The 57,071-nt window shown below is 56.3% G+C and carries 51 protein-coding genes and 1 pseudogene (2 of these 52 only partly in view); 21 read left to right on the top strand and 31 right to left on the bottom strand.

Translation table 11 applies throughout. From position 1 onward, the window contains the following. Positions 1 to 1,121: the 3' portion of a glutathione-disulfide reductase gene (gorA, locus tag PLU01S_RS11530; protein WP_010798083.1), read on the top strand. It extends 241 nt beyond the left edge of the window; the window shows 1,121 of its 1,362 coding nt (coding positions 242-1,362); the start codon falls outside the window, past its left edge; it ends in the stop codon at positions 1,119 to 1,121. 63 nt (positions 1,122 to 1,184) lie between these two features. On the opposite strand, the gene PLU01S_RS11525 is transcribed toward gorA, so the two are convergent. After that, positions 1,185 to 2,198, bottom strand: coding sequence for a bile acid:sodium symporter family protein (locus PLU01S_RS11525; protein WP_074825449.1), 1,014 nt, complete (start codon positions 2,196 to 2,198; stop codon positions 1,185 to 1,187). An 83-nt stretch (positions 2,199 to 2,281) separates the two neighbouring features. Here PLU01S_RS11525 and PLU01S_RS11520 point away from each other — a divergent pair, with 83 nt between their 5' ends. Together PLU01S_RS11520 and PLU01S_RS11515 are read left to right on the top strand one after the other, a co-directional pair. Continuing rightward, positions 2,282 to 3,073, top strand: coding sequence for an AraC family transcriptional regulator (locus PLU01S_RS11520; RefSeq protein WP_019365026.1), 792 nt, complete (start codon positions 2,282 to 2,284; stop codon positions 3,071 to 3,073). 11 nt (positions 3,074 to 3,084) lie between these two features. Next, positions 3,085 to 3,711, top strand: coding sequence for a trimeric intracellular cation channel family protein (locus PLU01S_RS11515; protein WP_074825451.1), 627 nt, complete (start codon positions 3,085 to 3,087; stop codon positions 3,709 to 3,711). Positions 3,712 to 3,714: 3 nt separating this feature from the next. Here PLU01S_RS11515 and PLU01S_RS11510 read toward each other — a convergent pair whose 3' ends face one another. From PLU01S_RS11510 to ku, 3 genes are all read right to left on the bottom strand, one after another. Further along, positions 3,715 to 4,455, bottom strand: coding sequence for a PIG-L deacetylase family protein (locus PLU01S_RS11510; protein WP_010798087.1), 741 nt, complete (start codon positions 4,453 to 4,455; stop codon positions 3,715 to 3,717). A 91-nt stretch (positions 4,456 to 4,546) separates the two neighbouring features. Beyond that, a complete protein-coding gene (gene ligD, locus PLU01S_RS11505) occupies positions 4,547 to 7,114 on the bottom strand; it encodes a DNA ligase D (RefSeq protein WP_074825452.1) in 2,568 nt (855 codons plus the stop codon). Positions 7,115 to 7,125: 11 nt separating this feature from the next. Further along, the gene (ku, locus tag PLU01S_RS11500; protein WP_074825454.1) at positions 7,126 to 8,031 is read right to left on the bottom strand and encodes a non-homologous end joining protein Ku; all 906 of its coding nucleotides are present in this window, start codon (positions 8,029 to 8,031) and stop codon (positions 7,126 to 7,128) included. A gap of 185 nt (positions 8,032 to 8,216) precedes the next feature. On the opposite strand from ku, the gene PLU01S_RS11495 reads away from it, so the two are divergent. The 4 genes from PLU01S_RS11495 to nadE all read left to right on the top strand — a co-directional run bounded on the left by PLU01S_RS11495 (position 8,217) and on the right by nadE (position 11,296). Then, on the top strand, positions 8,217 to 9,206 hold the full coding sequence (locus tag PLU01S_RS11495) for an XdhC family protein (RefSeq protein WP_074825456.1): 990 nt from the start codon (positions 8,217 to 8,219) through the stop codon (positions 9,204 to 9,206). Position 9,207: 1 nt separating this feature from the next. Continuing rightward, positions 9,208 to 9,870, top strand: a complete 663-nt coding sequence (locus PLU01S_RS25685) for a nucleotidyltransferase family protein (protein ID WP_083397878.1) — start codon at positions 9,208 to 9,210, stop codon at positions 9,868 to 9,870. Between the two features lie 84 nt (positions 9,871 to 9,954). Then, complete coding sequence (locus PLU01S_RS25680) at positions 9,955 to 10,458, top strand: CinA family protein (RefSeq protein ID WP_010798092.1); 504 nt, start codon at positions 9,955 to 9,957, stop codon at positions 10,456 to 10,458. Positions 10,459 to 10,462: 4 nt separating this feature from the next. Next, positions 10,463 to 11,296 (top strand): ammonia-dependent NAD(+) synthetase, encoded by an 834-nt coding sequence (nadE, locus tag PLU01S_RS11485; protein WP_074825458.1) that lies wholly within the window; start codon positions 10,463 to 10,465, stop codon positions 11,294 to 11,296. A 52-nt stretch (positions 11,297 to 11,348) separates the two neighbouring features. Here nadE and PLU01S_RS11480 read toward each other — a convergent pair whose 3' ends face one another. Then, complete coding sequence (locus tag PLU01S_RS11480) at positions 11,349 to 12,086, bottom strand: ferritin-like domain-containing protein (RefSeq protein ID WP_074825459.1); 738 nt, start codon at positions 12,084 to 12,086, stop codon at positions 11,349 to 11,351. Positions 12,087 to 12,095: 9 nt separating this feature from the next. Beyond that, positions 12,096 to 13,262: a hypothetical protein gene (locus tag PLU01S_RS11475; protein WP_074825461.1), complete on the bottom strand. Its 1,167-nt coding sequence runs from the start codon at positions 13,260 to 13,262 to the stop codon at positions 12,096 to 12,098. Positions 13,263 to 13,818: 556 nt separating this feature from the next. On the opposite strand from PLU01S_RS11475, the gene PLU01S_RS11470 reads away from it, so the two are divergent. After that, a complete protein-coding gene (locus PLU01S_RS11470) occupies positions 13,819 to 14,325 on the top strand; it encodes a ferritin-like domain-containing protein (protein WP_010798096.1) in 507 nt (168 codons plus the stop codon). A gap of 53 nt (positions 14,326 to 14,378) precedes the next feature. Here PLU01S_RS11470 and PLU01S_RS11465 read toward each other — a convergent pair whose 3' ends face one another. The 3 genes from PLU01S_RS11465 to PLU01S_RS11455 all read right to left on the bottom strand — a co-directional run bounded on the left by PLU01S_RS11465 (position 14,379) and on the right by PLU01S_RS11455 (position 16,923). Next, the gene (locus PLU01S_RS11465) at positions 14,379 to 15,362 is read right to left on the bottom strand and encodes an NAD(P)/FAD-dependent oxidoreductase (RefSeq protein ID WP_233432143.1); all 984 of its coding nucleotides are present in this window, start codon (positions 15,360 to 15,362) and stop codon (positions 14,379 to 14,381) included. A 127-nt stretch (positions 15,363 to 15,489) separates the two neighbouring features. Continuing rightward, on the bottom strand, positions 15,490 to 16,224 hold the full coding sequence (locus tag PLU01S_RS11460) for a DUF421 domain-containing protein (protein ID WP_074825463.1): 735 nt from the start codon (positions 16,222 to 16,224) through the stop codon (positions 15,490 to 15,492). Further along, positions 16,225 to 16,923 (bottom strand): DUF421 domain-containing protein, encoded by a 699-nt coding sequence (locus PLU01S_RS11455; RefSeq protein WP_233432144.1) that lies wholly within the window; start codon positions 16,921 to 16,923, stop codon positions 16,225 to 16,227. A 155-nt stretch (positions 16,924 to 17,078) separates the two neighbouring features. Between PLU01S_RS11455 and PLU01S_RS11450 the strand changes: the two genes are divergently transcribed. Both PLU01S_RS11450 and PLU01S_RS11445 read left to right on the top strand, forming a co-directional pair. After that, entirely contained in the window at positions 17,079 to 18,944 is a 1,866-nt protein-coding gene (locus PLU01S_RS11450; protein ID WP_074825469.1) for a PAS domain-containing sensor histidine kinase, read from the top strand. Then, a complete protein-coding gene (locus tag PLU01S_RS11445) occupies positions 18,941 to 19,297 on the top strand; it encodes a response regulator (RefSeq protein WP_074825471.1) in 357 nt (118 codons plus the stop codon). Before PLU01S_RS11450 ends, PLU01S_RS11445 begins: the two co-directional genes overlap by 4 nt. 31 nt (positions 19,298 to 19,328) lie before the next feature. Here PLU01S_RS11445 and PLU01S_RS11440 read toward each other — a convergent pair whose 3' ends face one another. From PLU01S_RS11440 to PLU01S_RS11425, 4 genes are all read right to left on the bottom strand, one after another. After that, positions 19,329 to 20,003, bottom strand: a complete 675-nt coding sequence (locus PLU01S_RS11440) for a sulfite oxidase-like oxidoreductase (protein ID WP_074825473.1) — start codon at positions 20,001 to 20,003, stop codon at positions 19,329 to 19,331. Positions 20,004 to 20,016: 13 nt separating this feature from the next. Further along, a complete protein-coding gene (locus tag PLU01S_RS11435; RefSeq protein WP_010798103.1) occupies positions 20,017 to 21,186 on the bottom strand; it encodes a zinc-dependent alcohol dehydrogenase in 1,170 nt (389 codons plus the stop codon). Further along, the gene (locus tag PLU01S_RS11430; protein WP_074825474.1) at positions 21,186 to 22,046 is read right to left on the bottom strand and encodes an SRPBCC family protein; all 861 of its coding nucleotides are present in this window, start codon (positions 22,044 to 22,046) and stop codon (positions 21,186 to 21,188) included. The genes PLU01S_RS11435 and PLU01S_RS11430 overlap by 1 nt, the downstream gene beginning before the upstream one ends. A gap of 135 nt (positions 22,047 to 22,181) precedes the next feature. Further along, positions 22,182 to 23,531, bottom strand: coding sequence for an MFS transporter (locus PLU01S_RS11425; protein WP_074825477.1), 1,350 nt, complete (start codon positions 23,529 to 23,531; stop codon positions 22,182 to 22,184). A gap of 352 nt (positions 23,532 to 23,883) precedes the next feature. Between PLU01S_RS11425 and PLU01S_RS11420 the strand changes: the two genes are divergently transcribed. Then, positions 23,884 to 26,055 (top strand): ATP-binding protein, encoded by a 2,172-nt coding sequence (locus PLU01S_RS11420; protein ID WP_074825479.1) that lies wholly within the window; start codon positions 23,884 to 23,886, stop codon positions 26,053 to 26,055. Positions 26,056 to 26,216: 161 nt separating this feature from the next. Here PLU01S_RS11420 and PLU01S_RS11415 read toward each other — a convergent pair whose 3' ends face one another. The 6 genes from PLU01S_RS11415 to PLU01S_RS11390 form a co-directional block, all read right to left on the bottom strand. Beyond that, positions 26,217 to 26,630, bottom strand: a complete 414-nt coding sequence (locus PLU01S_RS11415) for a response regulator (RefSeq protein ID WP_074825481.1) — start codon at positions 26,628 to 26,630, stop codon at positions 26,217 to 26,219. Positions 26,631 to 26,903: 273 nt separating this feature from the next. Beyond that, positions 26,904 to 28,724, bottom strand: coding sequence for an IucA/IucC family protein (locus tag PLU01S_RS11410; protein ID WP_074825484.1), 1,821 nt, complete (start codon positions 28,722 to 28,724; stop codon positions 26,904 to 26,906). Next, positions 28,721 to 29,326, bottom strand: a complete 606-nt coding sequence (locus PLU01S_RS11405) for a GNAT family N-acetyltransferase (RefSeq protein ID WP_074825486.1) — start codon at positions 29,324 to 29,326, stop codon at positions 28,721 to 28,723. Before PLU01S_RS11405 ends, PLU01S_RS11410 begins: the two co-directional genes overlap by 4 nt. Position 29,327: 1 nt before the next feature. Beyond that, positions 29,328 to 30,491 (bottom strand): MFS transporter, encoded by a 1,164-nt coding sequence (locus PLU01S_RS11400; RefSeq protein ID WP_010798109.1) that lies wholly within the window; start codon positions 30,489 to 30,491, stop codon positions 29,328 to 29,330. Beyond that, positions 30,488 to 31,813: a lysine N(6)-hydroxylase/L-ornithine N(5)-oxygenase family protein gene (locus tag PLU01S_RS11395; RefSeq protein ID WP_010798110.1), complete on the bottom strand. Its 1,326-nt coding sequence runs from the start codon at positions 31,811 to 31,813 to the stop codon at positions 30,488 to 30,490. The genes PLU01S_RS11400 and PLU01S_RS11395 overlap by 4 nt, the downstream gene beginning before the upstream one ends. A 14-nt stretch (positions 31,814 to 31,827) precedes the next feature. Beyond that, complete coding sequence (locus tag PLU01S_RS11390; RefSeq protein WP_139208765.1) at positions 31,828 to 33,384, bottom strand: pyridoxal phosphate-dependent decarboxylase family protein; 1,557 nt, start codon at positions 33,382 to 33,384, stop codon at positions 31,828 to 31,830. A gap of 639 nt (positions 33,385 to 34,023) precedes the next feature. On the opposite strand from PLU01S_RS11390, the gene PLU01S_RS11385 reads away from it, so the two are divergent. Beyond that, positions 34,024 to 34,206, top strand: coding sequence for a hypothetical protein (locus PLU01S_RS11385; protein WP_010798112.1), 183 nt, complete (start codon positions 34,024 to 34,026; stop codon positions 34,204 to 34,206). Between the two features lie 86 nt (positions 34,207 to 34,292). Here PLU01S_RS11385 and PLU01S_RS11380 read toward each other — a convergent pair whose 3' ends face one another. The 3 genes and pseudogenes from PLU01S_RS11380 to PLU01S_RS11370 all read right to left on the bottom strand — a co-directional run bounded on the left by PLU01S_RS11380 (position 34,293) and on the right by PLU01S_RS11370 (position 37,193). Next, on the bottom strand, positions 34,293 to 35,888 hold the full coding sequence (locus PLU01S_RS11380) for a gamma-glutamyltransferase family protein (protein ID WP_074825488.1): 1,596 nt from the start codon (positions 35,886 to 35,888) through the stop codon (positions 34,293 to 34,295). Positions 35,889 to 35,914: 26 nt separating this feature from the next. Continuing rightward, positions 35,915 to 36,064, bottom strand: a pseudogene (locus PLU01S_RS25350) (ABC transporter permease); the annotation flags it as partial. A gap of 88 nt (positions 36,065 to 36,152) precedes the next feature. Then, positions 36,153 to 37,193, bottom strand: a complete 1,041-nt coding sequence (locus PLU01S_RS11370) for a purine-nucleoside phosphorylase (protein ID WP_074825491.1) — start codon at positions 37,191 to 37,193, stop codon at positions 36,153 to 36,155. Positions 37,194 to 37,492: 299 nt separating this feature from the next. Between PLU01S_RS11370 and PLU01S_RS11365 the strand changes: the two genes are divergently transcribed. Beyond that, entirely contained in the window at positions 37,493 to 39,910 is a 2,418-nt protein-coding gene (locus tag PLU01S_RS11365) for an ELM1/GtrOC1 family putative glycosyltransferase (protein ID WP_074825493.1), read from the top strand. A 56-nt stretch (positions 39,911 to 39,966) separates the two neighbouring features. Further along, a complete protein-coding gene (locus PLU01S_RS11360; protein ID WP_019367198.1) occupies positions 39,967 to 40,734 on the top strand; it encodes an aspartyl/asparaginyl beta-hydroxylase domain-containing protein in 768 nt (255 codons plus the stop codon). A 53-nt stretch (positions 40,735 to 40,787) separates the two neighbouring features. Here the strand turns inward: PLU01S_RS11360 and PLU01S_RS11355 are convergent, their stop codons facing one another. From PLU01S_RS11355 to lptF, 6 genes are all read right to left on the bottom strand, one after another. Next, on the bottom strand, positions 40,788 to 41,558 hold the full coding sequence (locus tag PLU01S_RS11355) for an aspartyl/asparaginyl beta-hydroxylase domain-containing protein (protein ID WP_083397881.1): 771 nt from the start codon (positions 41,556 to 41,558) through the stop codon (positions 40,788 to 40,790). A gap of 67 nt (positions 41,559 to 41,625) precedes the next feature. Then, on the bottom strand, positions 41,626 to 42,594 hold the full coding sequence (locus PLU01S_RS11350; protein WP_074825494.1) for a hypothetical protein: 969 nt from the start codon (positions 42,592 to 42,594) through the stop codon (positions 41,626 to 41,628). An 8-nt stretch (positions 42,595 to 42,602) separates the two neighbouring features. Next, positions 42,603 to 43,529 carry a diacylglycerol/lipid kinase family protein gene (locus tag PLU01S_RS11345; protein WP_233432145.1) on the bottom strand — a complete coding sequence of 309 codons (927 nt, stop codon included), beginning with the start codon at positions 43,527 to 43,529 and terminating at the stop codon, positions 42,603 to 42,605. Positions 43,530 to 43,566: 37 nt separating this feature from the next. Beyond that, on the bottom strand, positions 43,567 to 44,751 hold the full coding sequence (locus tag PLU01S_RS11340) for a CDP-alcohol phosphatidyltransferase family protein (RefSeq protein ID WP_074825498.1): 1,185 nt from the start codon (positions 44,749 to 44,751) through the stop codon (positions 43,567 to 43,569). A 105-nt stretch (positions 44,752 to 44,856) separates the two neighbouring features. Next, positions 44,857 to 45,930, bottom strand: coding sequence for an LPS export ABC transporter permease LptG (gene lptG / locus PLU01S_RS11335; RefSeq protein WP_074825500.1), 1,074 nt, complete (start codon positions 45,928 to 45,930; stop codon positions 44,857 to 44,859). Next, positions 45,927 to 47,000, bottom strand: a complete 1,074-nt coding sequence (lptF, locus tag PLU01S_RS11330; RefSeq protein ID WP_074825501.1) for an LPS export ABC transporter permease LptF — start codon at positions 46,998 to 47,000, stop codon at positions 45,927 to 45,929. The genes lptG and lptF overlap by 4 nt, the downstream gene beginning before the upstream one ends. A 148-nt stretch (positions 47,001 to 47,148) precedes the next feature. Between lptF and PLU01S_RS11325 the strand changes: the two genes are divergently transcribed. Beyond that, positions 47,149 to 47,931, top strand: a complete 783-nt coding sequence (locus PLU01S_RS11325; protein ID WP_010798129.1) for a phosphocholine cytidylyltransferase family protein — start codon at positions 47,149 to 47,151, stop codon at positions 47,929 to 47,931. Here PLU01S_RS11325 and PLU01S_RS11320 read toward each other — a convergent pair. Further along, positions 47,922 to 48,752, bottom strand: coding sequence for a nucleotidyltransferase family protein (locus PLU01S_RS11320; RefSeq protein WP_074825503.1), 831 nt, complete (start codon positions 48,750 to 48,752; stop codon positions 47,922 to 47,924). The two genes, PLU01S_RS11325 and PLU01S_RS11320, sit on opposite strands and share 10 nt — an antisense overlap. Next, the gene (locus PLU01S_RS11315; protein WP_233432146.1) at positions 48,736 to 49,890 is read right to left on the bottom strand and encodes an N-acetyltransferase; all 1,155 of its coding nucleotides are present in this window, start codon (positions 49,888 to 49,890) and stop codon (positions 48,736 to 48,738) included. Before PLU01S_RS11315 ends, PLU01S_RS11320 begins: the two co-directional genes overlap by 17 nt. 226 nt (positions 49,891 to 50,116) lie before the next feature. On the opposite strand from PLU01S_RS11315, the gene PLU01S_RS11310 reads away from it, so the two are divergent. From PLU01S_RS11310 to PLU01S_RS11285, 6 genes are all read left to right on the top strand, one after another. After that, positions 50,117 to 50,566: an HIT family protein gene (locus tag PLU01S_RS11310; protein ID WP_074825600.1), complete on the top strand. Its 450-nt coding sequence runs from the start codon at positions 50,117 to 50,119 to the stop codon at positions 50,564 to 50,566. A gap of 42 nt (positions 50,567 to 50,608) precedes the next feature. Then, positions 50,609 to 52,357, top strand: coding sequence for a fatty acyl-AMP ligase (locus PLU01S_RS11305; RefSeq protein WP_074825505.1), 1,749 nt, complete (start codon positions 50,609 to 50,611; stop codon positions 52,355 to 52,357). A gap of 4 nt (positions 52,358 to 52,361) precedes the next feature. After that, positions 52,362 to 53,276, top strand: a complete 915-nt coding sequence (locus PLU01S_RS11300; protein ID WP_074825601.1) for an NAD-dependent epimerase/dehydratase family protein — start codon at positions 52,362 to 52,364, stop codon at positions 53,274 to 53,276. A gap of 37 nt (positions 53,277 to 53,313) precedes the next feature. Continuing rightward, positions 53,314 to 53,577, top strand: coding sequence for an acyl carrier protein (locus PLU01S_RS11295; protein ID WP_010798135.1), 264 nt, complete (start codon positions 53,314 to 53,316; stop codon positions 53,575 to 53,577). Next, positions 53,561 to 54,763, top strand: coding sequence for a serine palmitoyltransferase (spt, locus tag PLU01S_RS11290; RefSeq protein ID WP_173869069.1), 1,203 nt, complete (start codon positions 53,561 to 53,563; stop codon positions 54,761 to 54,763). The genes PLU01S_RS11295 and spt overlap by 17 nt, the downstream gene beginning before the upstream one ends. A 169-nt stretch (positions 54,764 to 54,932) precedes the next feature. Continuing rightward, positions 54,933 to 56,642: an ABC transporter ATP-binding protein gene (locus PLU01S_RS11285; RefSeq protein WP_074825507.1), complete on the top strand. Its 1,710-nt coding sequence runs from the start codon at positions 54,933 to 54,935 to the stop codon at positions 56,640 to 56,642. A gap of 44 nt (positions 56,643 to 56,686) precedes the next feature. On the opposite strand, the gene PLU01S_RS11280 is transcribed toward PLU01S_RS11285, so the two are convergent. Continuing rightward, positions 56,687 to 57,071: the 3' portion of a GNAT family N-acetyltransferase gene (locus PLU01S_RS11280; RefSeq protein WP_074825509.1), read on the bottom strand. The gene runs 167 nt beyond the window's last position; only the last 385 of its 552 coding nucleotides appear in the window; its start codon lies off the right edge, out of view; its stop codon occupies positions 56,687 to 56,689.

Raw genomic sequence — 57,071 nt, 5'->3', positions numbered from 1 at the left:
AGAATCTGCTAGCCAATAAAGACCATGAGATTCGTCGACTGAACGGCATCTATCGTGCACTGCTCATCAACAGCGGTGTGACACTGCTGGAAGACCATGCGCGAATCATTGATGCGCATACTGTCGAAGTAACGGGCAAGCGCTACACCACCGAGCGAATCCTCATCGCTACAGGCGGTTGGCCCTCAGTGCCCGAGTTGCCTGGTCGTGAACACATCATTACGTCCAATGAAGCCTTTTATCTGGATAAGCTGCCCGAGCGAATGATCATCGTGGGTGGCGGTTATATCGCGATCGAATTTGCATCGATCTTTCACGGCTTGGGCGTGAAGGCGACTCTCATGTACCGCAAGGAGTTATTCCTGCGCGGGTTTGATGACTGCGTACGGGTGCATCTGCGAGATGAATTGCTCAAGCGAGGCCACGATCTGCAGTTTAATGCGGAAATTGCCCGTATCGACAAGCAGAGCGATGGCAGTTTGAAGGTTACGCTCAAGGATGGCCGTGTTCAGGAAACTGACTGCGTGTTCTATGCGACAGGCCGTCGCCCCATGCTGGATAACCTGGGCCTGGAAAACGTCGGCGTCGAGCTCGACGAACGTGGTTTTGTGAAGGTGGATGAAACCTTCCAAACCACGGAGCCCTCAGTGTATGCGATTGGGGATATCATTGGCCGTGTGCAGCTGACGCCTGTTGCCCTGGCAGAGGCCATGACCTTGGCCCGCAGCCTGTACAAGCCTGAAAGTTACAAGCCACTTGATTACAACCTCATCGCTAGCGCGGTTTACAGCTTGCCTAACGTCGGAACGGTAGGACTGAGTGAAGAGCAGGCCCGTGAAAAGGGCTACAAGCTCAGGATTTTCCAGACGACCTTCAAGCCTACCAAGCTCAGCCTGACCAATGAGACGGAGCGTACGCTCATGAAGCTGGTCGTGGACGCCGAGACTGATAAGGTGCTGGGTTGCCATATGGTCGGGCCTGATGCTCCCGAGCAGATCCAGTGTCTGGCAGTGGCTCTCAAGGCCGGTGCAACCAAAAGCTGCTTTGATGACACCATCGGTATTCACCCGACAGCAGCGGAAGAATGGGTGACCATGCGTTCCCCAGTGAGGGAAGACTGATTTACGTAATACATAAAAAAGGCCGGTAGTGACCGGCCTTTTTTATAGGTGAAGCAAAAGAATTCAGTGCGCCTTGGCTACCTTGGTTTCACTGACGGTTGTCTCTTCACGCCGCCCGTAGCGCTGTGCCAATACCGCACACACCATCAGTTGGATCTGATGAAACAGCATGATGGGTAGCAGAATGGCGCCCATGCTGCTGCCAGCGAATAACACCTTAGCCATCGGCACGCCAGTCGCCAGACTCTTCTTGGAGCCGCAGAACACTACTGCGATCTCATCTTCTTTGTTAAAGCCCAACAGGCGCGACGTATAGCGGGTAATCAGCAGCGCCAGGGTGAGGATTACCGAGCAGACTGCAGCAAGGCCCAGCAAAGCGGTTAGTGGAATGGATGACCAGAGGCCTTCAAGAATGGCAGCGCTGAACGCAGTATAGACAACAAGTAGAATGGAGCCCTGATCGACAAACTTGAGGCTGGACTTGTGTTTGTCGACCCATCCGCCAATCCAGCGGCGCAGGATTTGACCCGCAATAAAGGGAACCAGGAGCTGAAGGAAAATCTTGGTAATGGCATCTAGGGTGGACATGCCATTGGTGTCTCCACTGCTTTGCGTGTCCAGCAGCAGGCTTACCAGGAGCGGCGTCAGGAACACACCAATCAGGCTGGACGCCGAGGCACTGCACACGGCGGCAGGCACGTTGCCACGGCCCATTGAAACAAAGGCGATGGAAGACTGTACGGTTGCCGGTAGGGCACACATATACAGTACGCCCATGTAAAGCTCAGGCGTGACGAGGGGCGAAAGCAGTGGCTTGAGCGCCCAGCCCAGCAGCGGGAATAACAGGAAGGTGCAGCAGAAGATCAGGAGATGAAGGCGCCAGTGGGTAACGCCCGCTACAATGGCCTCGCGTGACAGCTTGGCACCATGCAGGAAAAACAACAGGCCAATGGCGATGTTGGTGATCACATTGAGTACCCCGGCAGCGGTTCCGCTACAGGGAAAGATGCTAGCCAACGTGACGGTTGCTATCAGGTACAACGTAAAGTTGTCGGGTAAAAAGCGTGGACGAGCCATTCACATCTCTCGAACAGTTGTTGAGTCTGACTTCGCAGTCTACTGTGGTGTGATTATTCCGACTAACGTCAAAAAGGCTTTCAATGTCGCCTAACGGACAATCCGCTGAGTTACGCCGGCAGATTCCTTCTCTCAAAGCGCTGCCTCGCCCGGTTTATGCCCGGGCCGAGTCGCTGGCACGTGGCTCCTGGACGCCTTGGCATAGTCATCCGTGGGCGCAGCTCTCCTACGCCATCAAGGGGGTGCTTTCGGTGCACACTCGCGCGGGTAGTTTTGTCGCACCTCCTCAGCGGGCCGTGTGGATTCCGGCGGGGCTGGAGCATGAGGTGCGCTCTTCAGCCGAGGCTGAAATGCGCAGCCTCTACCTAGGACCGCAGCTATTGCCGAACCGGGGGGCCGAGTGTCGGGTACTGAGCGTCAGTTTGCTGTTGCGCGAACTGATACGAACGTTTACGACCTTTCCTGTCGAGTACGATGAAGAAGGCAGCGAAGGACGCCTGGTCGAGGTGCTGATCGATCAACTGGCAATCGCGCCTCATATGGCGTTGTCGCTGCCATTACCAGCAGATGCTCGACTGCGCCGATTGTGTGAACACTTGCAGCAAGCGCCGGATGATCAGCGTACCCTGGCGGAGTGGGCATTACTGCTGGGGGCTTCCGAAAAAACCCTGAGTAGACATTTTCAGCGGGAAACCGGTCTTACCTTCAGAGCCTGGCGGCAGAAGCTGCGTCTGCTAAGCGCACTGACCCTGCTTGAGCGGGGCGACAGTGTCACGGCGGTAGCTTTGAGTTGCGGCTATGATTCGCCGTCAGCCTTTATCGCTGCGTTTCGAGCGCAGTTCGGAACAACGCCGGGTGACTTCTTTACCCTCTGATGGAGCTCTCGATGGTTTCGCTGTTTTATCTGTGCGATCTATGTGGCGTTGCCGTTTTCGCTATTACCGGCGCCCTGATGGCCGGGCGCAAAGCAATGGATCTATTTGGTGTTCTGGTAGTGGCCCTGGTAACTGCACTGGGTGGCGGAACCCTGCGGGACGTGATTCTGGGGTTGCATCCGGTAAGCTGGATACGGGACGACACCTACATTGCAGTGGTTGTCTTTGCCACTTTAGGTACGGTGCTGTGGGTACGTCTGACGCGACCGATACCGGAAAAAGCGCTTCTGATCGCCGATGCATTTGGTCTGGCAGTGTTTACCGTGATCGGAACGGAAGTCGCCCTGCGTCAGCAGGTACCTTTAAGCACAGCCGTCATCATGGGTGTCATGACCGGTGTGGCTGGTGGTGTCATCCGAGACATTATCTGCAATGACATTCCACTGATCTTTCATAAGGAGATCTACGCTACACCCTGTATTCTCGGCTCGCTGGTATATATCGGGCTGAGCCGCCTGGCGCTGCCGGCAGAGCTGGTCACAGGCGTTGCGATGCTGGTAGTGCTTCTCATTCGGCTTGCCGCGATCCGTTGGCATTTCGCCTTGCCTCGCATGCAGTTGCTTGACCGTAACCGGTAGTGCTCAAACCAGAAAGATCTCCCAGGGCCGAAACAGGCGCGACAATACATGGGATGGCAGGATAGGCTCCGGCGCCGGGCCGTTGGCTGTGTTGAATGCCTCGACAGCATAGCGCTTAGCGGCAAGACTGGACTCATCCAGCGGCAGCCGTCGAGCCCGCTCCCAGGGAAAGCGGTCATCACCCGGACGGAGCCATTGCCATGCCCAAAGCGGGACTTCAATACAGCGAGCCCCTGTGACTACACAGGCAAAGCTGGCGGCACGGCCTGTCGCTTCGTGATCGGCATGACCATCCTCGCGCCAGGCGGTGAACACCGTATCGGTCGACTTGATGAGTGCCGCCAGTTGTTCGCTAAGCCGTTGTTCTTCATTGCTGGCGATGCCGTCGGAAAAGTCCAGCCGGCAGATGTCTACGGACTCCAGGCACAGCCGTCGGCTGGCTTCACGACTTTCCGGCAGGGTAGGTACATGGAAAACCGGTTGGCTGCCCAGCCCTTGCTTGTATTCACCCCGCGTTACGCTGACTAAAAGAACTTTGCGCCCCAGCTCGGCAAGCTGGGCCAATAAGCCGCCACAGCCCAGAATTTCGTCATCCGAATGAGGCGCGATAATTACGGCCCGTCGACCTGGCGGGACCAAATGATTGGCATCGACTTCCGGAATTCCGGCAAATCGGGGCCAGGCGGCCCACTCCTGCGCAGAGGCGCTTTTTTCCTCCAGGGTGCGGGTATTGAGCGTCGTCATATCGCTGTTCCTCGTGCGAGGCCACTACCTCGCATAATGCCGAACTGATATTGGGCGCTTTTGAGGCACATCAACAGTACAGGCGAATCATTTACTCCATACCTAACGTTTTTCGCTGCGCAGCGGTAATCCTCTGGCGCACGGTTGCGTAATCTGCCCAAGGATCATCTTGCCGATGATCCAAATGGTCGAACAGCGTTTCCAGTGTCCACTGGTCGCCTCGTTCAAGTGTTTTCAGCTCCTCACGGCTTATAGGGACCGATACGCCCAGCCCCGGGCGTGCCCGTAGCGAATAGGCCGATACCGTGGTAGCACCTTCGCGATTGCGCAGGTAATCGATAAAGATCTTGCCGACTCTGTTCTGCGCGCCCATCTTGGCGGAGAAGCGCTCTGGAATAACCGCCGCCATATGCTGAGTAATGGCCTGTGCAAAGTCTTTCACGCTATCCCAGTCATCTCTGCGTTGCAGAGGAACAACAATGTGCAGGCCCTTGCCGCCACTGGTCTTGATAAAGGCTTTGAAGCCCAGCTCATCCAGCAGGGTCAGCAACAGCTCCGTTGCCTCCAGCATCTGTTTCCAGGGCAGTTTGGGATCAGGATCAAGATCGAAGATCATGCGATCCGGTTTACCGATCTGGTCAGCCCTGGCGCTCCACGTGTGCAGTTCTACCGTGCCCATTTGCGCAGCGCCCAGCAGTGCCTCAAGGCTATCAATCACCATAAGCGGTGCATGGCCTGGATCCAGAGCCGGGTCCAATTCGCGGATATGCGGGATTGCCAGGGTTTGCTTGTGCTTCTGGAATATCTGTTCGCCTTTGATGCCTTCAGGAGTCCGTACCAAGGCAACCGGCCGGTTTTTTAGGTGCGGCAACATCCATAGCGCAATACGCTCATAGTACTCTGCGACGCCTAGCTTGGTGGTTTTTGAAGACGGATCGATAACGCGCTCTGGGTGGCTGATGCGCACGCCTGCGACTTCAGCACCCTCTTTTTTCGTTGAGGCTAACGCTTTCTTTGGCGCAAGGGACGAAGCCTTGCGCGGGACGACCTGCGCCTGTTCGAGCCCAATATCCTGAGCCGGCTTGTCTTGCCGCAATCCATGAAAAACACCCTGGCGTACAATTCCGTCGTTGGTGATGGCTGCAAACGCTACTTCACACAGTAATTCCGGCTTGAGCCACGTAACGCCGCGGGCTTGAGCACCCCGAGGCGGGTTCTTAAAGGGGGAGGTGTCAGTGGTGTAGGGCTGAATATGCTCATGGAGTGCAGCCAGGCTTTCCCGGGTAAATCCCGTTCCGATCTTTCCTGCAAAGCGTAGTGAGCCGTCCCTGTCATGCAGGCCGATTAGCAGCGCGCCAAAATGACTTCTTGCTCCCTGGGGTTGGGTATAGCCGCCAATGACGAACTCCTGCCGGCGCTTGCACTTAAGCTTGATCCAGTCGTTGCTGCGCCTGGAGGTATACGGGCTGCCGGCACGTTTTCCAATGACACCTTCCAGACCAATGGCGCAGGCACTTTCCAGTATCTTGTCGGCGGGTACGTCGAAGGCTTCCGAATAGCGTATGACGTCAGACTGGGTGGTATCCAGTACGGCTTTGAGAGCACGACGACGTTCTTCGAGTGGGTAACTACGCAGGTCCGTACCGTTACAGAACGGCATATCGAACAGGTAGTAGAGGATGGTGGTGTTTCGGCCGGTATCGAAAGCGTTTTGCAGGGCCTGGAAGTCAGAGACGCCATTGTCGTCGAGTACGATAATTTCGCCATCAAGCCAACCATTATCCAGGCCAAGTGCTGAGAGAGCCTTTGCCTGTTCTGGCAGACGATGGGTCCAGTCTTTGCCGTTGCGTGTGATAAAGCTGACCTTGCCATCATCAATACGGGTCAACAGGCGATACCCGTCAAACTTGATCTCATAGAGCCAATCGCCTGCTGGGGGCGCGTCGACCAGCGTGGCCAGTTGGGCTTCGACCATTTCAGGCAGTGCCAAAGGCGCAGCGGAAGATGTTGCCTTTGTCGCCGTGGTACGGGGCCGCCTGGGTTTTGCTGGCTCTGCTGCCTTGGCAACAGGCGCCGCTGTTTTGCCCAGTCGCGGTAAAGTCTTCTCGCTCAGTACGCTGTCAGGTAGAGCCTCGGTTACGTCATATTCGCTATGAGGTTTGGCGTCATCGTCTTTTTCTTTGATCAGCAGCCACTGCTCTTTTTTGCCGTTGCCATGCAGGCGCGTGCGCACCAGCGTCCAGTTGCCCTTGAGCTTTTCGCCTTGCAGCTCGAACTTGAGCTTGCCCGCCGCATAATCGGTAGCTGCATCGCCATGGGGTATCCAAATGCCACGATCCCAGACGATGACGTCTCCGCCACCGTATTCGCCTTCTGGAATGCTGCCCTCAAAGGTGCCGTATTCGATCGGATGATCTTCAACGTGAACAGCCAGGCGCTTTTCCTTGGGGTCATAGCTGGGACCTTTGGGAATGGCCCAACTCTTCAAGGTGCCGTCCAGCTCCAAACGAAAGTCATAATGCAGCCGGCGCGCATCATGTTTCTGAATGACGAACTGTAGCGCTTCGGGCGAGGTGCGCGCATGGGGCGCATTGCCTTCAGGCTCTGCAGTCACCTTGAAGTTTCGCTTACGGGAGTACTCGCTCAGCGGGTTCGCCATGGCCGGGTTCCTTATTTGGCTGCTTTACGGCCTTTGGGTGAGGCGGTACCTGACGAACGTCGGGTGGTGCTGGTGCGCTTTGGCTTTGCCTTGGAGGGTTGGGCTTTTTCGTCGTCGCTCTCGGGCGGCGTGCGTGTGCCTCTCAGGCTACGTTTGAGCAGCTCGGTAAGGTCAATGACATCGGCCGTACGTTTGGGTGCTTCCTGTTCAGGCGCTTCAAGCGTTTCGAGCTTGCCCTCACGCACCTTGCGCTCAACCAGCTTCATGACGTTGTCTTCGAAGGTGTCATGGTATTGTTCTGGATCCCACGACTCGGTCATGTCTTCAACCAGGCGCTCGGCCATGTCGATCTCGCGCTTGGACACCTTGGCGTCCAGGTCTTCAAGACCCACGTCCTCGGCTGAGCGAACCTCGTTGGCCCAGCGCAAGGTGTTGAGCACGAGCGTATCGCCCAAGGGCATGATTACAGCAAGGTGCTGCTTGGTGTGCATCACGACGTTGGCTACGCCAACTTTGCCGGTGCGCTTGAGCGTCTCTCGCAAGAGGATGTATACCTTCTCGCTGTGTTTTTCAGGGGCCAGAAAGTAGGGCTTTTCGAAGTGCAGGATGGAAATCTCGCTGGCCTCGACAAACGCCAGAATGTCGATCGTCTGGGTGGCTTCCGGCAGGGCGTTGTGAATCTCCTCGTCGCTAAGCACGACATACTCGCCTTTTTCGTGCTCGATACCTTTGACGATGTTTTCCCGGGAGACCTCTTTGCCCGTATTCTTGTTGACGCGCTTGTAGCCCACCGGGTCCATGCTGCGCTTGTCCAGCCAGTCGAAATCGATTCCATGGCTGGAGGTGGCGGATACCAGGGAAACCGGAATATTGACCAGTCCAAAACTGACGGCGCCTTTCCAAATCGAACGTGGCATACCGGTTACCTCCAGGTGTGTGCTTTCCAGTTTTGAGTTGGCCGCTGCGTCCGAGGTTCCAAAGCGCCATGACGGACGGGGAACCAGATACGTTTCAAAGGCTCTACCCGTGACTGTCGAGGCAAAGCGCGCCTGCTATACACTGGCAGCGCATGGCCTCCTGGCTTACCGATTGAGTGAATTGAATGGATAGTGTGGATTCGAGTGTGTTGCGCAGCGCCTTGGCTTGGCGTCGGGAGGGGCATCGCGTTGTGTTGTTTACGGTGGTTCAGACCTGGGGAAGCTCCCCGCGTCCACCGGGTGCCATGTTGGCTCTGCGGGACGATGGTCGTGCTGCCGGCTCGGTTTCTGGTGGCTGCATCGAAGATGATCTGATTGCACGCATGCATGATGGCCGGATTCCCGAAACTGGAATAGAACTCATCACCTACGGTGTGACGCAGGAGGAGGCCGCTCGGTTCGGGCTTCCCTGTGGCGGAACGCTGCGTTTGGTGCAGGAGCCTTTAGGTGATCCACAGTGGATTGCCGATCTACTGAGCCGCTGTGACAATCACGAGCTGGTGGCCCGGCAGCTTGAACTTGGCACCGGAGCCGTTCAGTTGTTTTCGGCGCAGGCGGACGACGCCCTGCATTTGGATGGGCAGACCTTGCGTGTCGTTTATGGCCCGCGTTGGCGATTGCTGTTGATTGGCGCAGGTCAGCTGTCCCGCTACGTTTCCGAAATGGCTCACATGCTGGATTTCGACGTGTTGATCTGCGATCCGCGGCAGGAATTCAACCACGGCTGGGAGACTTCAAAGGCGCGTTTCGTCCCGGGTATGCCAGACGATGCGGTGCTTTCCATTGTTCCTGATGAGCGGACGGCGATCGTGGCGCTGACTCACGATCCGCGTCTGGATGACATGGCGCTTCTAACCGCGCTCAAGTCCTCGGCTTTCTATGTCGGCGCGCTGGGCTCGTTGGGTAACAGTCGCAAGCGTCGGGAACGCTTGGCCTTGTTTGATTTGAGCGAGGATGAAATCGATCGCTTGCACGGCCCTATTGGCCTGCATATCGGTAGCCATACGCCGGCCGAGATTGCTGTTTCACTGCTGGCCGAAGTGGTCGCTGTAAAAAATGGTGTTGCGCTGACGCAAAAGAAACAGCCCAAGCCTGTTGTCGATCAAGTGGCCTGACGTGGCTGATTCGCTATGCGTGATCGTGATGGCGGCCGGGCAGGGCAGTCGCTTTCGCGCCCAGGCCGGGACTGACAAGCTGCTAGCCAGGTATGAAACTGGGATAGGCGAGTCGACCCGCGTGCTTCAGCAAACCTTGCGCAATCTCAAGGCTATCGGGCAGCGGCGGGTGGTCGTGACCCGACCGGATAATGGAGAGGTGGCGGCACTTGCCAGACGCGAAGGTTTTGACGTACTGGCCGTACAAACCCAGGGGATGGGCGAAACACTGGCGCAGGCGATTGCGGCCGAGCCAAATCATCGTGGCTGGTTGATCGCCTTGGGCGACATGCCGTTTGTACAGCCGAAGACGTTCCGCCAGATAGCCGAGGCGGTGTCAGAGGACGTGATTGCCGTGCCGTTCTGCCGTTTAAAGAACAGCGTTTCACCAGCATCCAGTAATTCTCCAGACGGCACTCCTGTGGCTGGTAACCCGGTGGCCGGCACTCCGGTGGCCGGCAACCCGGTGGCGTTTGGCCGTCGTTACTTCAAGGCGTTGTGTGCGCTCACGGGCGACCGTGGCGGGCGAGGGCTGTTTGGGCAAGGTGAGCTACGCTGGGTAGAGTGCAGTGATCCCGGCATCTATCGTGACGTGGATGTGCCTGACGATTTGAAGCGCACCTGACGGTACGTAAGCTTCTTCCAATCGAACTTGCGCGGCGGCTGCCTTTCATAACGAAAATGCGCACTTCGTTTCGTGGGAGCATCCATGAGGTCAGATATCCAACCGGTTCTCGATTATTTGAAAGAGTACGACATGCTGCTGGTGACAGCCGAGTCCTGCACGGCAGGGCGGGTTATTCACCTGCTGTCTGAAATTCCAGGCAGTGGATCCTGTCTTGATGCCGGTTATGTCGTTTATTCTCCTGCTGCCAAGCAGCGTTTGCTGGGCGTTCACCCGTACACGATCGATACGTTCAACCTGACGAGTGAAGAGGTGGCGCGGGAAATGGCCATCGGTGCTCTGCATGACAGTGATGCAGCGGTCGCCATCTCTAACACGGGGCTTGCAGGCCCGGATGGAGTAGATGGAATACCTCCTGGCACCGTATGCTTTGGCTGGGGCTTTCGTTATCAGGGCGAGCTGGTAGTCTTCTCCCGAACCGAGCGGTTCTTTGGTGGCCGGGAGGACGTGCAATTGGCAGCAGCCGTCTACAGTTTGACGAATATTCCATTATTCCATGCACGACTATTACGCGGAGAGAGAGGCTAAACGCATGTCAGACGATTACGAATCCATTCAGCGTGACATTATCAAGGCACTCGAAATACCCGCCGAATTCGATGCCCAGCGTGAGGCCGAGCTGCGTATCAAATTTCTCAAGGACTACCTGATCAAGACCGGCATGGAGGCGTATGTGCTGGGTATCAGCGGAGGGGTAGATTCCTCGACTGCAGGTCGTCTCGCCCAGTTGGCCGTCGAGCAGGCTCGTAGTGAAGGTCACAACGCCCGCTTTATTGCCATGCGGCTGCCCTATGGCGTGCAGAAGGATGAAGAAGATGCCCAGCGCGCATTAGGCTTCATTCAGGCGGACGAGGTGCTGACCGTGAATATCAAGCCGGCTACCGACGGGATGCTGCAGGGCTTGCAGGACAGCAAGCTGGCCTTTCGTGATGAAGGGCAGCAGGATTTCGTCATGGGCAATGTCAAGGCGCGTCAGCGCATGATTGCTCAGTATGCGGTGGCGGGTGCCCGCAAGGGGCTGGTCATCGGGACTGACCATGGTGCGGAAGCACTGATGGGGTTCTACACGAAGTTTGGCGACGGTGCCTGCGACCTGACTCCGCTGCATGGGTTGAACAAGCGCCGTGTACGCATGATATGCGAATACCTGGGTGCGCCTGACAATCTTGTGCACAAGGTTCCCACGGCGGATCTGGAATCACTGTCGCCCGGTAAGCCGGACGAAGAGGCGTTTGGCATTAGCTACGCCGAAATCGATGATTTCCTTGAAGGCAAGAAGGTCAGTGACCATGCCTATCAGGTTATTTTCAAATACTACAGCGGTTCGCATCATAAGCGAGCCCTACCTGTCACGCCGTATTCCTGAGACCAAACAAAAGGCCCGCATCATGCGGGCCTTCTGCCAAGGCAATACTCAATCAGCTGAGCTGGGCCTTGAGTTCGTCACGCAACATCGTCTTGATCTTGACGAGGTGCTCTTCCTCATGACGCATAGGCACTTCGAAGCTGGAAGCAATATTGGGATGGTTCGCCTGGCGAGCCAGCTCGATTAGCAACTCCCATGCAGCATTGTCTGTCAGCTCGATGGTCAGCATGGCATTGAGGCATTGCGCCATGTTGGTTCTGGGGTCTGTCAGTACCTGGATAATTCCTTGAGCCATGGTGCCAGAGACATGGGCGCAAGGCGTCATGGCAGTAGGGTCCGCACCCAGTGTTTCGATGGACTCACGTAGCAGCTGCATGTGCTCGGCTTCCTGCTGCTGGATAGTCCTGAGCGTTTCCAGAAGTTCCGGACGGGCATCGGGTGCTGCGGCGACCTTGGCAATGAAGGCTTCATACAGACGAACCCCGGTGCGCTCGTAGGCCAGGCGCTCGCCTAGTTTGTCGAGAAGCAATTCAGGGTTTTTACCCATCATTTTGTCCAGGCCGGTTTTCAGTACGCCTTTCACCGAGCCGGGTGGAGGAACGGAGCCGACCTGCTCATCAATAGCCTCATGCTCACGAATGAACTTGACGCGCTCTTCAGTAATGCGCGAGGCATCGCCTGGGGGGATATCCTGGCGGAACTGCTCAGTAGCCTCAATTTGTCTTTTGGTGTCCTCGGGGGACATCTGTGTGCCGGTGCGATTCAACCCCATGGGTGCAGAAGTAGTCATGGCGAGTCCTCAAGGTTTACGGAAGAGTTCGGTACCGGGTGTCCAGATATAACCTGCCGAGGCAATATCCGCCGGAATACCCTCTGAGTTGAGGTGGTTGCGATAATCCAGAGAGGCCTTGTCTTCCTTCTCCTTCGGTACGTAGTGAATACCGTGGGCACGCAGGTCTATTTCTTTCGAAAGGGTCTCGCGCACAAAGTCGCGGTTGCGCTTCAAGGGGCGCATTTTGGGCAGCTCGCCAACCAGCACTTCAGCCGGGTCACGACGCTCGTATTTCTTGAACAGGTCACAGGCAAATTCCAGGTGGCCCAGTTCGTAATCCAGGAAGCGTTCCCACAGGGCCTTGATGCGCGGGTTCTCTTCCTGTTCGGCACAGCTTGCGTAGGCATACACTTCCATCGCCTCATGAACCAGCCATTTTTCCATGAAGGTTTCGCTGGCATCCATGAGGGACTCATATTGGGTCACATGCTGCTCTTCAACCGAAGCGATTTCTGCATACAGCGCGCGTGCAACCGGATCGGCAAACGTGTTGCCGATATTCATGTAATAATCGTGAGTCTGGTATTCCGAGCTGGTAATCATCGCCGCATGAATCTTGGTGATCAGCTGCGCGGTAGTTTTGTCATAGCTGTCGCGTAAATCGTCACTGGGGTTCCGGTGATGCTGGCTGGTCGGACGACCCGGAATGATGTCCGTGTACCCTTGCAGAATATTGTTCGGATCCTTCCCCTCCAGTCGGTCATACATGGCCGAGTAGCGATACAGGTGATCGAAGTCTTCCAGAAGTCCGAAGCGGTATGACTGTGCCTGGTAGGGATCAGGCTCGTTCTGGGCGACTGCCGCCGTGACTTCAATAGCCACCTGCTCGTAGGCAATGGTCGTTTCCAGCGGGGAGTGGTCACCGGAGATCAGCCAGTTGATGGCGGTAGCCTGATGCTGCTCTACCCGGCGGATATGGGCCAGATGAGGTTGCAGCTCCTTGTGGAACCGCGCGCCGATATGCTTGAGTCGAAGGGCCTCGGTTTCGATGCCGTTCATGAGAATGATGCGGATGCGAGTCGTAGCATCATCATCCAGTTTGCTAATCGGTCGAGTGGCCATTTCACGCCAGGTAAACCGCTGCTTATCCAGCGGCGTGCCTTTCATATCCAGAAGTCCAGCAAATGTATCCATCTTGTCCCCCAGGTTTAATCGCTTCGGGAGAGGGTTAATTCCCTTTATCGCCTCGTCAGTAATAGTCACGGTTGCACACAATAGTGGCACCTGAGGATGGACTCTTGAGGCGTCATAGCATTCCTCTTGCCACAAATAACTGACCAGTGGAATGTACTTTGAGGAAACTTTATTTTTAGATTTGATTAGTCCATTTATGACTCAAGAGTCGACTAGGCTGTTGTATAAATCTTGTATAAATTCAAGTCGTCTCGCTATAGACATATGGCGCTTCATTGCTAACAGAGCTCTCTAGAATGGGATTTGAAGGTATTATGTCTGTGGGTATGTATTTTTCAGTCGGTCATAATGCGATGGTTGGCGAGAACTTTGTGAGAAGGGCAGTTGACTAAACAGAAGTGGATAGCGAAGAAACTAAGGCGTTGTGCATTATTTAATACAAGAGTTGTAAAACTTTAAGTAATAACAGCCGCTTATGTATTTCGGATTTAGCCGCGTAAGTTGGAAAGTTCGCTTCGCTTAACTAACTTCTACCCTGACCAAAAGGTGAAGAGACATGACTACTCGTCAAGAACATCTGATCGACTGGCTCAAAGATGCCCATGGCATGGAACAGCAGGCAGACAAAATGCTGAAGGGCCAGCTGGAACGTCTTGAGAATTATCCTAAGCTCTCCGCCCGTATTCAGCAGCACATCGAAGAAACCCAGTCCCAGCTTCAGCTGATCGAAGGCTGCCTGACCCGTCTGGGGACCAGCCCCTCCACCATGAAGGACTTTACCGGTAAGTTCATGGCCATGGGGCAGGCGATGGGCGGCATGTTCATGACTGACGAAGTGGTCAAGGGGTCCATGGCCAGTTATGTCTTTGAGAACGTCGAGATCGCCATGTACACCGTGCTGATCTCTGCCGCCGAAGCGGCTGGCGATCTTGAAACCAAGCGAGTGTGCGAGCAGATCCTGCCGCAGGAAATTGCCATGGCCGAGTGGGTGAGAGAGCATCTGCCGGAAGTCACCATGGCGTTCATGGCGCGCTCCGAAGCCGGTGAAACTGCCAAGAAGTAAGTATTCTGTTGTATCGAGGGCCAACCGTACGGTTGGCCCTTTTTGTTGCATGCTTACTGTGTCGGGGCCGCGTTCCGCGCTGTCCAGGGATTGGTCTCAAGACTGTTGTGAATGGCTGTCGAGCAGAGTGCAGCGTGGCCGGTCGCTACACTGATTTGCTTGAGTGATTTGACGACATCGCCTGCGGCATATAGGCCCGGAATCGAAGTGCGTAAATGCTCGTCAACAATCAGTGCTCCCGTATCGTCGGCTTCGGCGCCCAGGCGTATGGCCAGCTCGGAACGGACTCTAGAGCCCAAAGATGGGTAAACGATGTCGAACCGATGGATCTCGCCTTTGCAGGTCCTGAGTTCTACCTGCTGGTCTTCCAGCAGGCGGATGCCTTCTACACGGTCGCTGATCAAGCGAATGTCATAGTGCTCGGCCAGAGCAAACGCTTCCTCACAGGCCTTTGGCTCTCCGTGTATGACAACGGTCACCCGATTCGTAAACGTGCGCAGGAATACAGCGTGTGAGATGGCACATTCTGCCTCGCCATACACCGCCACATTATCACCATTGATCTCATAGCCATCACAGATTGAGCACAAGCGTACAGAGGATGCTGCGATGGCTTCGTACACGCTAGGCATATCGGGCAGTTCATCCTGTATACCGGTGGCCAGCAATACGCGACGCGTCAACACGCTCTGGCCGTTGAAGAATACTTCAAAGCCTTCCGGGCGCTGCTGGATGTCATCAACTCGAGCATTTTCGAAACGGGCACCATAGGTCGTTGCCTGCTCCCGCAAACGCTCTAGCAGACCTTTACCCGAAATGCCGGGTGGAAAGCCGGGATAGTTATGAGAGAGGGGAATCAAGGCGGCACGACTGGCACCGTCGTCGACGATCAGCGTCTTGCGGTGAAAGCGTGCCAGGTAGATGGCAGCTGTAAGGCCCGCTGGCCCTGCGCCCACAATAACGCAATCCAGCTCATCGGCTGCGCTGGTACCTGTAATGGACTCAGGTTGGTCAAATATCTGCTCATAATCTTTCATGATGGGGAGGCCCTGTTGCGTATGGTTAAGATCACACCCAGTAGGGCTGTCGACCACCTATGAGAAGTAGAAGGCTGCACACGTTTGAAAGTTCTCCACAATTATTATTGTCTGGCGTGCGGTAGGGTTACTCCGATGCTTTCTGATCGTCTTCTTTCTCCTGCATCTTTACTCCTAGACGCCTCACAGCGGGTAGCCATTCCTTGTTGCCGCAGCAGTCGCACTCCTGATCTTCAGGCGCAGGGTTGCACTCCGTTACGTGACCGCATCGTGAGCAGGCATAGTGGCTGTTGACCTGGATACGCTCACTCATTTCATCGTCTGGCGTTGGCAGCAGCCAGAGTCCATAGTGCGGCGTACGGTATTTAATCAGGCTGAAGTGGCCGGATGACTCCAGGTAGACACGGCGAACCTCCCCCAGATGCTGGATATTCTGCGCGCGCAGCTCCGAGTGAATACGTTCGGACGAGAGGCGGGCCTTGACCATGTTGTCGATGACCAGACGGCCATCCTTGACGAGAATGGTTGAGTCCCCCTGGGTCGCCACTTCTACCGAGCGTCTCTTGAATGACAGAAACGACAGGCCTCGCTGAAAAATCAGAGCCGTCAGCAAGAGAACAGCAGCAGGCAGGATGCCTTTTTCCGGTGTCTGCAGGGGCACACCAATCGCCGCACCCAGCGTAATCATGACGGCCAGTTCCGAGATGCTGAGCTGAGCGGCGACACGGCGGCCCATCATGCGCATCATCATGAGCAGAAGCAGGTAGATCACGCCGGTACGCAGCACCACCTCGATCATGAACGGCCACTGTGTTTCGCCCAGCAAAATACGGTGCCAATCCCAGGATGTGATGTTCAGCATTCAGTCCTCCAGCTCTACAGCGGCTGGCATCCAGCGCTCAGCCTTGCAGTATTCGCAGGCACATTGCGGTTCTTGCTGAGTCTTGAGTGTGTACCCGCAGCTCGTACAGGAAAAATGGTCCCGGCTGGCTACTGCTTCCCGCAACTCGGTGTCGATCTCCGGAATAATAGAAAGCCCAGGGCAGGGCTGGTCAGTCAGTACGATGGAAATGGAGCCGGAAGGCTCGATATAGACGCGGCTGAGCTGGCCCAGGTGCTGAATGTTGCGCATGCGCAGTAGTGCAAAGATTTTTTCCCGAGACAGGACAGTCTTTCGCAAGACCTCCAGTTCCAGTCGCCCATTGGTGATGGCAGTCATCACACTGCCCGAGACGGCATGGTTTACCTTGGGATGGCGCATGGTCAGACGCGCAGTTACTCGCTGAAAGATAATGACGCCTGCCATGATGATCAGAGGCGGCAACATGCCGCGCTCCTGCGCTTGCAGCGGTACACCAATTGCACCGGCCAGGGTAACGACTACAGAGAGTTCGAAGAGCGTATATTGGGAAGCCACGCGCCGCCCGAGGAGCCGCATGGCCATCATGATCAGAACATAGGTTAGCCCAGCCCGGATAACCACTTCTATCAGGAACGTCCAAGGTGTTTCGCCGATGAGAATGCGGTGCCAGTCTGCCAGGGAAAATTGCTTAGCTTGCATAACGGCCTCAACATCAATACGCCATGTTTGAAGCAGAAAATGGCAAATCGGTTCGCTTGCTCCGACGAGGCGGCAACCCTTTGATCGATTAATGACCGTTTGTCGAGACGGGCATGACGCGCTCAAGGCACAAAACTGTAAAATACCGACCTTTTATGGCCGGCTTGTTGAGCACCTCCTGGATTATGAACTGCACGCTGGAAGTCTCTTCCCCTGATCCTGCTCCGATGCCATCGCTGTCGTCAGATGTCTTGAACGATATGGTGTTCGAGCTTCTACCGGCCGCTGCGTTCGTCTGTGACGCAACGGGCGCCATTGTTCGTTATAACCGCAAGGCAGCGGAATTCTGGGGGCGGGAGCTTGTCCCTGGCGAAACCTACTATATCGGGATCGATCGAATTTTTCATGTCGACGGACGTGTGATGCAACCCGAAGAGTCGCCCATGGCCAGCGTGCTGCGCACCGGTGCTCCGGTGCGCAATCATGAGTTGCGAGTTCAGAGCCTGGTGGGGCAGGAGCGTTGGGCACTGATCAATATTTCGCCGATTTTTGACGAGATCGGGCAGATCAAGGGTGCCATCAACTGCTTTCAGGATATTACCGAGCGCAAGGAAAGCGAGCGGAAATTGCAGGAAAGTCAGGCTTTTCTTCAAGCTATCGTTGATGCAACGCCCGAGTGCATCAAGATCGTAACCGAAGACGGCTCGCTGATGCAGATGAACGGGGCCGGCCTTGCCATGATTGAGGCCGACTGCCTTGAAGCGGTACAGGGGTCTTGCGTATTCGATCTCATCGTGCCCGAGCATCGGGAGATATGGATCGCGAATCACCTGCGCGTGTGCAACGGTGAGCAGCTCAGCTGGACCTACGACATCATTGGCTTGGCTGGCTCCCGGGTAAACATGGAAACCCATGCGGTTCCGCTGCGCCTGCCGGATGGTCGTAGAGTTCATCTGGCCGTGACCCATAACATCACCCAGCGGATAAAAGACGAGCAAGCCGTGCGCGAAAGCGAGCGGCATTTGAGTGAGCTGCTCGATGGACTTGCCGTGGCCGTTTACACCACCGACGCGAAGGGTTACCTGACCTTTTACAACGAAGCCGCAGTGGAGCTTTGGGGGTATCGTCCCCGATTGGGTAAGGCCCAGTGGTGCGGCTCTTGGAAGATGCAGTGGCCGGATGGTAGTGAGCTGAACCATGATGAATGCTTCATGGCTGAAGTACTTAGCGATGGTAAGGCCATACAAGGTGGAGAAGGCTTTATTCTGCGGCAGGATGGCTCGCGTGTTCCGTTTGCGGCGTACCCGTCCCCCTTGCGTAACGCGCAAGGTGAAATCACTGGCGCCGTCAACATGTGTGTGGATATCAGCCGCCACAAGAAGGCGGAGGCTCAGCAGCGTGAGCTTATCAACGAGTTGAACGACCGGGTGAAAAACACGCTGATGACGGTGCAGTCCATTGCAACCTATAGCCTGCGTAGCGCAAATGCCGAGTCTCGATTCCGCGAAACATTCGATGCCCGTTTGCTGGCTTTGAGCAAGGCCCACGACCTGCTGACCCATGAGCAATGGCAAGGGGCTCAACTCCGAGCGGTAATCGAGCAGGAGATTGCACCTTATACTGAGCAGGAAAAGTCTGACCGCATTGCGCTTTTTGGCAGTGATTATGCGCTTGAGCCCCGAGAAGCACTGGCCTTGGCCATGGTCTTTCATGAACTTATCACCAATGCCGCAAAATACGGTGCACTCTCCGTCCCGGAAGGGCGCTTGCAGCTGGAGTGGTATGTCGGTAAAGATGAACATACGGGGCATGATTGCCTGGAACTCAGCTGGCTGGAGCGCGACGGTCCCACTGTCGAGACTCCCCAGACCAAAGGCTTTGGCTCTCGCCTGATCGATCGCAGCATTACGCGTGAACTGAAAGGGCGCGTCGTAACCACATTCGTACCGCAAGGCCTCGAATGTCATTTATCCATCCCGCTGTTGTGCCTGCAGGTCAGGCCCAAAGGAAGCTTCGTTTGACCACTACCCGTAAACGTGTCTTGCTTGTCGAAGACGAAACACTGATCGCCATGCTGCTTGAAGATATCCTGGATGAGCTTGGCTACGACGTAGCAGGTAGCGCGGCTGATTTTGATGAAGGCATGCGGCTGGCCACCTCAGAAACTTTCGATCTGGCCATTCTGGATGTGAATGTAGGTGGGCGTGAAATTTTTCCGATTGCCGAGCAGCTGGCCGCGCGCGACATCCCCTTTATGTTCTCTACTGGTTATGGGGCCTACGGGTTGCCGGAAGAGTGGAAAAATCGGCCGGTTCTGGCCAAGCCGTTCAAGCCTGACGATTTGGAAAGGGCATTACAGGCCAACTTCCCTTGATGAAAACAAGAGTGAGTGATGCCTGAAGGCATCACTCATCGTCGGAATAACGTTCTTCCTGCCAGGGATCACCACGATTGTGATACCCGCGCTCTTCCCAATAGCCGGGCACATCGCTGACCCGAAACTGGATTCGCCTGATCCACTTGGCACTTTTCCAGAAGTACAGGTGGGGTATGATCAGGCGTACCGGCCCGCCGTGCTCGGTTGAGAGGGGATTGCCTTCCCAGGAATGGGCAAGCAGGGCACCCTGAGCTGCGAAATCCTCCAGCTTCAGGTTGGTGGTATACCCATCGTTGGAGTAGAGCAGTACAAAACGCGCGTCTGGGTGCGGCTGTACACGATCCAGCAGGTCCTGCGTGGTTACACCCTGCCATTGATTGTCGTAGCGAGACCAGCTGGTTACACAGTGAATATCACTGACCAACCGAGACTGGGGTTGCGCCATGAAGGCATCCCAGTTCCAGTTCTGCGGGTTTTTCACTGCGCCGATTACGTTTAGCTGCCAACGCTCCCGAGTAACGGTTGGCCTGACGCCCAGATCCAGTATGGGCCAGTTCTTGACCAGATGCTGACCGGGCGGTAAACGCTCCTCTTCGGGCCGTGAAATACGGCCTGTCAGATAGCGCCCCTCATTGACCCAGCGCTCTTTGGACTGGGTCAGTTTGGTGGGTTCTGGAGGTGGGTGATCCTTCTCGTCGTCCATGCACAACTCCCATTTACGGCATGAATACCGCGCGCATGCAGTCCTCGGTCTTTTCCTTGAACATGGCATAACCGCGCGGTGAATCTTCCAGACTCATCGGGTGCGTCAGCAGGTAGGACGGATCCAGCTCGCCTTTCTGAATGTGCTCGAACAGCTTATTGGCATACCGCTGGCCTGGCTGCTGGCCAGAGCGAACCGTAAGGGCTTTGTTGACGATGGCGCCCATGGGGAATTTGTCTAGGAGGCCGCCGTAAACACCCACCACGGATACCGTACCGCCTTTGCGACAGGCCCGAATGGCCTGACGAAGCACAGTGCCGCGCTCAGTGTGCAGGTGCATCAGTTGTTTAGTCTTGTCGTATACATAATCCAGCTCGGTGCCGTGCGCTTCCATGCCGACGCAGTCGATGCAGCGGTCCGGCCCGCGCCCACCGGTCAACTCCAGCAAGGCTTCGTGGACATTCGTGGTTTCGTAATTGATGGTAATCGCGCCGGCCTTCTTCTCGGCCAGTTCAAGGCGAGAGGCGAAGCGGTCGATAGCAATAACCCGTTCGGCACCCATTAGGTAGGCGATGCGAATGGCCATCTGGCCAACACCGCCACAGCCCCAGACGGCGACAGTATCGCCCCGCTGGATATCGGCATTATCGGCAGCAAAATAGCCAGTCGGCGCAGCGTCCGACACAAAGACTGCCTGCTCATTGGTAACGCCGTCGGGCACCTTGAACAGGTTGACGTCGGCAAAGGGCACGCGGATATACGTCGCATGGCTTCCCGCATATCCGCCAAAGGCATGGCTGTAACCAATAATGCCGCAGCACGGTTGACCGTAGGCCAGATCTGTCGTTTCCGGATTCGGGTTGGAGTTGTCGCAGCAGGAAAAATCGCTACGCTGACAGTGTTCGCAGTTGCCGCACCCTATAATGGATATGGTAACAACGCGATCACCCTTCTTGAATTGGCTAATGCCGGAGCCAACTTCAACTACCTCACCCATGAATTCATGGCCGATGATGTCTCCCGGCTTCATGGCCGGCACGTAACCGCCTAGTAGGTGAAGGTCGGAGCCGCATACCGATGACATGGTGACGCGAAGAATGACATCGCGTGGATTAACGATTTCCGGGTCCGGTACGGTTTCTACTTGAAGAACGTTAGGGGCTTGCCAGGTGAGCGCGCGCATCAGTAAGCCCCTCCCTGACGAGTCTCATCGGTATGTGACGCGATGGTGCGCGGCTCGCTGATCACTTCGCCTTCCAACGGTACGGTTGCTGACACTTCATCCACCGGGACCCGTTCAACAGCACCTGTTCTCATGAGGCTGTTGGTAATCTCGCCGGTCTCCAGGAGCTGCTTCAGGCGACGCAAATCAAGATTAAGCTCACGTCCCGAGAATTGGCTGATCAGACTGGCTGCGGCATAACCCACCCGGCCGGCTGGCGGTTCACACGCCAAAACGACCTGCAACTCCGTTCCCATGCCGTTAGGGGCATCTCTGAAGGTGAGGGTGGCTTTATGCTGAAGGTATGCTGTGGATTCGGTGCTCCAGACAATACGTTCCTGCGGAATCTCTTCCTCCAGGAACGCATTCCACTCTACTGTCCGATTCTGTGGGCCTACCGCAACCCAGCGATAGTGAGTGGCGTCCATCTGCTGGACGCGTTCGAGGCGACGCAGGAAGAGGGGGAGATTTTCAATGCTGCGTACAAAATCGTAGACCTCGGCACGAGGCTTGCCGATGGTAATCGTGCGGGAAATCGCTTCGGCATTGGTCCAGCCGTACTCTTCCTGCAGAAGCGATTCGTATGGCGTAGGCGTAAGCGCTGCCTTGGCCTTGCAACGACCAGTGACGCCACGGGCTGTTACCAGTGCGCCCAAGGCCATTTGTGCCAGCCCCAGAAGACCGCCACGGCGCAGGCCGCCTGCCAGGAGTAAGCCACCACCTACGAGGGAAAGGGTGCGCTCGGTTCCCTGTACATTAGGCTCATTGAGTGACTGCTGGGACTTACGTGTGGCCATTAGTGGTTCATGCAGGGCTTTCATCGTGTGTTATCTCCATATAGAACCAATCGGTATCTAAAGGGGACTCCACTGCGAGACGTCCTGTTCCCTGATCGTTACAAAGGCTGACAAACGTTCAGGCGATGGACAGGTTTGCCGCCTGCCGCTGAAACCGGCTCAGGTGGTCATGCTGGTCAAGGAAGCCGTCTCCGCAGCGGGCACACGCCCAGTTACCTCGCTCAGTTCAACCTTTGACGTCTCGGGTAGCAGCAGACCTCCGATCAACGCCATTACGGATATCGCGATGAGATAGAACGCTGGTGCCAGGTTGCTACCGCTCTGTGCAATCAAATAGGTTGCCATGAGAGGCGCAGTACCGCCGAAAACGGTATAAGCCATGTTGTAGGTAATGGCTGAGGCGGTGTAGCGCGTCCGGGTGGGGAAGACTTCTGACAGCAGCGCAGCGGTAACGACACCGGACAGTACCGCTCCGACGGCCAATAGCAGTACGCCTAGAACCGACAGCAGCAGGCTGCCTGAGCTGGCCATCCAGAACGATGGATAAACCACAACAATCAGTAAGGTACAGGTTGTAAATACGGTAGCCTTGCGCCCGACCCTGTCTGAAAAGAGACCTGCGAATGGGCATAGCATGGCTGCAAAAACCAGGGCAATGACGGTAACCAGAAGGGCGGAGGCGCGATCAAGCCCACCGGCTACCTGCAGGTAAGTCGCAAAGTAGGTTGTAAACATGTAGAAGGATAGGGCCGTTACGGAAATAAACGCGCCCAGCCGACAGATAGCTCCGCTATTGGACTTGAGCGTTTCACGCAGTGGCGCGTGTGCTACTGCGTGTTGAGCCTCGACAGACTGGAACGCCGGGGTCTCGCCTAGCCGCAACCTCAAATATAGGCCTACGAGGCCTAGAGGCGCTGCAATAAGAAAGGGTATACGCCAGCCCCAGCTGGCCATGGCGTCTTTGGTAAGCGTAGCATCCAGACCGTAGGCCAATACGGCTGCACAGGCAAAGGCCGAGAACGTCGATACGGGTACGAAACTTCCGTACGTGGCGCGTTTTTCCCGTGGTGCATGCTCCATGACATAGGCGCAGGCACCCGCGTATTCGCCTCCGGCCGAGAATCCCTGGGCGCATCGGATAACGGTCAGCAGTAGCGGAGCGGCCATGCCTATGGCGGCATAGGTAGGTAACAGGCCTATCAGCGTCGTGGCACCGGCCATCATCAGGATTGTCAGGGCCAGTATCTTCTTGCGGCCGATCCGATCGCCCAGCATGCCGAAAACGATGCCGCCCAATGGCCGGAAGGCAAAGGCGACGGCGAATACGGCAAAGGTCTTGAGCAAAGCGGCTTTCGCGTCGCCGCTGGGAAAGAATTGCTCGGCAATGATCGTTGCAAGAAAGCCATAGATGGCAAAGTCGAACCATTCGACGAAATTACCGATCGAGGCGGCGGCAATGACTTTTCGCAACGTATGGGTGTCGACGGAACCGGGTGCTGCCTGGGTCATGATCACGCTCCAGAGGAAAGGGATTCGCAACGGGCAGGAAAGAGCAGGCGCACGGATTATTAGGATAGTGAGGATAGGTGGCCTGGTGGTATCAAACGCTACCGTTCTGAACTGTAGAGGCGGTTTTCCAGGCACAGTGGTCTGCCGACGACCCCTATCGTTGAGCAGACGACATGTGGTTGGCAGAACCTTTTGTGCTGCTACCCAAATCGGAGGCGCTACAGGAGCGCTCTGCGCTTTAGCCTGTCGCTGCATGTTCAAGGCGGGTACTGGTATTTCGTCTGGCTGAACGAACGTCGGTATTGGGTAAGGAGTCCGAGTCTTATTCAGCCTATCGAGGGAGCCAAGTCTTTTGTCTGCTACCAATCGCGAAGCTGATTTACTGAAACGGCAAGCTATCCTTGCACAGTTTGGTGAGTTGGCGCTTCAGTCAGAAAGCCTGGATGAGATACTTCACGAGGCTTGTCGCCTTGTAGGGCACGCGCTGGGTACAGATCTGGCCAAGGTGATGGAGCTTCAGCCTGATGGCCACACCCTGCTTGTAAAGGCAGGTGTGGGCTGGCGGCCGGGCATCGTAGGCCAGGAAACCATCAAGGTTGATAAGCGCTCTTCTGAAGGTCATGCGCTACAGACCGGCTCGCCCGTGATTTCGGATGACATAAATACCGAAAAACGCTTCGTTTATGCGGATTTCATCAAGGATCACGGCGTAAAGGCGCTAATCAACGTCATTATTATCGGCTCCCGAGATCAGAAGCCCTACGGCATTCTTGAGGTCGACAGCCGGAGTGCACGGCGCTTTAACGATAGCGACATTCAGTTCCTGCGAAGCTATGCGAACCTGATCGCTGCTTCGGTCAATCGGCTGACCACGTTGGAGAAGGTCAAGCAGACAGCTGCAGCCTTACGGCTCAGTGAAGAGCAGTACCGGATTTCCTCGCAGTTGAATCCGCAGATTCCCTGGACGGCTACGCCGGATGGAAAGATGTCTGGGTTTGACGAGCGTTGGCTGGAATTGACAGGACTTTCCCATGAACAGGCCTTGCGTGATACCTGGAAGCAGGTTGTTCATCCAGACGACATAGAAGCCACCGATAGCGCTTGGGTCAGGTCTCTGGCCAATGGCTCACCCTATGATTCTCAGGTTCGGATCAGGACCGCTTCTGGAGAGTTTATCTGGCACAGGATTCGCGCGTTCCCCTGGAAAAATGCCCAGGGCGAAATCCTCCGCTGGCATGGTACGGTCGAGAATATTGTCGAAAGCAAGCAGCTGGAAGAAGCGTTGCGAGACTGGAACGATATTCTGGAGGAGCGGGTATCCGAGAGCACGCTTGCACTGAGTGAGTCCGAGCGTGAGCGTGAGCTGGTGGAAAAGAAACTGCGTCAAAGCCAGAAGATGGATGCCATCGGGCAACTTACAGGAGGGATTGCCCACGACTTCAACAATATGCTCGCTGGGATTATCGCTGCTCTCGAGTTGCTGCAGAAACGGGTCGAGCAAGGCCGATCAGGCGAGCTGTCACGCTACATTGGCGCAGCCATGAGTTCGGCCAACAAGGCCTCGGCCCTGACTCATCGCCTGTTGGCATTCTCACGCCAACAACCTTTGGAAGCCAGGCCGGTACGACCAGATCGACTGGTGGTGGAGCTAGAGGAGCTGATCAAGCGCACCGTAGGACCGCAGATATCGGTCGAAGCCAAATTCGCGCCTGACACGGGCGCTGTGCTCTGTGATCCCAGCCAGCTTGAAAATGCCTTGCTCAATCTTTGTATCAATTCCCGTGATGCGATGCTCAATGGAGGCACTATCCAGATTCAGACCTCACACGTAGAGGTCGATAAGGCGCAGGCCGCTATCCAGGGCTTGGCTCCAGGTACTTACGTGTTGTGTACAGTGACAGACGACGGCATTGGTATGTCAGCCGAGGTGGTCGAGCGGGCATTTGATCCGTTCTTTACAACCAAAGGACTTGGCGAGGGGACCGGCCTGGGACTGTCCATGGTGTATGGGTTCGCCCGGCAATCCGGTGGGCAAACCTTTATTCAGAGCAGTCCGGACAAAGGTACTGTTGTCTCGCTGTATTTGCCCAGCCATGAGGTAACCTCTGAGGAAATCATTGCCCTTGAGCAAAATACCATTCCTGAGGCCAAGTCAGGCGAGACGATTCTACTGGTCGAAGATGATTCAATCATTCGAATGATGCTGACCGAGCTGCTGGAAGAGCTGGGATATACCGTTCTTGAGGGTATCGATAGTAAATCTTCTCTCAAACAGCTGGAAAGGCATGAGCGAATCGATCTGTTGATTACCGATATCGGGCTGCCTGGAGACATGAGTGGTTCTGAGCTTGCCAAGCTGATGCACGATCAGCGAGCAGAGATGAAAGTCCTGTTCATTACTGGCTTCGCCAAGGATATCGCCACGCTACAAGCGCAGCTCAAAGAGGGCATGCATCTGATTACCAAACCTTTCTCCCTTGAAGAATTCGGAAGGCAGGTGCGTATGATCCTGGACGAAACCTAAAGGCATCCTGACCATTTGATCCGCGTTATCCAGACAGCATGGGTATGGATCGAATCGCTTTGCTATCCATGTGGCAGGTTAAGCTGAGGAAAATCCGTCTTCTCGTGGATAGCTCTTTAAAGGATGACTGGCGGCGCAGTCTGAATGGATGCACGCTTTTGCTAGAGGCTGATAGATGTTTTCTTTAGCATCTGGATAATGGCTTTTTTCATCTGTACCAAATCCCACGGCTTCTGTAGATAAAGCATGCCGTCTGGTAGCTCAGGAATGGTCTCCAGATCACGTCCGGTGGTTACAATGACTGAAAGACCTGGCCAGCGTGCGCCAACCATGGTTGCCAGCTCGGCGCCCTTGATCTGTCCAGGCACCAGATGATCGGTGACGACCAGAGAGGGCTTTTCACCTGCACTGAGCATGTAAACCAACGCATCATCAGCCGTCTCGAAGCTGCTGACACGACCGCCCAGCTCTTCCACGAAGCCCGATAAAATACTTTGCAGAAGTGGATCATCTTCAATCAAGACAAGCCAGTGGCCTTCAAGCAAAGCTTTAGGCTCTTCAATAACACCATTCATAGCTTTGCCAGCCCAGATCAGACGCGCTTCATGCGCAATCCCTTATTTTCTCAAATTTCAGGACGCTTCGCTTTATGGGTGGACGAACGTATACCTGTAAGTTACTTGATCCAATTAACACAACGCGACATCAGTAGTGATGCAGAAGGTGTTACATCCTAAGCGCACCGCGTGAAGATGCCATTAACAGGTGCAATATCTGGTTGTTTCTACGGTTTCCAAACCTGTCCGCTCCGGCTGTCTGTGCAGGCAGCCGGAGCGGATTTATTCGCGTTAACGCTTAAATGGTGCGATCGGATTGATCAAGGTTCCGGCAAGCTTCAGGTTTCCAGCCGGATCTGCCAGATTGACCATCTGTTGGTTGTTGCCCAATTGGAGACGGTTCAGGCAGGAGCGGATGAACTCGGGCGCAAACAGGTCGTATCGGGCAAATTTTTCGGCATATTGAGGATGACTCTGCTGATAGGTGCTGACGCACTCGGCTACCAGCGACCAGAAACGGTCTTCAGCGTAGTCGGCTTTTTCCACCAGAATGGCGCTCATGTAGCGCAAGAAGCAGTCGAACACGTCGGTAAAGAGCGACAGGATTTTCAGCTCTTCGGGTACAGAGACGGCCAATCGCTTGATCTTTTCCGGCAGCTTGGCATCAGGGTTCAGCACGGCGATCTCTTCCGCAATGTCTTTCATGATTGCCCGTGACGGAACGTTGTTATCCAGCACCAGAATCAGGTTCTCCCCGTGAGGCATGTACACCAGATCGTGAGCATAGAAACAGTGCAGCAGGGGCGTCAGGTAGGCGTTGAGATAGCGGCGCAACCAAGTGTCCGTATCCACACCGGAGGACGCGATCAATGCTGTGAGAAGCGAATCTCCCTCGGCATCCAGATGCAGCAGTGAGGCCATGGTCATCAGGCGTTGGCCGGGCTTTAGTTGTGAAACCGGACTTTCGCGCCACAGGGCGGAGAGCATCTTCTTGTAAGGGGTATCGTTGACCAGTGCCGTCTCGTAGTAGTGGTTGCGATAGCCCACCGAGGCTACTTCACGCAAGATGCTGAAGCCGTTTTCGGTCAAAAACGGATCGCTTTCAATCAATGCTTTCAGCCACTCGTTGATAGCAGGCGTCGCCAACATGTAGTAAGGCGACAGACCGCGCATGAAGCCCATGTTCAGAATAGACAGTGCCGTTTTCACATAACGCTTTTCAGGGTGGCTTGCGTTGAAGAAGGTGCGGATCGACTGCTGCGCCAGGTACTGATCCTCCCCATAGCCCAGACAGACGATATTGCGGTTGGCGACATCGGCCGAGAAGGCCATGGAAAGCTTGTTGAACCACTGCCACGGGTGAGCTGGCATGAAGAGGTAGTCGTTCGGATTCAAGCCCTGTTCGGTCAGCTGAGCAGTGAAATCAGCAACCGTCTGGCTGCCTAGTTCCTCCTCGAGCAGGCGTTCATAGCTCAGGTCCGATAACGATGAGAACGTTGCCTTGGTCTTGCGTACAGCGAGCCAGACCAACTGGATCGGGGAGGCGGCTTCAGGTGCATAGGCGCGGTAATCATTCGCGTCGAAGCCCATGCGGCCATTGTTCGCGACGAACCCTGGGTGGCCTTCCATCATACCGGTTTCTACGGACTGGAAGTCAGCGCGGGTGAGTTCTTCTGCAGTTAATCCTGGTTTGGCATGCTTGTAGGCGCTGCCATACAGCGTGCTGCTGATCTCGTCCAGATAGACCGGCATCATGCTTTCCTGAATACCCAGTTGATCCTTGAACTCGATGATGAACTCCAGCGCATCCAGCGGCGCAGCGTTGCCGTCCTGCGCCTTTTCGATCGAGGCGGTGTCGATCAGCCAATGATCAAGCGCCAGCTTGCGAGCTCGGAAGCGGTACTCCAGTGCCGGATTGCCATTGTCCAGACGGTAATGCTCCCAACCGTTTTCAGACGCGATCAAGGCCGGCTCGATAAGCTTTTCATGGGCGAATTCCGCCAGGGCTTTGCGCACGAGCAGGCGATTGACCTTGCTCCAACGTTCGGGGGTCAGGTGCAATGCGGCTTGACCGGGCGTGGCGGTGGGTAGGGTAGTGATCATCTGGTTCATGGGCGGTTCTCCATTACAAGGCTGGCGGCGTAGTGTTCGCGAGTGCAGAAGGCGAGGTGGGCAGTTTTTTCGCCCAGTTGAATGACACGGTCGTACTCGAAACCGACACGCTGATTGAGCACGTGGATCTTGTCGTTACGGACATCGGGCTCGACGACGACGCGGCGGGCAAAGGGATCGCTGAAAATGAATTCCATGATGGTTCGCATCACGGCCAGGGTGAAGCCTGAAACAGGTTTCTCGCAGGGCGCGACGAGAAAATGCATGCCCCGGTCACCGGGCTTCACGTCGTAGTGCTGGCCTACCGGGTCATGAAGCGGCATATAGCATTCGACCAGGAAAGCCGGTGCGCCATCATGTAAACCCAGGTAGGCGTTGGCATGAGGAGAGGCCATGAGATCGCGGTAGAATGTTTCCACTTCCGCCTGGGTCGCATTCTGCATCCCCCAGAAGCGTGCATAGTCGCGAGTCAGCCAATCATGTAGGCGCGCCGTATCGTCTGGCAGGCTGAGTGGGCGTAGGCTGAAGTGGCCGATTCCGTGCTGTGGCTTACTGAAGCACAGGCGGGTATCGATGGGTGTTTGCAAGGCAATGGCAGTCATATCAGACCCCCTTGTCGATAACAGGCGTTGTCGTGGGCTGGGCCGTGCGGACCAGCAGCGGATAGGCGAGGGCAGTCAGGGCAAAGCCTGCCGCGCCGATCAGGAAAGGCACAGTCAGGCCAAACGTGCTGACCAGGGACCCTGCCGCAAACGACGAGCCCACTACGCCGAGTTGTTGAAAGAAATTGATCTTGCTGAAATCAGCGGCATACGCATCGGGCGTGCTCAGCTCGAAGAGCAGGGCATCCAGCCGTACCGTGACCTGGAACATGGCCCAGCCATACAGGCAGCGGCCAGTAAGGATCAGGGCGGTCTGCTCACCGGCCTGAAGCAGTAGGCCGCACACACCCAGCAGCAGCGCACCGCTCAGGGCCTGCTGTCGGCTGCCGGTACGCCGGTTCAGCCAGAGTCCGAGCAGGGCCATGCCACCAGGAATGGCGTACACCAGTCCGGTCAGGGCGGCGTGGTCCAGCTGAGCGACCTGCTCCCAGTACACCGTAAAGAACGGCTTTACCAGGTAGCCGCTGAAATAGAACAGCAGCATCAGCAGGCAGAGCCGGTAGATAGGCCATGCCTTGCCGGTACGGTGCGTAATGGCTTGTTCCGGCTTGGCATGGGGTGGTTCCCGCCGTAGCAGGCGCAGGCAGATCGCCATTTGCAGAAAATCCCCCGCGGCCATCACCACAAAGACATCCCGTGGCTCCAGTACCTGAAGGACCAGGCCGCCCACCACGGCGCCGAGGATGGCGCCGAAGTGAACGACAACCGACAGCATGCCGATGGTATGGGTATGGTTCCTGGAATCTTCCAGGCTCATCACGTAGGGGTACATGAGCAGGTAGCTGCCCTTGAACACGATCATCCCCAGCGAGACAAGCCAGAACTCCAGGAGCGCCGATGCCCAATAGCAGTACAGGCACAGCAACCCGGCGGCGAGCTGCGTCCAGATCAGCAGCCGGATCGGGTGCACCCGCCGCGCCACGCGCGCCCAGAGGGGCAGCGCGAGCATAACCGTAAAGCAGATGGCGGCCAGATAGGCCCCCACATGCTCCGGCCGCGTTTCACCGAAACGGCTGGCAAAGTACTGCGGATAGAACGGAATCAGCATGGTGTCGCTGATGACGGCAAGGGCCGTCATGGCGATCAGCGAGGTACGCAGCGTCATGTCTTGGCCGGCTCCGGCTGGAGCAGTGTCGAAGAGGGCGCCGTGAACTGCTGGAAGGCGATCTTGCGTTCGACGGGGTAATGTTCGCGGCCGAGCATCTCGCGAATGATATAGGCGTTGCGGTAGCACGCCATGCCCAGGTCGGGCGTTACCAGGCCATGCGTATGAAGCTCGGCGTTCTGGACGAAGATCTCCTGGCCGGCGGTATCAATCGTATAGTTTCGATTGACGGCGAAGCGGCCACGCTCATCGAAGCGCAGGCGTGAGCGTAACCCTTGAAGGAAAGGAGGGGTTCTGTAGCAATACCCAGTGGATAATACCAGCCCATCAGTCTGAAGCGTATAGCGGCTCTCCTGTTCCTCCTGAAACAAGGTAAGCGTAAAGGTGCCGGTACGCTCATCGTAGCGGCAGTCCTGCAGCTCCGTGTTGGTAAGCAGGTTGGTCCTGACCGGACCGCATAGGCTCTTGTTGTACAGCAGGTCGTAGATGTCATTGATCAGGGCGCTGTTGATCCCCTTGTAGAGCCCCTTCTGACTGCGCATCAAGGCGTCACGCTTGTGGGTAGGCAGCTGATGGAAGTAGTCGATGTACTCGGGCGATGTCATCTCCAGGGTCAGCTTGCTGTATTCCAGCGGGAAGAAGCGAGGCGAGCGGGTTATCCAGTTCAGGGTGTACTCGCGCGTGTCGATTTCCTGCAAGAGGTCATAGTAGATCTCCGCCGCGCTCTGACCGCTGCCGATCAGCGTAATGGTGCTTTTTGCCTGTAGAGCCTGTTTGTCGGTCAGGTAGGTCGACGTGTGGGACAAGTGGCTGCTGGCGTCCTGGCAGCAGTCAGGGATGTAGGGTGACGTGCCAGTTCCCAGGACCAGACGGCGCGCCTGATAAACCAGGCGTTCTCCTGTTTTGGTGCAGGTACAGTTCACCGTATAGAGGCCGGTTGCCGGATCATGGTCGATACGTTCGACGTATCGGTTGAACTCGATATTGGGCAGCCGATCGATGACCCATTGGCAGTACTGGTTGTACTCGCGGCGCATCAGGAAGAAGTCTTCCTTGATGTAGAACGCATAGATGCGGCCAGTGGATTTAAGATAATTCAGGAAGCTGAACGGGCTGGTCGGGTCCGCCAGGGTGACCAGATCGGCCAGGAAGGGCGTCTGCAGGGTTGCAGATTCCAGCATCATGCCGGGATGCCAATCGAAGCACTCGTTCTTGTCGAGAAACAACCCATTGAGCTCGTCGATGGGAGCAGTCAGGCACGCCAGACCCAGGTTGAAGGGGCCAACACCAATCGCGATGAAATCGTAGGTTGAAGCCGTCATGGTGGTTCTCCAGATCAGCACGTGGCCAGGGCAGATTGTTGGTTAACGTAACGGGCACCTTCATGCTTGATGGCGTCGAGAATGCCTCGCAGGTCGTCCAGGGTGGTCATGGGGTTGAGCAGGGTGAACTTGAGGTACTGTTGGCCGCCTACCTTGGTGCCCGCGACGATGGCGCGTCCGCTGCGAGAGAGCGCTTTGCGAATGGCTGCATTGGTCGCATCGATCTGCTCGGTACTCATCGGCTCCTCGGGGATATAGCGGAAGACCAGGGTGCTCAGTTCGGGAACATGGGCAATGTCGAAGCGTGGGTCACGCTCGATAAGCGGATAGGTTGCGCGAGTCAGATCGATCGCGTGATCGAATAGGCTACCCAAGGCATTCGCACCCATGGTGCGCAGCGTCATCCAGAGCTTGAGCGCATCAAAGCGGCGTGTGGTTTGAATGCTTTTGTTAACGAGGTTGGGTGTGCCTTCCTGGGTCTGGCTCTTGGGGTTCAGATAATCGGCATGGCAGGTGACATGGCCCAGCTCTCGACGATCCCGTACCAGAAACGCACTGCAACTGACCGGCTGGAAGAATGATTTGTGGTAATCGATGGTGACCGAGTCGGCATGTTCGATACCGGCCAGACGGTTACGGTATTTGGGCGAAATCAGCAGTCCGCCACCGTAGGCGGCATCGACATGCATCCAGATTTTTTTCTCGCGACAGATTGCCGCGATGTCTTCCAATGGATCGATACTGCCGAAATCCGTAGTACCGGCAGTAGCCACTACCGCCATCGGAATCAGCCCTTCGGCTTCGCACTCCTCCAGCACGCGGCGCAGATCGCTCAAGTCCATTTTCTTGCGCGCATCGCTGCGTACCGGTATCACGGCGTCATAGCCCAGGCCCAGGATGGCCGCGGATTTCTGTACGCTGAAATGACTGACCTCGGATGACAGGATGCGCAGGCGTTTGAAATCGGTCGGCAAGCCTTGCGTCTTGTTGCTGGCGTGACCGGGCTGACGGTTGCACACATGATCACGGGCCAACAGCATGGCCATCAGGTTGGACTGAGTACCACCACTGGTAAACACCCCATCGGCTTCGCTGCCTAGGCCGATGCGCTCAGCCGTCCAGTCAATCAACTTTTGTTCGATATATGTGCCGCCGGCACTTTGATCCCATGTGTCCAGTGAGGAATTGATAGAAGAAAGTACCAGCTCGGCAAGAATAGCCGGAATAACAATAGGACAATTAAGATGAGCAACATAGTGAGGATGATGGAAGTAAACAGCATCTTTCAGGTACAGTGCTTTTAGTTCTTCCAGTGCCTCGTTGAAGTTACCTAGTTTTTCATCCAGATTCACTTCGTCAAACTGCCGCTTTAGTTCATGCGGCAATATGCCGGTATAAGGTTTATCTATACCGAGCAATGTTTCCTTTATACATTCAGCCCCTTGAACCATAAGGCTTTCATAGGCCTGCGCATTCTTTTCGTTGAAAAGATGCGAAGTCGCCTGATCGTCCTGTAGGCGAGCGGAAGGGTATGCAGTAATGGCCGCATACGAATGCAATGGATTATTCACGAATGGAACCTCGGCAATTGATTAAACAATTCTGCAATAACCCAACATGTTGTCGGGATATATGCCTCGCCGGGCTCTCACGGTAGTTTGATATTAATAGTTAGCTATATGCCATTATCAAACGGCTTAGCCTTTATAATTTAAAAGCAGTAATAACGCATGAAAAGTAAGTGTTCATTACTATCGCAAAGCCCATTCAGAGTAGACCCTGTATTGAATGAAAATCAATATCATTTAACACAATGCGGGTGATGAAGTGTGATGCGCTTCGCTTAATGGTGCGCTCTTTTGGTGCTGTGGCACGGTGATATTAGAAAAACTGATCGGTGATGGAGCGAAACAAACACAGCAGCGCTAGCTTGGCCAGTCGTCTTCAGTTTACTCACATGGGCCAGCAGCCAGATTCGGGCGGAGCTGCCAAGGCCGGGGATCAATAGGAAAACCCGTCCAGTGACGGTTAAGGCACGACGGTTGCCTGTACCAGACTGAGCATAAACCTGTTGTATGAACAAAAAGGTCGTTGCCGTGATTGAAGCGAATTGCCAGGGAATATTTCGGTCCCATTAGAAGGGCGCCCAATTGCATGTACTGAGGGCGTGACGATAACGAATTCACCGTCCTGAGAAAGGGAGCGCACTCATGCAAGAGAAAGTCGTCAGCAGTTCCAATGGTTACTACGTGTTCGAATGCGCAGATGCGACTGGCGGCAGCTGTTATGAAATCAGAATGGGCACACGCTGCGTCAAGCGCGTCGGCAGCCTCGACGAGGCCAAGCGATTCATCCAGTTCGCTTATGCAGAAGAAGAAAACTATCAGGACTAGCACCTTCGTGAAGACCTGGAATGAGATAAGGCCCGATCAGGCGTAAGGGATGGGAGGAAGGCCTGCGCGGCCTCCCTCCGGCAAGGTCAGAACGCGACGGCTTGACCGTCCTTGCGTGGATCAGAGCCACCGACATAACCATCGGCCGTTTTCTGAATGATCTGAGCACCACCGAATGCAAACACGCCGCTTGGTGCCTCAACCTGGATATCATGTCCTTTGGCGCGTAAGGCAGCTACGGTCTGTGAATCGAACTGTCGCTCAACGGCAACCTTCCGACCTGACTCGATCCGCCAGCGGGGCGCGTCGGCCGCCGCCTGCGGGTTCTGCTTGTAGCGCAGGATACGCAACATCATCTGCAAGTGTCCCTGCGCCTGCATGGGACCGCCCATAAGGCCGAACGACATCAACGGCGTGCCGTCAGCATTCATGGCAAAACCGGGGATGATGGTGTGGAAGGGGCGCTTACCGGGAGCGACGGTGTTGACGTGCTCTGGGTCCAGAGAAAAGCCCGCCCCGCGGTTTTGCAGGCTGATTCCCGTGCCTGGAACCACTACGCCGGAGCCAAAATCCATGTAGTTGGATTGAATGAACGACACCATCATGCCGCTTTCATCTGCCGCTGACAGGTACACCGTACCGCCGGGCTTGGGCGAGCCATGGCCTGGGTCAGCAGCAGTCTCGCCGATCAGCCTGGCGCGCTCCTTTAGATAGGCTGGGTCAAGCAGATGGTGAGCCAGAACGCGCATATGGTCCCGATCTGTAATGTGATGATTGAGGTCCGCCAGGGCCAGCTTCATCGCTTCCAATACCACATGCAGGGTTTCGGGGCTGTCGACAGGATGATCGCCAATACCGATGGCCTCCAGAATCCCCAGGCCGCTGAGCGTAGCGATGCCCTGGCCGTTAGGAGGCAACTCATGGACCATGGCGCCTGCAAAGGGCGTGGATAGGGTATCGATCCAGTCAATTGAGTGATTGCCCAGGTCATCCAGGCTCATAACGCTGTTGTTGGCTCTGGCATGAGCAACCATGGCTTCGGCCAGGGCGCCTCGATAGAACGCTTCGCCGCGGGTTTCGGCGATCAGCTCCAGCGTTTTGGCATGGTCCCTGAGTTGAATCTTCTGCCCGGCTCTGGGGGCTCGGCCATCGGGCAGAAAACACTCGGCAAAGCCGGGCTGATCTTTCAGGAGCTGACCGCCTCGCTGCCAGAGTTCAGCAATGATAGGCGTTACCTGGTAACCCTCTCGCGCATAGCGTATGGCGGGTTCGGCCACCGTGGTGAAAGGCAGCTTGCCGTAACGCTCGGAAAGCCCGGCCCAGGCGGAAACCGCACCGGGCACGGTCACTGCATTCCAGCCGCGCTCCGGCATGTGTTTGTGCCCTGCAAAATACTGGGGCGACCACGCTGCCGGTGCGCGTCCAGAGGCATTCAGTCCCTGTAATGTTTTGCCATCCCAGACGATGGCAAAGGCATCACTGCCGACACCACACCCTGTTGGCTCTACTACCGTAAGCACCATGGCAGCAGCAATTGCCGCATCTACCGCATTACCGCCACGGCGCAGCATGTTCAGGCCTGCCTGGGCGGCCAGTGGCTGGGAGGCCGCTACCATGTTCCGTCCCATGACAGGGGAGCGGGCAGAGGCGTAAGGCTGGCTATAATCCAGATGATCGAACATGGGATCACTCTCTTCTTGTCTGACGGTTAGTCTTTGGGATCCAGCGCATCGCGCAAGCCGTCGCCCAGCAGGTTGAAGCACAGCACCGTGATATAGATGGCCACGCCTGGAGCAATAGACATCCAGGGCGCCTGTTCCATGAAATTCTTGGCTGTGTTGAGCATGGAGCCCCAGGTCCGTTTGTAGGCAACGCTGCCTGTTAACGGTGTGGCTAATAAGGGTAGACGGCAGGACCAGACACATTTGCCCGGTCCTTGTTTGCGATCAGGAGGAGGGAACGCCTTTTTCCCAGGTACTCCAGTTCTTAACGATGTCCTGTACCAGAGGATTGCCTGTACGGAACAGGTTTTCCAAGGCAGGTTCAAAGCCGCCTTGCTTGGCGTAATCGATCAGGTTTTCAACATCTGAATAACCCTCGTAAGGACGATCGAAGTCAGAGCCGCCACGCACTACGGCCAGGCGCTGGATATCGACACGGCCCGTACGGCTGGCCCGTAGCAGCGCCTCATAAGTGGCGTTGTCTTCCTGCTGCGTAGTGCAGTAACGGCCTTTGCCATCCGTCAGCGTACGCGTCCATTCTTCGGCGCGTTGGGAGAGCAGCGTACCGGAGAACCAGGTATCGCCGGCGACGGTGTCACAGCGGGTAACCACGGGAGGCTGGTTGGCAGGCGCATAGCTGTACTTTTTGCGCCACGCAGTAGACTCGGGGCTTTCGATGAGCTTGACGTCCTTGGAAAGGGCATAAGCCTTTTCCATCAGCTTCTGGTTAACCTCGAACACTTCGGTCTTGTAGTCCAGAGGAGGCTTTTGAGTGGGATGACGCGTATTGATACCCAGGTAGCCACCTTTCCAGTCAGCCGGAGCTTCTCGAGCGTCCAGCTCCCATTGGATGCCAAAATCCACGAGATAGTGCGCCCATGCCGTAGTGCCAATGGTGCCCTCGTGTGGGTTGATTCCTGCAATACCAGCAACCAGGAAATAGGTCTTGCGCAGATCGAACTTGGGCGAGAAAGCTAATGCCATGGCCGAGGCCGCGGCATTGGTGTGCCCCATTGCGGTCGTCATCAGACACACCTGCGCCTCATTACAGAGCACATCTGGATACTCAGCAGACAGCCCTTCGACCGGCACCTTTTTATCGAGCTTGAGTTGCTCGATCCAGGTCTTGGCTTCCGGGCCAAACATGGCGATCAGCATGACTTTGGGCGCAATGGGTTTTTCCGCTGCGGATACCTGGGGCGCCGCGGTAAGTCCGCCCAGCAGACCTGCCAGTCCTAGCACGCTTGCGAGGGATTTTTTCAGCATGGGATGGAGTAGCCTCTTATAGAGTGAGCGTGAAAAACCTCACCGGATGTTCAAGGTACATGCCAGCGCTAGGCGCAAACGTGCAAAAGCGGTTGTCTGCAACACGAATCGCTGATAGAACGCGGGTTGGCTTCACGGGCTGGCAGTATAGGAAAAGCAGTGATAACAAAGGGCCAGCCACGCGCTTTGTGATGTGTGCAAGAGCCTGTTCAATCTGAACAGGGAACTATAGTTCTTCCGTCAGCAACCAAGGCAGGTTGTACAGCTGTTCTGCCTCAGATCGAAGCATAAGAGGACGCATGACTTTCTTTGCCTGGAAAGCGCCGCGCGCTATACGTAAGTGGAAACTGCCCCGTTCGGAAAAAAACCGAGTGTCTCCCTCCACCGCTTCGGCCGGAACATCCGGTAGCCAGGCTGCCCATGCACCCATGGCGGTTCCGCATATTGTGCCGATTGTGTTGGAAGCAAGGGCAGGGGCACCCGAACAGCCAGCTGTACGCATTTTCCTGGGAACCGAGCCTGCACAATACCGCGCCGAGCGGATCTTCGTGTATTCGTTGGAGCAGGTGCGCAATCCTGATCGGCGTTACGAGGTTTACCGCATGACCCGTCTGCCGGGCTTTGATGAAAGCCGCTGGCGTACCGGGTTTACGAATTATCGATTTGCCATTCCGGATCTGGCCGGACGTCATGGGCGCGCCATTTATAACGATGTGGATCAGATCTATACGGCTGATCCGGCGGACCTCTTCGACCAGCCCATGGGTGAGCATGGTTATCTGGCGTTAACCCCAAACGACACGGCCGTCACCTTGATCGATTGCGAGCGCATGGTCGAGGTCTGGAATTTTGAAAAGGCACGTTGTGAAAGCAAGAAAGCTTTGCACGCCCAGGCTGCCGAGAAGCCCGGCCTATGGGGACAGCTCGACCCCGTCTGGCATGCGCGTGACCTTGAGTATGAGCATGGCCGTTCCAGATTGCTGCACTACACCACGCTGCACTTGCAGCCCTGGCGGCCAACACCTGAGCAATACTCCTATCAGATCAACCCGTATGCCGAGTATTTCCTGAGCCTTGAGCAGGCGGCCAATGCTAAAGGTTACGAGCCTTACACCATGGCGAGTCCTAGTCCAGACTTTAACGCAGCCTGTCAGACGCTGGCATCGCCTGCTGCGTCTCTGCCATCGGATGTCCTGTCCTTTGCAAGCGCACTGAACGGCAACGATATCGCCTTCGTAGGGCACTGGACTGATGTTCATAAGGACTCACTGGCTACGACCCACTACCGCTTCGAGCAATTGCGCCAACCAGACCTGCCCAGCCATGACCTTTTGGCGGTCAGTGGTCTTGAGCATCTGCCACCGGAAGATGTGCCCTGGCTCGTGGACCGGCTGTTCAGGCTTAGCCGCAGTTTTGTCTACATCCGGGCAGGACTGGGGACAGATGAGTCACTCATCAGCTCGATCAAGGGATGGCGGGCACTGCTGCGCCGTGTGTCCCAGCGCTATCCGGATCGTTGCTGGCAGCTTGACTGCGAAGACGGTAACGGCACCTTGCAGCGTTATCTGGCGGACTTCCCGTTACGTTCCCGGCGGGCAGAGGCGCTGCCCAGGGTGTGGGTACTGCTGGGCCAACATGCGGGCGATAATGCACAGTTGGTTGCCATTGCCGAGTCGCTTGGCTGGCCATACGAATGCAAGGAAACGCGGTTCAAGCCGGCCAAGTATGTGCCAGGTGCCTTGTTGCAGGGCAAGATGGCTCAGTCCGCGCCGGGTCTTGCCGCGCCCTGGCCGGATCTTGTCTTGAGTTCGGGCCGACGTACAGCACCGGTGGCGCACTGGATCCAGCGTCGTTCCGAAGGACGGAGTCGTCTGGTAGTCGTTGGGCGCCCACGCGCACCGTTATCCAGCTTTGATCTGGTCCTGACCACACCTCAATACAGCCTGCCACTGCGGGATAACGTAGTGGATTTACCCGTGCCCTTTATCCAGAATCAGACACCGTCTGACCAAGAGCTGGCGGTCTGGAAAGAGCGCTTTGCGCATCTGCCACGGCCCTGGGTTGCCATGTTGGTAGGGGGAAGCAGTATTCCTTACGAACTGGATAAGGCAGCAGGGCGAGCGCTGGGTGCCCAAGCCAGCGCTGCTGTCGGGGCTAAGGGGGGATCGCTTCTGATTTCTACAAGCCCCCGTACCGCAGAACCGGTTACCCAATCGCTATTAGAGGCCATCGAGACGCCGAACTGGTGTTACCGTTTCGACAAGGGTAGCGATAATCCCTACCGGGCATTGCTGGCGTTGGCCGATGCCTTCATCGTGACCGGCGAAAGTGTCTCCATGCTGACGGAGGCTGCCCTGACCGGCAAACCAGTTGCGGTTTTCCCATTACCGGTACGGCGCCATTTCAAGGCGCGTGTGCATCATGCGCTTGAACGCAAGCTGGGCGTGATTGACCGGGTGGCAGGTAGCCGTGGCACGCCCCGGCAGCAGAACAAGACCGGACGACTCTACGACAGTCTTGTAGAGGAAGGGCTCATCAAGCGTGAGCGAAGAATCGAGGAAGTTCATGTAGCGCTGGGGCTTTTGCCTTTGCCGCAGGGACTTGATCAAGTGCCAGGTCTGTCGCCAGCGCTTATGGCTACCTCGCGCCAGCGTGCTATCGAGGCCGTACGGGCCGTGATTACAGGCGAGCGGGCCTTGTCGGCAAATCGCATATAGGCATACATGCAGGCGGTCCGCTGGGCCGCATCGAATACCGTCAGGACACACGTACAATGACCAACGCCGCACCTCCTGTTGCCGCTAAAACAAAAGTCAAACGCAGCGCCCTCTACCGGACCGGTAAAAAGCTGCGGCCCGCGCTTAACAGCTATCTGGCCAAAAATTCTCTGGTCGGCGATCCGCCTGTATTCGATAAGCAGCTGTTTCCCTGGACGGCCTCGCTGGAACAGCATTGGGAGGGTATACGGCAGGAGGTGCAACAGCTCTTGAAGGGTATGGATTCAATTCCTGCGCTTCGCGATATTTCGCCTGATCACCGCAGGATCGCCGAGGGTAACAGCTGGCGCTCCTATTTTCTGTGGGGGTATGGCTACAAGATCGAAGAAAACTGCCAGCGTTGCCCAAAGACCACCGAGGCCTTGTCCGTAGTGCCAGGTCTGAACAGTGCTTTCTTTTCCATCCTGACGCCGGGTGCGCACATTCCACGGCATACCGGAGTGACCAAGCGCATCATGACGTGTCATCTAGGACTGCTGACGCCCACTCCACGTGAAAATTGCCGCATTCAGGTAGGAGATGAAATGGTCTATTGGGACGATGGCAAATGTATCGTGTTCGATGACACCTATCCCCATGAGGTCTGGAATGAAACCGATCAGACGCGGGTCGTGCTACTAATCCAGTTCAAACGGCCATTGCGCCTCCCGGGACGGCTCCTGGGCGACCTGTTTTTAGGTGCAGTAAAGCGGAGCCCATTCGTTCAGGAAGCACGTCGCAATCTTGCTGCGTGGGACGATGCTCAGAAATTGCTGGATGAATAACCGCGTTTGAGTGACAGCTCGACGCCAGGAAAAGCCGAGCCGTTATTCTATCGTTACGGCTCCAAACCGCGTTCCCAGGCGCGATGGTTGCGCCGCGCATCCTGAATGAAGGGTGACCAGCGAATCAATCGTAGGATGATCCGGTTAAGCAGCGAGCCTGGCCAAACCAGGGGTCGTTGAATGTCCAGGAACAGCACTACGCGAACGCCATCGGTCTCGTTCCAGACCTGATGCCGGTAGGTGTCGTCAAAGATCATGCACTTACCGGTTTCCCAGTGCCGGGTCGCGCCGCCCACCTCAATACGGCACTTTTCTTTCGGCTCGGGGACGACTAGCCCCAGGTGAGCCCGGAGCAGTCCGTTGTAGGGACCGCGGTGCAATGGGATGTGCTTTCCAGGTTCCAGAATGGAAAAGAACGCCGTGAACATGCCTGGGATGGACTCGATGATGCGAGTTGTCTCCGGGCAGCGCAGGCAATTGCCATCCATCTTGTAGCCGTATCCGTACAGGAAGAAGGTTTTCCAGCGATCATCCTGGGTGATGTTTTTCTGGTCCTTAGAGATGTCCTGAAAATTGGGAATCCTGTGCTTGTTTTGCAGGACTTCATTCAGCTCGGCACGAATCGTTTCCCAGTGGGTTTCCAGTTCAGGTACCCAGGCAAACTGGCCGGCATCGATAAAGGGTGTCGTTTCTACCTTGGAGTAGTGCTTGATCGCTTTTTCCAGGCGCTTGATGATCCATAGACCGATCGCCACACTGGGGCGGTGCTTTTTGCGTTTACGTTTCTGAGTAGACAGCGTGGCGTTGTCCTGGGTCTTTTCCACTCTTCACCTCGTAGGCAGTGCCGCATGGTTCCTGATGCAAGCGAAGAGCGCTCCGCTTGCGTTCGATTTAGCGTAAACGACGTTCCCTCAATAACCGCCACAGCAACGGCCAGCCGAAGATCAGCGGGTAGCGGCGTAGCCGAGGCGTTACCTCAATTGGCCGACCCATATGCCGTTCTAGCTTCCAAGCGATGTAGTCCACTCCATTCTCGAATGTGAAAACGGACTTCATGAGCCGAAGAATATTCAGCATTCGTCCCTGGCGCCGCCGGGTGCTCCACAGCTGTCGGCTTTGCTGCAAGCGCTCACGGGAAGGCATATGCGAATAAAGATTCTCTTCAGACGCTATTCGATGCACGCCGGAAAAGTCACTGGCAACAGCTGCCGTTAACTGACGGTAGTAGGTTTTATCATAATGGACCAGCTCGGCAGGCCGACTTGCGGCTTCTGGACGCAGTTCAGTGCCATAGCTCAAGGCAAGGCCCGTTTGCCATAATTGTTCACTGCTAAAGCGTTCCGGCATCGAGGGCAGTGTTTGTTCCACTAACCTCAAGACGGCGTAGCCCAGTGCCTGATAAATACGCTGTCGTGTCGTGTCATCCCGGCAGTACACCAGGCGAGACGGTTGCGCAAACCGGCCCCACAGATAGCTCTGAAACCAGTGAGCCGTGCCGCGCTCCAGATCCTTCAGCGAAAGCACCGCGCATTTGGTTTGCAGTACGTCTCCCTCAGACGTGCGGGCCTGTAACATGAAAACGTTAGGCGGCAGCCACGTATTGGCGACCCTGAGCAGCGCACTGGCATGTGCCTCCGCATAACTGTCGACGATAGCGTACAGGTCAACGATGCCTTCGGCCGGATTGCCACTCCGCAGGCAGGAGCCATAAAACAGCACGCCCACGACGGACGCGCCAAACCGAGCCTGGACCGCTTCACACAGGCAATCGAGTTCCTGGCGTACCGGTTGCCCGCTTTGCCTGGCGATCACCTCAAGCAATGCCGGTGAAGGACGGGGGAGCGGGGCAAGATCTGGCATGGCCGGCCTCAGTAGGTTAGAAAGCGCAGGGGAGCGGTGGTTGAAAGACGAATCGGGCAAGTAGCCTCGAACTGTTCGCCGTCCAGAAGAAAGTGTGAGCTGCCCTCAAGACTGAGTGTGCTGAGGTTACGACTGATATAGCCGTCCCGTTCATGCGCAACCGATTTGCCGCGACCGCACAGCAGGAACGGTAGGACGCGCATCAGCCGTCGCGGCTGATGCTCGACGGCTGTGAAATGCATGGGGGCCGCTTCGGTGCCCCAATACGGGCGGCAGCCGATCAACAGATTATCGAGCGTTGACGCGAGTACCAGAAGCCAGCTGCTGCTCCAGTCATGCGTATCGGTTCTCAGTGACGCGGGTGTGGCTGGGAGAAGTGGATGGGGTTTGCTGCGCAGCAGCGACAGCAGCATACGGATAAAGGCCAGGGCAGGGCCTAGCGCACCGCGTACACCCGTTGGGCGAACATGCTGATGAAAATACCGGACACCGCTCAGAATCGCGCCCGTACCGAAAAACATTCCGTACTGTGGCCCGTTCGTCTCGTCGCCCACGACTTTTAGCGCGGCGCGCTCCACCTGGCGCGGCGCCGCTCCCTGGCCCTCCAGCCAGGCGCGCAAGGCCTTCAGTACGGCCTCAGGTTTCGCCCGTGTGCCCAGGTCGGCGGCACTCATGTTTGTGGTGCCACCGGCAATCACCAACAAGGCAGGTAAGGGCGTGGAGGACGTTTGCAGCAGAGCCGTCAGGACGGCTTGTAACGTACCGTCGCCGCCGATTACAACCACAAGTTCTGGTGAGTTTCCCTGCCATTGAAGCAGCGCGCGGGTAATATCCGCTGGTTCTGAAGCCTCATGCAACATGACACCGGGCAGGGTGGCAATCGATGCACGTAAAGGCTGCAGACATCGACGAACACGACCGCTTAATGGATTCATGAGTATCCCGATCCGTTTCGGTACGGGAAGTTCGTATTCAGGCATCGGCCAGCCCGGAGCGGGGAGCAAACAGCCGAACCACCGGACGATGTCCTTCAGCCTTGAGATCGATCTGGCTCAACCACGGCTGCAATTCAGCACCGCGTCGCCGCAACGTAATGGCCCATATGACGCGCCACGCCAGAACAAGCGTCGAGATGACTGTCCAGGCTGCCACCAGTAGCAGTCCCACATCATTGGCCCCAGCAGCCCATGCCAACGTAAGCAGCAAGAGATTAGGATTGCGGCGGGCCGTAACCAGTCGGTTCAGCGAGTCGAAGGGTTTCCAGAGGAACATCGAAAAAGGGGCGGCAAACTTGAACGAGCCTTCGCACAGGCGTCCTGCTACATAGCCAATAAAGATGGCCCAGAACACTAAAGAAAGCGGCAGGCTGTAGCTCCAGGTTGCAGCAAGCCCCATACCCCAGGCGATGTACCAGAGCGGCGGGTGCACGATGTCGAGGGCGTGGTCGAAAATATTGCCAAAGCGGGTCGAGGTTACCGTTACGCGGGCAAGTTTGCCGTCCACGGTGTCGAGAAAGGTCATGATCCAGCCTGCGATCAGGCCCAGGCCGAACTGCCCGTTCCAAAACCACCAACCGGCCAGGATGGCCAGCACATAACTGGCGGTCGTGACGTGGTTAGGACTCAGGCCCAGACGAACACACAGGTGGGTTACCCAGCGTGCCGGCACAGGCCAGACGCCGCGGGTGATAAAGTCCGTTACACCCTTGTACGCACCATTGAACAAGGACTTTTCCAGGTGCTGGCGGTTGCTTTGGGTGATTCTTGCTACCCAAGGCTGATCGAACTTGCGCAGCTGGGTCTGTAGGCCGGAGGCTACGGTGTCAGGTTGCGCAGGACGTAGCTGAGCGACAGCAGGTGCATTCAGGTCGGCCACGCCAGACAAGCGCGAGGCGGAGAGTCGGGCCGCGACAACCGCGCCATCCCGAGGGTCCTGCAAGGCAACGTCTTGGGTATCCAGCAATCCTCTTAATACCCGGTCATCGTAAAGGTAATCCTCGCGCAGCAGCAGAACATCACCTTCAGCAGGAAGCGCTTCGCCGGGGCTGGCCAGATGCGCCTTGGGAAATTTCTTCAGGATTCTTCGCAGCCGCTCCCGTGAGGTCAGGCCCCACAAGATCACCTCGCAACGGCCTACCAGATGGACCTGTATCGTCATAAGTTCTGCCTTAGTCCACGCAATGGATGTGTTATTTAAATTATTAAGCCTTGCGAGCCCTGTCTGACGAGGGCCGCAGCCTGTTTGGCAGCCTTTCGTGCCGCCTTATCGTTTTCTGTCGAGCCGAAAAATCAGGCTCATCGAGAATACCAGCATTAACAGCGCCGGAACGGTTCCCACCAGAACAGGAACAAGTCCGAACAGAATGCCCAGGTTTACAATAATCTGATTGGTCAGATAAACCAGCAGCCCCGTCACTGCGCCAAGGGCCAGCTTGCTGCCCAGCCCGGTGGAGCGTACCTGGCTAAATGAAAAAGGCACTGCCAGCAGTATCATGGCCAGGGTCAGCAAAGGTGTTCCAAGCTTTTCCCATAAGGCCACTTCATACTGGGCCGATGGTTGCGCGGTACCCTTCAGGAATTCGATGTAGTGGTAGAGCTGCCGGGAAGAAAGACTGTCCGCCGGAAGCGCAACCTCCTGCAGGCGCGTTTCAGGCAGCACTGATTGCCAAATCATCTGATCCATGTGCTCGACCGTCTCGTCACCATCGACCCAGCGCTTTACCGTCACATCATGCAGCTGCCATATTCCCTTGGGCTGAATGTCGGCATAGTTGGCAAACAGATATTCCTTGAGTACCTGGTCGCCGTCAAAGCTGAACACTTCGATATGGGTAGGAATCCGTCCCAGGCGCAGCCCGCCTACACGAACGAACTGCTGGTCCTTACGCCCCCAGATGCTGCCATCCTTGCCATTCCCTTCGACTGAGGCAATGGCATGTGCACGTAGCTGAATAGCGCTTTGCTGAAGAGGCGAGGCAGCAAACTCATCGATTGCCGCCAGTGCTACCGCAAGCAGTGCGCCGGCCAACACGGTACTCAGCCCGATACGAGCAGCAGAGATGCCAGCAGCACGCAGCGTGTTGAGCTCTTGCGTCAGAGCCAGCTGCCCCAGTGCAGCGATACCGCCCAGCAAGGCAATGAAGGGGCCGAGTTCGACCATGCGTCGAGGCAGCGTCATGGCGACTACCTCAATGGCCTGGACAAGCCGGTAATCTCCGCCGATGTCATCAAGCTCCCCGACAAGGTCCAGGGTGCTGAACAGTGGCAGTAACAATGCGGCAGCGGCTATGAAACCCATGAAGAGGGACTGCAACAGATATTTATCAATGATCTTCATGCCGTGCGGATCCGCTTCTTGCCTACGTCCCGCCGGATGGCGACAAGCAGCGCCAGCGTCATGAGAATCGGGATCAGCCACATGCCGGGAAAGAGGGGCAGCGAGCCATTGCCAACCATGCTCCGGCAAATGTCGCTGGCATAGAAAACCAGAGCAAATGCTGCCGTGACCGGTAGCATTCTCGCAAAACGGCCCTTGCGGGGAGCGGTATAGCTAAGTGGTATGGCAAAAAGTGCCAGCAGTAGGGTGGTGATGCCTCGGGTCTGGCGCCATTGCAGCTCTGCCTGATCAGATAAGGCTGACGAAGCTGCCAGTGCACTGCTGGGTGCGGCCTTGCGGCGATACTCGGCTGTTTGTGCAACCGGCGCCAAGTGCAGGGTCATATCCTTGAAAAGCATGGTCTGGTCCCGGCTGCCCTGGCGCTCCAGCGAGTAGGCAGTACCCTGTTCCAAGGACAGAACAGGGTCTTCCGGATTAGGGTCTGTAATCAATGCTTGGCGGGCCCTGAACAGGTGGGCTCTTTCTGCGCCGCTGTCGTAGATCAGCACATCCTTTAACGCGCCTGAGTCAGGCTCGATGTGTTTTGCCAGGATCATCCGACCATTGTCTTCATTGACGTTGAAGCGTTCGGCCTGCAAATGATTGACGTCCAGATCCGTTTTGGACTGCTGTTCGAGTCGATAAGCGTCGTCATATGCCCAGGGTCGGCCATAGAGGGAAAGACAGGCAACGGCGATCGCAACGGGCAGCGCAATCAACAGGATGGCTTTATACAGGCGCAGCGGGCTGACACCTGATGCAGCAATAGCCGTCATTTCCGTATCGTGGTACAAACGTCCCAGGCTCAGGACGACCGCGACATAAAGCGCTACAGGGACAAGCACTTCGAGCGCAATAAGTACCTTGTAATAGACGATATCCAGAACGACACTCAGTGCCAACGTGCCATTCGCAGCTTCAGCCAGATAGCGTTCCGAGGAGTAGCTGGCAAAAATGAAGGTGAGAATTCCCACCATGGCCAGTAAAGGACGGCATACCTCGGAGATAACATAACGCTCAATTAGACGCATGAACTCTGGAGCCTTCTGTGGTTCCAAAACACCCGCCGGTTACTATACCGTTTATTCATACGTAACTGGCTGAATAACCATCCTTAAATGTTTGGCCGGGGTTTGGCTGCTTCGAGGTGGTTAAGTTCCTTCCTGTTAGGAGACGGCATTGAATCATCTTGAACGGAATGAGCCCCGTCGGGCGATCATTTTAAGTGCGGGGCAAGGACGTCGGCTTCTTCCTTATACCGAAAACAAGCCCAAGTGCCTTATCGAGCTTGAGGGGCGTACGGTCATCGAGTGGCAGATCGATGGTCTGATGGCCGCTGGAATAGAAGACATTACGGTTGTTGTAGGCTATGAGGCGGGTCAGGTAGAGCGCGTATTGAGCGACCGTTATGGTGCAGGTGTCATCCACACGCTGTTCAATCCCTTTTATGAGGTGGCGGATAACCTGGCCAGTTGCTGGATGGCGCGTGAAGCCATGCGTGATGATTTTCTGCTACTCAATGGCGATACGCTGTTTGATCTACCGGTACTCAAGCGTCTTTTGGGTGCGTCGCCGCGGCCTATCACACTGGCCATCGACCGCAAGCCCTCTTATGACAGCGATGATATGAAGGTCTGTCTCGAAGGCGATCAGCTGATGCGTGTGGGCAAGACGTTGCCGTTGCCAACGGTCAATGGCGAATCAATCGGCATGATGTACTTCCAGCCGGAGGGGGGCGTTCTGTTTCGCAAGGCGCTTGAAGACAACATGCGCAAGCCTGAAGCCCTGCAACGCTGGTATCTGAGCATTATCGATGAAATCGCTCAGCAGACCGGCCAGGTTTACGTACAGTCCATCGAAGGACTGAGCTGGGGCGAGCTGGATTTCCCCCAGGATCTCGAAGCTGCCAAGCACAAGGTGCATACCTGGCAGATGGCGACATCAGCGGCGGCTCAATACTGAGCCGCTTCACGCCCAACTCTTTCCGCCAGGATCGTCTCTACCAGTTGACGGTCCGCTGGCGTATCCACATCAACTGCGGCCTCGGCGAAGGGCAACACCACCGCGCCAATTCGCATGTTCAGTTTGCGTGACAACCGCTCCAGCGCCTGCTCCAAGGTCAACGTTCCCGCCAGGTAGCGAAGCACTGCCGTCCAGCCCAAAGCACCCGTGATGACTCGCCATGGTCGCTTGCGCTCCTGCTCGATCCGTCTCCAGAAGGGAGCCAGCTGATGACCACGCTCCGTCATAAACGCAAACAGGTTGCAGCCACAGAAAGGGCCGTCCTTGAGCTTGATCGCCGTACGGCGATTTCCGGGAAAGCGCGCCTTGACTGTTTCCAGGCGAGCAACGCCCACCACAAAGTCACATCCGCTGCGCCGGGCCTCGGTCAGGAAGTAATCGACTATGTCCGGCGTCAACAGTGCATGGTCGGCAGTCGTCAATAACACCGGTTGCGTTGGATCTTCCGCCTCAAGACCGAGCGCGGCGCTGGCGCTGGGAGAGTTAGCATGGCTCAGCCAGTTGATTTCACCGGCTTGCAGCCATGCTTCTACCTGAGGTTCCTGGCGCAACAGGGCGCGGGTAGGGCCTATGAGCGTAATGCGCTCCACCAGAGGGCTTGAGCGCAGGGTGCTAGTCACGCGGCGAACCATTGGAATGCCGTCTACGGTTGCCAATGCCTTGCAGTCCACACCGGCCGCCGTTGCCACTGCGTCCCCGTCATGTCGGTCAGCAGCCAGAATCAGTGCCGAAAAGGGTTTGGATTCAGAGCTGCTTTTCATAAACGCGGTATCGCTTGTACTGGTGGGTGCCAATCTGCTCGAGAATAGTGCGCATGCCGGTATTGCTTTCCAGAATCCAGGACATCTCCAGGGCTTCGAGGCCGTGCCTGACGAAGGGTGGTTTGAGCGCTTCGATCAGGAGCAGCGCCAGCGTAGGACCGAGGCGGCTGAATTGATGTTCCTGACGTACCCCCATCAACGGTACACGAGCCGTGGTTGGCTTGCGAATCTTCAGTCGCCACAGCAGACGCAGCCAGCCAAAGAGCAGGAGTTTGCCGTTAAGTGGCCTGATCACTTCATTCAGGTTGGGCAGGGCAATGATGAATGCGCTGGGCTTGCCATCTACTTCGGCGATGTACAGCAGGTCATCGGGCACCAGCAGCTTGAGGTTATTACCCATCTCCCGGAACTCGGCTTCGGTAAAGGGAACGAAGCCCCAGTTGTTGGCCCAGGCATCGTTGAAGATATCGCGCAGCGTCTGCATTTCTTCGGCGAAACGGCTACGGTCCAGCGTTCGGATGCGAACCCGCCCACGGTAGCGATCCATCATCCGGCGCATGGTCGGCGTGAAGTCGAGCTCGTCCGTACGCATCCAGTACGCCAGAAGATCGGCAGCGGGCCGGTAGCCATTATTCTCCAGCTGCTGGCTGTAGTAAGGGTGGCCATGGCTCATCATGAACATTGGCGGTGTATCGAAGCCTTCGACGAGAAGGCCACTCTCTTCATTGATGGTCAGGCTGAAGGGGCCTGTAATACGACGAGCGCCTTGCTCGAGCAGCCAGGCTTCAGCCGTATCGATCAGTGCCTGAAAGACGGTCGGATTATCAATGGCTTCAAGCATGCCGAAGTGACCGGTGTCCTGACCATGACGCTCTCGATGGAGCGTATCCACCTGCGCTGTGATACGTCCTACCGGCTCGTGGCCTGACCAGGCGATCCAGGCCCGCCATTTCAAATGTTCGAATACGGGATTTTTTCGGGAGAGGTGCTCGTGGCGCTCGAAATGCAAAGGTTCGACCCAATTCGGGTCGCTCTTGTAGAGGCGGCCCGGGAAACCGATAAAGATCGCCATATCCGTCTTGCTGACAACCGGTCTGACTTCGATTGTTCCTTTGATCCCGGAAGTAAGTTGGTCCACATGAAGGCCTTTGGCTTGGTTAGCTGAACAATGCTTCGCGTTGCACTAGAAACATGCTTCCTTACATACACGCATTACTTCTTCCCACGGCACGATTATGCGCTTATGGTTTACGGATGTTTCAAAAAATAACAAGCATTGGTGATTCGAATAGGCTTTCAAAGCAGCGCATAAACATTTAACTTCCGTAGCCGAACCTAATCATACGATGATCAATGGGGCCTGGATGGAATCGACTGATGCGTTGAGCGCCACCATGAAGAAGTTTGGCGCTCCCGATACCGTGATTCGCGATTACCGCTATTGGGCGGTGCTGTTGCGACCCCAGCAGGTAACGTTGGGCTCTCTGGTATTGATTGCCAAGGAGCGGGTGACGGCATTTGCCGAGTTGAGTCCGGCAGCATTTGCAGAGCTCAAGGCCGTTACTGTCGATATTGAAAGTACTTTAAAAACTATCTTCAACTACGACAAACTGAACTATCTAATGTTGATGATGGTCGATCCAGACGTCCATTTTCATGTAATACCTCGTTACAACAGTCCCCGTACTTGGGCTGACCGGGAGTTCAGTGATAGTGCCTGGCCAGGACCCCCTCAGTTGAATTCATCAATTGAGCTTCAGGAGGTCGACAGCGTTAATTTACGTGATGAACTGATGCGCCGCTGGCCTTGCTGATCGGCCCGCTGCATGCGATGTGCTGAAAGCAGGACCAAAGGGATGGCCGAACTGTACATGTCTGCAACACTAACTCAACACGGTTTACCTCAGCGCCTGGCTGACTTCTCGACGTTGTCGGAAGCGCTTGATTATGCAGCTGAAGGAGAAACAGGGCTGAACTTCTATGATGGCCGTTGCCGCCTGACGGCTGTTGTACAGTACGGTGCCCTTAGAAGAGAGGCCCTCAAAGTCGCTAAACGGCTTCATGGTTTGGGCCTTGAGCGGGGAGATCGGGTTGCCCTGATCGCCGACACCGACCTGTCGTTCATGGAGGTTTTCTACGGCTGTCAGTACGGCGGCTTTGTGCCTGTTCCGCTGCCGATTCCCTCGGGGCTAGGCAGTCACGATATCTACGTCAAGAAACTCAAGGGACTCCTCAAGAGTTGCGAAGCCTCTGCCGTATTCGCACCGGCCGAGTTAGTCAAGTTTGCCGAGGAGGCCGCTGAGCAGCCGATGCGATTCATCGGTACGGCCAAAGAGCTCTCCCTGCGCCCACTTCTAGCAGTCGAGCTGGCGCCTTCCCGTGCCGATGAGGTCGCGTATTTGCAGTACACCTCCGGCAGTACCCGTTTCCCACGTGGTGTCGTTGTAACGCAGCGGGCTGTGATGGCGAATCTGCAAGGCATTACGCGAGATGGCCTGGGCGTTCAGCCGGGTGATCGCTGCGTCTCGTGGTTACCGTTCTACCATGACATGGGGTTGGTCGGATTTGTCCTTGGCCCGATGGCGTCCCAACTGTCCGTTGACTATCTGCGGACCCAGGACTTTGCCATGCGTCCCAGGCAGTGGCTGAGTCTGATCAGCCAGAACCGCGGTACGATTTCGTTTGCACCTCCTTTTGGTTACGACATTTGCACGCGCCGTGTTCGCGAAAGCGATATGGAGCGTTTTGATTTGTCCAGCTGGCGCATCGCAGGTATTGGCGCCGAGCCTATCAGGGCAGAGGTGTTGAACCGTTTCGCCATGCAGTTCGAACGGACGGGCTTTGATCGCAAGGCGTTTTTGCCCTGTTATGGACTGGCGGAGAGCACCCTGGGCGTCAGCTTCGCGCGTCGTGATACCGGTATCCAGACGGACCGTATCAATCGCTGGGAGCTTGAGCACCACTCCCAGGCCATTCCCTTTGACGGGCCGGACAGCAACGCCAGCAGCTTTGTCAATTGTGGTGCGGCCTTGCCCGGCCATACGCTTGAAATCCGTGATGACAACGGACATGCCTTGCCCGAGCGTGCAATCGGTCGTATTACCCTGAAAGGGCCGAGCCTGATGTCGGGTTATTTCTGCGACGAAGAGTCTACCCAGGCAGTCATGAGCCCTGAAGGTGATTGGCTGGATACGGGAGATCTGGGCTATCTCTCCAAGGGTGAGCTTTATATTACCGGCCGCCGCAAGGACCTGATCATTGTGCGCGGACGTAATATCTGGCCTCAGGACATCGAGTACCTGGCCGAATGTCAGCCGGATATTCGCCCCGGCGATGTCATTGCCTTTCTTATTCCAGGGGAAGAGGAGCCTCAGGTCGTCGTCCAGGTTCAGTGCCGCATCATGGATCCGGAACAGCGTGAGCATTTTGCTCAATCGCTGACCAAGCTCATCAACAGCGAGTTTGGCCTTACCTGCCGGGTGGAGCTGGTGCCGCCTCATTCATTACCGCGTACGTCCTCCGGCAAGCCCTCGCGAGCCGAGGCACGCAAGCGGTTTATCCAGCAGATCGAGGCTGATTGCGGCCTCTCTCTTGCTGCTGGATAAGCCTTTGACCGCTCAGGTTGTCGCCCTCACGGGGGCGACAGGCTTTATCGGAACCATCTTGCGCAAGCGTCTGGTTGAAGCGAATCTCACGGTACGCGCTCTAAACCGACGCGAAGACGGCCCCCGCGACGGTGTCACCTGGATCAAGGGTTCGCTTGAGGAGCCTGATTCACTTGAGCGTCTGGTAGACGGGGCGGACATTGTTATCCACCTTGCCGGTGCCGTTAGAGGCAGCACGCCCGACCAGTTCAACCGGATCAACGTCGACGGCAGCGCCCATCTGATGGAGGCTGTACGGCGGATTGGTGCAGGCCGGCGGTTTCTTTTGATGTCTTCTTTAGCGGCTCGGCATCCAGAGTTGTCCTGGTATGCAGCCTCCAAGCGTGAGGCAGAGCAGGCTATCCAGCAACGGGCCGGCGACCTTCCGGTTACGGTATTCAGACCTACCGCAGTTTATGGGCCGGGCGACAAGGAGATGCGGCCACTATTCCAGTGGTTGCTGCGTGGCTGGCTATTGACGCTGGGTGAGCAATCCGCACGCTTGTCATTCATTCATGTGGAAGATCTCGTCCGCGCTGTGGTGGCCTGGGTCGGTGCCTCGCAGGTACACTCGGCTACCTATGAACTCAGTGATGGTCATCCTGGCGGCTATGACTGGCAGAGCATTGCCGAGATTGCTAAAAGAGTTCGCCAAGGGCCGGTGCGTAAGGTTACTGTGCCTGCCGCAGTGCTTGAGGGAATGGCACAGGTCAATCTGTCCCTTTCCCGCCTGACACGACGTGCACCCATGCTGACACCCGCCAAGGTAGGTGAGTTGAGACATCCTGACTGGTCATGCAGTAATGCAGCCGTTGAGCAGGCACTGGGATGGCATCCAAATATCCTGCTGGAGAAGGCTTTGCAAGAGCGTAGTTTCTGAAAGGCCTAGGGCATTCATTCCGTTTAGGGACTTAGTCATGACATCCCAAGAAAAAATACTCGAAAAGATTTTTGCTTACCTCAATCGCCTTGCGCCTCCCGGTACGCCTATTCATCCCGACATCGATCTGATTCAGGAACTTGGCCTGGACTCCATCAAGGTCATGGATCTTCTGATGGAAATGGAAGACGAGTTCGATATCTCCATCCCGCTCAATGTCCTGACCGACGTCCGAACCCCCGCGCAACTGGCACATGCTGTCATCGCTTTGCTGGAGCCTGCAGATGGCACTGTTCGATAAGTTCAACAAGCTGGCACAGGAACGTACCGCTCTGATCCAGGCGGAGCCCAGTCCCTTTGGTACGCGCATTGACGAAATCTATACGCCTACTGAAGGACGTATCGGGCAGTGGCGTGTAGTGCTTGCGGGAACCAACAATTACCTGGGGTTGACCTTCGATGCTGAATGCATTAAGGCTGCCCAGCAGGCGTTGGAACATGAAGGCACTGGTACGACCGGCTCGCGCATGGCCAATGGCAGCTACGGCAGTCACATGGCACTTGAAGAGGAATTAGGTGATTTCTTTCAGCGCCGCTCGGTCATTGTATTCTCGACAGGCTATCTGGCCAACCTGGGCATTATCGGCACCCTGGCGGGGCCGGACGACATCGTGCTGCTGGATGCCGATTGCCATGCCAGTATCTATGATGCCTGCCGCATGGGTGGGGCACAGGTCATTCGCTTCCGGCATAACGATGCCGCCGACCTGGAAAAGCGCATGCTTCGCCTGGGCGAAAAGGCCCGTGATGCGATCATCATTGTAGAAGGCATCTACAGCATGATGGGTGATCAGGCGCCACTCAAGGAAATCGTCGAGATCAAGCGTCGTCTGGGTGGATATCTGCTGGTTGATGAAGCGCATTCCGTTGGGGTGCTGGGCGCCAACGGCCGCGGTCTGGCCGAGGAGTTGGGCGTCGAGGATGAGGTAGATGTCATCCTGGGTACGTTCAGCAAGAGTCTGGGTGCGATTGGCGGCTTTGCAGCAAGCCAGCACGCTGAGTTCGATCTGCTTCGTTATGCAAGTCGCCCTTATATCTTTACAGCGTCACCTTCGCCTTCAGTGATTGCTTCCGTGCGTACGGCGTTACGTAGCCTGCGTACCCGTCCTGAGCTTAGAACGCAGCTTTGGGACAATGCACGACAGTTGCACAAGGGATTGTCGGCGTTAGGCTATCGGGTAAGTTCAAGGCCGAGTCCTGTCATTCCGGTCATGCTGGGTTCGCCCAAGGAGGGGGTTGCCTTCTGGGAAGCGCTGATCGAGCAGGGCGTTTATGTGAATCTGGTGCTGCCTCCTGCCAGCCCCAACGGGGATGCGCTGGTTCGCTGCAGTGTTAGCGCGGCGCATACGCCAGAACAGATCGACCAGATCATTGCTGCCTTTGCAACGCTACGTGGTGTGTTTTCGACCGTGGCGCAAGTCGGCTGACGTGTCTGCCTTACGCCGCTTTTACAGGGGTAAGGCAGATCGAAAGTTTATGAACCAAGCTATAGGCTCACAGGGATACGGAGCTGGATTACCCCTTTTGTAGTCTGGCGATAGGTCGAGCCGTGCGCTCCCTATCCAGTTAACCGAGCCCATCGCTAACGGATATACCATGCGGATTCTTTTTGCTTACGGCCGGGCTTACCCGGTGCGTACGTTTCTGATGTTGATAAGCCTGCTGCTGGCAGGTATCGCGGAAGGGGTCGGCTTGACGACCTTACTGCCGCTACTCTCCATTGCCCTGGGTGATCAGGCGCATTCTGACTTGGCCAATAAGGTCATTCATGTCCTTGGGCTGGTGGGTCTTGAGCCTACGCTGGTAACGATGCTGGTCGTGATCGTTGTTGGGCTGACGCTGAGCAGTACATTGGTACTCTTGGGTAACCGTCAGGTCGGTTATGCCGTAGCCCATGTGGCCACCGACCTTCGAATCGATCTGATTCGTGCGTTGCTGGGGAGTCGCTGGGAATATTACCTGCGTCAGCCTGCCGGTGCGCTGGCCAATGCTGTAGCGACCGAAGCCTATCGTGCCTCGACAGGGTATGAGCATGCGGCCAACATGTTGGCGCTGGTCATTCAGGCGGTTGTGTATGCCGTCATTGCGTTCATCGTTTCGTGGAAGGCAACGCTGGTTTCGCTCATCCTTGGAGGTTTTCTCCTGATGGCCCTGCAGCGCCTGGTAAAGACGTCCCGACGCGCCGGCAAGAGTCAGACCAGTCTCATGCGCGAGCTGCTGGCTCATCTGACCGATACGCTGGGGTCGGTCAAGCCGCTCAAAGCCATGGCGCGTTATGACATTGCCGATTCGCTGCTTCGCCATCAGGCAGCCGAGCTCAACAAGGCGATGGAACGTGAGGTCATGAGCCGTGAAGCGTTGCGTGCGCTTCAGGAGCCCATGCTTGCCATCCTGGCAGCCGCTGGGTTGTATGCGGCGCTGGTGGTCTGGAAGCTGCCTCTGTCGTCTGTCATGGTGCTCATTTTTCTGGTGGTGCGGGTACTGGGTCTGCTTCACAAGGCACAGCAGCGCTATCATCGGATGGCCGCACAGGAGAGCGCCTATTGGGCGTTACAGGATTCCATCAACGCGGCGCTGGCGGATGCTGAGCCCAATGGCGGCACCCGCACACCGTCTCTGAAAAGCGCTATCGTGTTCGAGCAGGTGTCCTTTCATTACGGAAGCAAACCGATCCTGAGCGAGGTGGACCTTACTATTCCGGTCGGAACATTCACCAGCCTTATAGGGCCGTCTGGCTCGGGAAAGACCACTATTCTGGATCTGATATGTGCGCTGCTGGCTGCCCAGTCTGGACGTGTCCTGATCGACAGTGTTCCGATTGAGGAGCTCGACAAGCGCCAATGGCGTCGCCTGATTGGCTATGTGCCGCAAGAAACCTTACTGTTGCATGACACCGTTCTGGCTAACGTTACGCTGGGTGATCCCGAACTTACGGCTGCTGATGCCGAGCGGGCGCTGAAGCAGGCCGGAGCATGGGAGTTCGTGGAAAAGCTCACGGGCGGTATGAATGCTGTCGTAGGGGAGCGGGGCGGACGTCTTTCGGGTGGGCAGCGTCAGCGTATCGTTATTGCCCGTGCCCTGGCGCATAACCCTCGTTTGTTGATTCTAGATGAGGCTACCAGTGCGCTAGATCCTGAGTCCGAAGCCGCGATCAGCCATACCCTGAAAGCGCTGACTCCTGGTATTACCATAATTGCCGTATCGCACCGGCCTGCACTGATTGATGTGGCCGATCAGGTGTATCGCCTGTTCGAAGGGCGGCTGACGCGGATCAAAAGCAATGAACTCGACGAAGTAGCGCATTGACCTCTAACACGGATGCCGTCCGGTCTGCCCCGGAGGGCATCCGTTTAGACGCTGATTGCCTCACCTTGTGGGCTACAGGTGAGACGATAGAACATCATCATTTCGTCTTCCGTTTTCAAACCTAGTGAAGCGGGTTTAGAAAACAAATACTCGAAGCCGCTCTTGACCAGAACCCTGCCTGAGGCAGGATTGCGCGCAAGGTGATTGCCGCGCACCTCAATCAGGTCCAGCGTTTGAAAGCCAAAGTCTGTAATAGCCTTGCAGGCTTCGGAGCCGTATCCCTGATTCCAGTAATCCACGCCGATCCAATAGGCAACGATAGCGCGTCGGTCACGGATGTGATTCAGCGAAATGACGCCAATCAGCTGCTCTGTCTGTTTCAATCGAATGCCAAAGGCAGCCAGCTCGCCGGCTTCCCAGCGAGCGATG

Origin of the sequence: Pseudomonas luteola NBRC 103146, from assembly GCF_002091675.1 — a bacterium.
Lineage (GTDB): Bacteria > Pseudomonadota > Gammaproteobacteria > Pseudomonadales > Pseudomonadaceae > Chryseomonas > Chryseomonas luteola.
Note: the sequence above shows the minus strand (reverse complement) of the source record. Positions and strands in the feature narration are given on the sequence as shown.

What these genes read in the sequence shown, in the direction of transcription:
- PLU01S_RS11525 (WP_074825449.1), bottom strand. Translation starts at nt 2,198, where the DNA reads ATGGCTCGTCCACGCTTTTTACCCGACAACTTTACGTTGTACCTGATA.
- PLU01S_RS11520 (WP_019365026.1), top strand. Translation starts at nt 2,282, where the DNA reads ATGTCGCCTAACGGACAATCCGCTGAGTTACGCCGGCAGATTCCTTCT.
- PLU01S_RS11515 (WP_074825451.1), top strand. Translation starts at nt 3,085, where the DNA reads ATGGTTTCGCTGTTTTATCTGTGCGATCTATGTGGCGTTGCCGTTTTC.
- PLU01S_RS11510 (WP_010798087.1), bottom strand. Translation starts at nt 4,455, where the DNA reads ATGACGACGCTCAATACCCGCACCCTGGAGGAAAAAAGCGCCTCTGCG.
- ligD (WP_074825452.1), bottom strand. Translation starts at nt 7,114, where the DNA reads ATGGCGAACCCGCTGAGCGAGTACTCCCGTAAGCGAAACTTCAAGGTG.
- ku (WP_074825454.1), bottom strand. Translation starts at nt 8,031, where the DNA reads ATGCCACGTTCGATTTGGAAAGGCGCCGTCAGTTTTGGACTGGTCAAT.
- PLU01S_RS11495 (WP_074825456.1), top strand. Translation starts at nt 8,217, where the DNA reads ATGGATAGTGTGGATTCGAGTGTGTTGCGCAGCGCCTTGGCTTGGCGT.
- PLU01S_RS25680 (WP_010798092.1), top strand. Translation starts at nt 9,955, where the DNA reads ATGAGGTCAGATATCCAACCGGTTCTCGATTATTTGAAAGAGTACGAC.
- nadE (WP_074825458.1), top strand. Translation starts at nt 10,463, where the DNA reads ATGTCAGACGATTACGAATCCATTCAGCGTGACATTATCAAGGCACTC.
- PLU01S_RS11480 (WP_074825459.1), bottom strand. Translation starts at nt 12,086, where the DNA reads ATGACTACTTCTGCACCCATGGGGTTGAATCGCACCGGCACACAGATG.
- PLU01S_RS11475 (WP_074825461.1), bottom strand. Translation starts at nt 13,262, where the DNA reads ATGGATACATTTGCTGGACTTCTGGATATGAAAGGCACGCCGCTGGAT.
- PLU01S_RS11470 (WP_010798096.1), top strand. Translation starts at nt 13,819, where the DNA reads ATGACTACTCGTCAAGAACATCTGATCGACTGGCTCAAAGATGCCCAT.
- PLU01S_RS11465 (WP_233432143.1), bottom strand. Translation starts at nt 15,362, where the DNA reads ATGAAAGATTATGAGCAGATATTTGACCAACCTGAGTCCATTACAGGT.
- PLU01S_RS11460 (WP_074825463.1), bottom strand. Translation starts at nt 16,224, where the DNA reads ATGCTGAACATCACATCCTGGGATTGGCACCGTATTTTGCTGGGCGAA.
- PLU01S_RS11455 (WP_233432144.1), bottom strand. Translation starts at nt 16,923, where the DNA reads ATGCAAGCTAAGCAATTTTCCCTGGCAGACTGGCACCGCATTCTCATC.
- PLU01S_RS11450 (WP_074825469.1), top strand. Translation starts at nt 17,079, where the DNA reads ATGGCCGGCTTGTTGAGCACCTCCTGGATTATGAACTGCACGCTGGAA.
- PLU01S_RS11440 (WP_074825473.1), bottom strand. Translation starts at nt 20,003, where the DNA reads ATGGACGACGAGAAGGATCACCCACCTCCAGAACCCACCAAACTGACC.
- PLU01S_RS11435 (WP_010798103.1), bottom strand. Translation starts at nt 21,186, where the DNA reads ATGCGCGCGCTCACCTGGCAAGCCCCTAACGTTCTTCAAGTAGAAACC.
- PLU01S_RS11430 (WP_074825474.1), bottom strand. Translation starts at nt 22,046, where the DNA reads ATGAAAGCCCTGCATGAACCACTAATGGCCACACGTAAGTCCCAGCAG.
- PLU01S_RS11425 (WP_074825477.1), bottom strand. Translation starts at nt 23,531, where the DNA reads ATGACCCAGGCAGCACCCGGTTCCGTCGACACCCATACGTTGCGAAAA.
- PLU01S_RS11415 (WP_074825481.1), bottom strand. Translation starts at nt 26,630, where the DNA reads ATGAATGGTGTTATTGAAGAGCCTAAAGCTTTGCTTGAAGGCCACTGG.
- PLU01S_RS11410 (WP_074825484.1), bottom strand. Translation starts at nt 28,724, where the DNA reads ATGAACCAGATGATCACTACCCTACCCACCGCCACGCCCGGTCAAGCC.
- PLU01S_RS11405 (WP_074825486.1), bottom strand. Translation starts at nt 29,326, where the DNA reads ATGACTGCCATTGCCTTGCAAACACCCATCGATACCCGCCTGTGCTTC.
- PLU01S_RS11400 (WP_010798109.1), bottom strand. Translation starts at nt 30,491, where the DNA reads ATGACGCTGCGTACCTCGCTGATCGCCATGACGGCCCTTGCCGTCATC.
- PLU01S_RS11395 (WP_010798110.1), bottom strand. Translation starts at nt 31,813, where the DNA reads ATGACGGCTTCAACCTACGATTTCATCGCGATTGGTGTTGGCCCCTTC.
- PLU01S_RS11385 (WP_010798112.1), top strand. Translation starts at nt 34,024, where the DNA reads ATGCAAGAGAAAGTCGTCAGCAGTTCCAATGGTTACTACGTGTTCGAA.
- PLU01S_RS11380 (WP_074825488.1), bottom strand. Translation starts at nt 35,888, where the DNA reads ATGTTCGATCATCTGGATTATAGCCAGCCTTACGCCTCTGCCCGCTCC.
- PLU01S_RS11370 (WP_074825491.1), bottom strand. Translation starts at nt 37,193, where the DNA reads ATGCTGAAAAAATCCCTCGCAAGCGTGCTAGGACTGGCAGGTCTGCTG.
- PLU01S_RS11365 (WP_074825493.1), top strand. Translation starts at nt 37,493, where the DNA reads ATGACTTTCTTTGCCTGGAAAGCGCCGCGCGCTATACGTAAGTGGAAA.
- PLU01S_RS11360 (WP_019367198.1), top strand. Translation starts at nt 39,967, where the DNA reads ATGACCAACGCCGCACCTCCTGTTGCCGCTAAAACAAAAGTCAAACGC.
- PLU01S_RS11350 (WP_074825494.1), bottom strand. Translation starts at nt 42,594, where the DNA reads ATGCCAGATCTTGCCCCGCTCCCCCGTCCTTCACCGGCATTGCTTGAG.
- PLU01S_RS11345 (WP_233432145.1), bottom strand. Translation starts at nt 43,529, where the DNA reads ATGAATCCATTAAGCGGTCGTGTTCGTCGATGTCTGCAGCCTTTACGT.
- PLU01S_RS11340 (WP_074825498.1), bottom strand. Translation starts at nt 44,751, where the DNA reads ATGACGATACAGGTCCATCTGGTAGGCCGTTGCGAGGTGATCTTGTGG.
- lptG (WP_074825500.1), bottom strand. Translation starts at nt 45,930, where the DNA reads ATGAAGATCATTGATAAATATCTGTTGCAGTCCCTCTTCATGGGTTTC.
- lptF (WP_074825501.1), bottom strand. Translation starts at nt 47,000, where the DNA reads ATGCGTCTAATTGAGCGTTATGTTATCTCCGAGGTATGCCGTCCTTTA.
- PLU01S_RS11320 (WP_074825503.1), bottom strand. Translation starts at nt 48,752, where the DNA reads ATGAAAAGCAGCTCTGAATCCAAACCCTTTTCGGCACTGATTCTGGCT.
- PLU01S_RS11310 (WP_074825600.1), top strand. Translation starts at nt 50,117, where the DNA reads ATGGAATCGACTGATGCGTTGAGCGCCACCATGAAGAAGTTTGGCGCT.
- PLU01S_RS11305 (WP_074825505.1), top strand. Translation starts at nt 50,609, where the DNA reads ATGGCCGAACTGTACATGTCTGCAACACTAACTCAACACGGTTTACCT.
- PLU01S_RS11295 (WP_010798135.1), top strand. Translation starts at nt 53,314, where the DNA reads ATGACATCCCAAGAAAAAATACTCGAAAAGATTTTTGCTTACCTCAAT.
- spt (WP_173869069.1), top strand. Translation starts at nt 53,561, where the DNA reads ATGGCACTGTTCGATAAGTTCAACAAGCTGGCACAGGAACGTACCGCT.
- PLU01S_RS11285 (WP_074825507.1), top strand. Translation starts at nt 54,933, where the DNA reads ATGCGGATTCTTTTTGCTTACGGCCGGGCTTACCCGGTGCGTACGTTT.